58 protein-coding genes, 1 other RNA gene and 1 pseudogene (2 of these 60 running past the window's edge) are annotated in these 57,671 nt (G+C 42.9%); 49 read left to right on the top strand and 11 right to left on the bottom strand.

Going from position 1 to position 57,671, the window contains the following annotated elements:
- Positions 1-13 carry the end of a DUF3990 domain-containing protein gene (locus WKT03_RS00695; protein WP_117784536.1) on the top strand. 458 nt of this gene lie to the left of the window's left edge, so only the last 13 of its 471 coding nucleotides appear in the window; its start codon lies off the left edge, out of view; it ends in the stop codon at positions 11-13.
- Entirely contained in the window at positions 10-252 is a 243-nt protein-coding gene (locus tag WKT03_RS00690; protein WP_117784535.1) for a DUF3791 domain-containing protein, read from the top strand. The genes WKT03_RS00695 and WKT03_RS00690 overlap by 4 nt, the downstream gene beginning before the upstream one ends.
- Here WKT03_RS00690 and WKT03_RS00685 read toward each other — a convergent pair.
- On the bottom strand, positions 212-985 hold the full coding sequence (locus tag WKT03_RS00685; protein ID WP_117784534.1) for an ABC transporter permease subunit: 774 nt from the start codon (positions 983-985) through the stop codon (positions 212-214). The genes WKT03_RS00690 and WKT03_RS00685 overlap by 41 nt on opposite strands.
- On the bottom strand, positions 978-1,910 hold the full coding sequence (locus WKT03_RS00680; protein WP_117784533.1) for an ABC transporter ATP-binding protein: 933 nt from the start codon (positions 1,908-1,910) through the stop codon (positions 978-980). The genes WKT03_RS00685 and WKT03_RS00680 overlap by 8 nt, the downstream gene beginning before the upstream one ends.
- Positions 1,911-2,224: 314 nt before the next feature.
- On the opposite strand from WKT03_RS00680, the gene WKT03_RS00675 reads away from it, so the two are divergent.
- Together WKT03_RS00675 and WKT03_RS00670 are read left to right on the top strand one after the other, a co-directional pair.
- The gene (locus WKT03_RS00675; protein WP_262529141.1) at positions 2,225-2,953 is read left to right on the top strand and encodes a hypothetical protein; all 729 of its coding nucleotides are present in this window, start codon (positions 2,225-2,227) and stop codon (positions 2,951-2,953) included.
- Between the two features lie 50 nt (positions 2,954-3,003).
- Positions 3,004-3,444, top strand: coding sequence for a DUF6796 family protein (locus WKT03_RS00670; RefSeq protein ID WP_021944184.1), 441 nt, complete (start codon positions 3,004-3,006; stop codon positions 3,442-3,444).
- 265 nt (positions 3,445-3,709) lie between these two features.
- Here the strand turns inward: WKT03_RS00670 and WKT03_RS00665 are convergent, their stop codons facing one another.
- The 3 genes from WKT03_RS00665 to WKT03_RS00655 are packed head-to-tail and all read right to left on the bottom strand — an operon-like array spanning position 3,710 to position 5,587.
- On the bottom strand, positions 3,710-4,678 hold the full coding sequence (locus tag WKT03_RS00665; RefSeq protein ID WP_021944185.1) for a DUF4097 domain-containing protein: 969 nt from the start codon (positions 4,676-4,678) through the stop codon (positions 3,710-3,712).
- 2 nt (positions 4,679-4,680) lie between these two features.
- The gene (locus WKT03_RS00660) at positions 4,681-5,274 is read right to left on the bottom strand and encodes a DUF1700 domain-containing protein (protein ID WP_340390773.1); all 594 of its coding nucleotides are present in this window, start codon (positions 5,272-5,274) and stop codon (positions 4,681-4,683) included.
- Positions 5,267-5,587 carry a PadR family transcriptional regulator gene (locus tag WKT03_RS00655; protein ID WP_021944187.1) on the bottom strand — a complete coding sequence of 107 codons (321 nt, stop codon included), beginning with the start codon at positions 5,585-5,587 and terminating at the stop codon, positions 5,267-5,269. The genes WKT03_RS00660 and WKT03_RS00655 overlap by 8 nt, the downstream gene beginning before the upstream one ends.
- Before the next feature lie 429 nt (positions 5,588-6,016).
- On the opposite strand from WKT03_RS00655, the gene ileS reads away from it, so the two are divergent.
- From ileS to WKT03_RS00585, 14 genes are all read left to right on the top strand, one after another.
- Positions 6,017-9,187 (top strand): isoleucine--tRNA ligase, encoded by a 3,171-nt coding sequence (ileS, locus tag WKT03_RS00650; RefSeq protein ID WP_340390772.1) that lies wholly within the window; start codon positions 6,017-6,019, stop codon positions 9,185-9,187.
- A gap of 194 nt (positions 9,188-9,381) precedes the next feature.
- Positions 9,382-11,100 (top strand): alanine/glycine:cation symporter family protein, encoded by a 1,719-nt coding sequence (locus tag WKT03_RS00645; protein ID WP_340390771.1) that lies wholly within the window; start codon positions 9,382-9,384, stop codon positions 11,098-11,100.
- A 577-nt stretch (positions 11,101-11,677) separates the two neighbouring features.
- On the top strand, positions 11,678-11,968 hold the full coding sequence (locus WKT03_RS00640) for a GIY-YIG nuclease family protein (protein ID WP_117784524.1): 291 nt from the start codon (positions 11,678-11,680) through the stop codon (positions 11,966-11,968).
- A gap of 57 nt (positions 11,969-12,025) precedes the next feature.
- On the top strand, positions 12,026-12,589 hold the full coding sequence (locus WKT03_RS00635) for a flavin reductase family protein (protein ID WP_008402380.1): 564 nt from the start codon (positions 12,026-12,028) through the stop codon (positions 12,587-12,589).
- A 5-nt stretch (positions 12,590-12,594) separates the two neighbouring features.
- Positions 12,595-13,458 (top strand): 4-(cytidine 5'-diphospho)-2-C-methyl-D-erythritol kinase, encoded by an 864-nt coding sequence (gene ispE, locus WKT03_RS00630; RefSeq protein WP_117784523.1) that lies wholly within the window; start codon positions 12,595-12,597, stop codon positions 13,456-13,458.
- 59 nt (positions 13,459-13,517) lie between these two features.
- Positions 13,518-14,195 (top strand): GntR family transcriptional regulator, encoded by a 678-nt coding sequence (locus tag WKT03_RS00625; RefSeq protein ID WP_340390770.1) that lies wholly within the window; start codon positions 13,518-13,520, stop codon positions 14,193-14,195.
- A 211-nt stretch (positions 14,196-14,406) separates the two neighbouring features.
- Positions 14,407-14,754 (top strand): PadR family transcriptional regulator, encoded by a 348-nt coding sequence (locus tag WKT03_RS00620; RefSeq protein WP_021944192.1) that lies wholly within the window; start codon positions 14,407-14,409, stop codon positions 14,752-14,754.
- A complete protein-coding gene (locus tag WKT03_RS00615; RefSeq protein ID WP_340390769.1) occupies positions 14,729-15,205 on the top strand; it encodes a hypothetical protein in 477 nt (158 codons plus the stop codon). The genes WKT03_RS00620 and WKT03_RS00615 overlap by 26 nt, the downstream gene beginning before the upstream one ends.
- 21 nt (positions 15,206-15,226) lie before the next feature.
- Entirely contained in the window at positions 15,227-15,691 is a 465-nt protein-coding gene (locus tag WKT03_RS00610; protein WP_340390768.1) for a hypothetical protein, read from the top strand.
- Between the two features lie 4 nt (positions 15,692-15,695).
- Entirely contained in the window at positions 15,696-15,839 is a 144-nt protein-coding gene (locus tag WKT03_RS00605; RefSeq protein WP_340390767.1) for a hypothetical protein, read from the top strand.
- 694 nt (positions 15,840-16,533) lie between these two features.
- Positions 16,534-16,926, top strand: a complete 393-nt coding sequence (locus WKT03_RS00600; protein WP_118483028.1) for a hypothetical protein — start codon at positions 16,534-16,536, stop codon at positions 16,924-16,926.
- A 98-nt stretch (positions 16,927-17,024) separates the two neighbouring features.
- The gene (locus WKT03_RS00595; RefSeq protein ID WP_117784518.1) at positions 17,025-18,272 is read left to right on the top strand and encodes a hypothetical protein; all 1,248 of its coding nucleotides are present in this window, start codon (positions 17,025-17,027) and stop codon (positions 18,270-18,272) included.
- A gap of 16 nt (positions 18,273-18,288) precedes the next feature.
- Positions 18,289-19,011: an ATP-binding cassette domain-containing protein gene (locus WKT03_RS00590; protein ID WP_117784517.1), complete on the top strand. Its 723-nt coding sequence runs from the start codon at positions 18,289-18,291 to the stop codon at positions 19,009-19,011.
- A 62-nt stretch (positions 19,012-19,073) separates the two neighbouring features.
- Positions 19,074-21,260, top strand: coding sequence for a hypothetical protein (locus WKT03_RS00585; protein ID WP_147340243.1), 2,187 nt, complete (start codon positions 19,074-19,076; stop codon positions 21,258-21,260).
- A 110-nt stretch (positions 21,261-21,370) separates the two neighbouring features.
- Here the strand turns inward: WKT03_RS00585 and WKT03_RS00580 are convergent, their stop codons facing one another.
- Entirely contained in the window at positions 21,371-22,432 is a 1,062-nt protein-coding gene (locus tag WKT03_RS00580) for a Gfo/Idh/MocA family protein (RefSeq protein WP_340390766.1), read from the bottom strand.
- A gap of 509 nt (positions 22,433-22,941) precedes the next feature.
- Between WKT03_RS00580 and WKT03_RS00575 the strand changes: the two genes are divergently transcribed.
- The 6 genes from WKT03_RS00575 (at position 22,942) to WKT03_RS00550 (ending at position 29,419) form a co-directional block, all read left to right on the top strand.
- Positions 22,942-24,513 (top strand): spore germination protein, encoded by a 1,572-nt coding sequence (locus WKT03_RS00575; protein ID WP_340390765.1) that lies wholly within the window; start codon positions 22,942-22,944, stop codon positions 24,511-24,513.
- Between the two features lie 24 nt (positions 24,514-24,537).
- The gene (locus WKT03_RS00570) at positions 24,538-26,241 is read left to right on the top strand and encodes a hypothetical protein (RefSeq protein ID WP_340390764.1); all 1,704 of its coding nucleotides are present in this window, start codon (positions 24,538-24,540) and stop codon (positions 26,239-26,241) included.
- Between the two features lie 130 nt (positions 26,242-26,371).
- Positions 26,372-27,166 carry a hypothetical protein gene (locus tag WKT03_RS00565; RefSeq protein ID WP_340390763.1) on the top strand — a complete coding sequence of 265 codons (795 nt, stop codon included), beginning with the start codon at positions 26,372-26,374 and terminating at the stop codon, positions 27,164-27,166.
- A 108-nt stretch (positions 27,167-27,274) separates the two neighbouring features.
- Positions 27,275-28,333 carry a D-alanine--D-alanine ligase family protein gene (locus WKT03_RS00560; protein WP_021944201.1) on the top strand — a complete coding sequence of 353 codons (1,059 nt, stop codon included), beginning with the start codon at positions 27,275-27,277 and terminating at the stop codon, positions 28,331-28,333.
- A gap of 3 nt (positions 28,334-28,336) precedes the next feature.
- Entirely contained in the window at positions 28,337-28,774 is a 438-nt protein-coding gene (locus WKT03_RS00555; RefSeq protein WP_021944202.1) for a DUF1934 domain-containing protein, read from the top strand.
- Between the two features lie 6 nt (positions 28,775-28,780).
- A complete protein-coding gene (locus tag WKT03_RS00550) occupies positions 28,781-29,419 on the top strand; it encodes a hypothetical protein (protein WP_021944203.1) in 639 nt (212 codons plus the stop codon).
- Positions 29,420-29,609: 190 nt separating this feature from the next.
- On the opposite strand, the gene WKT03_RS00545 is transcribed toward WKT03_RS00550, so the two are convergent.
- From WKT03_RS00545 to malQ, 4 genes are all read right to left on the bottom strand, one after another.
- Positions 29,610-30,395 carry a CPBP family intramembrane glutamic endopeptidase gene (locus WKT03_RS00545; RefSeq protein WP_340390762.1) on the bottom strand — a complete coding sequence of 262 codons (786 nt, stop codon included), beginning with the start codon at positions 30,393-30,395 and terminating at the stop codon, positions 29,610-29,612.
- Between the two features lie 2 nt (positions 30,396-30,397).
- Positions 30,398-30,955: a hypothetical protein gene (locus WKT03_RS00540; protein ID WP_021944205.1), complete on the bottom strand. Its 558-nt coding sequence runs from the start codon at positions 30,953-30,955 to the stop codon at positions 30,398-30,400.
- Positions 30,956-31,224: 269 nt separating this feature from the next.
- Complete coding sequence (locus WKT03_RS00535) at positions 31,225-31,962, bottom strand: lysophospholipid acyltransferase family protein (RefSeq protein WP_340390761.1); 738 nt, start codon at positions 31,960-31,962, stop codon at positions 31,225-31,227.
- Positions 31,963-31,977: 15 nt separating this feature from the next.
- The gene (gene malQ, locus WKT03_RS00530) at positions 31,978-33,507 is read right to left on the bottom strand and encodes a 4-alpha-glucanotransferase (RefSeq protein ID WP_117784510.1); all 1,530 of its coding nucleotides are present in this window, start codon (positions 33,505-33,507) and stop codon (positions 31,978-31,980) included.
- 381 nt (positions 33,508-33,888) lie between these two features.
- On the opposite strand from malQ, the pseudogene WKT03_RS00525 reads away from it, so the two are divergent.
- The 16 genes and pseudogenes from WKT03_RS00525 to WKT03_RS00450 all read left to right on the top strand — a co-directional run bounded on the left by WKT03_RS00525 (position 33,889) and on the right by WKT03_RS00450 (position 49,929).
- Positions 33,889-34,258: pseudogene (locus WKT03_RS00525) on the top strand (TnpV protein).
- A gap of 366 nt (positions 34,259-34,624) precedes the next feature.
- Positions 34,625-36,544 carry a tetracycline resistance ribosomal protection protein Tet(O) gene (tet(O), locus tag WKT03_RS00520; RefSeq protein WP_095122938.1) on the top strand — a complete coding sequence of 640 codons (1,920 nt, stop codon included), beginning with the start codon at positions 34,625-34,627 and terminating at the stop codon, positions 36,542-36,544.
- 51 nt (positions 36,545-36,595) lie between these two features.
- The gene (locus WKT03_RS00515; protein WP_002779755.1) at positions 36,596-36,769 is read left to right on the top strand and encodes a cysteine-rich KTR domain-containing protein; all 174 of its coding nucleotides are present in this window, start codon (positions 36,596-36,598) and stop codon (positions 36,767-36,769) included.
- Between the two features lie 490 nt (positions 36,770-37,259).
- On the top strand, positions 37,260-37,769 hold the full coding sequence (locus WKT03_RS00510) for a sigma-70 family RNA polymerase sigma factor (protein ID WP_024376807.1): 510 nt from the start codon (positions 37,260-37,262) through the stop codon (positions 37,767-37,769).
- A 95-nt stretch (positions 37,770-37,864) separates the two neighbouring features.
- Entirely contained in the window at positions 37,865-38,296 is a 432-nt protein-coding gene (locus WKT03_RS00505) for a sigma-70 family RNA polymerase sigma factor (protein WP_009265004.1), read from the top strand.
- Positions 38,297-38,372: 76 nt separating this feature from the next.
- A complete protein-coding gene (locus WKT03_RS00500) occupies positions 38,373-38,846 on the top strand; it encodes an RNA polymerase sigma factor (RefSeq protein WP_009265003.1) in 474 nt (157 codons plus the stop codon).
- Between the two features lie 150 nt (positions 38,847-38,996).
- Positions 38,997-40,028: an AAA family ATPase gene (locus WKT03_RS00495; protein ID WP_009265002.1), complete on the top strand. Its 1,032-nt coding sequence runs from the start codon at positions 38,997-38,999 to the stop codon at positions 40,026-40,028.
- 435 nt (positions 40,029-40,463) lie between these two features.
- Positions 40,464-41,429, top strand: a complete 966-nt coding sequence (gene mobV, locus WKT03_RS00490) for a MobV family relaxase (RefSeq protein WP_009265001.1) — start codon at positions 40,464-40,466, stop codon at positions 41,427-41,429.
- 8 nt (positions 41,430-41,437) lie between these two features.
- Positions 41,438-42,292 carry a ParB/RepB/Spo0J family partition protein gene (locus WKT03_RS00485; RefSeq protein ID WP_009265000.1) on the top strand — a complete coding sequence of 285 codons (855 nt, stop codon included), beginning with the start codon at positions 41,438-41,440 and terminating at the stop codon, positions 42,290-42,292.
- A 77-nt stretch (positions 42,293-42,369) separates the two neighbouring features.
- The gene (locus WKT03_RS00480) at positions 42,370-42,600 is read left to right on the top strand and encodes a YdbC family protein (protein ID WP_039862476.1); all 231 of its coding nucleotides are present in this window, start codon (positions 42,370-42,372) and stop codon (positions 42,598-42,600) included.
- 70 nt (positions 42,601-42,670) lie between these two features.
- Positions 42,671-42,862 carry a hypothetical protein gene (locus WKT03_RS00475; protein WP_009264998.1) on the top strand — a complete coding sequence of 64 codons (192 nt, stop codon included), beginning with the start codon at positions 42,671-42,673 and terminating at the stop codon, positions 42,860-42,862.
- Positions 42,863-42,916: 54 nt separating this feature from the next.
- Positions 42,917-44,797, top strand: coding sequence for a recombinase family protein (locus WKT03_RS00470; RefSeq protein ID WP_340390760.1), 1,881 nt, complete (start codon positions 42,917-42,919; stop codon positions 44,795-44,797).
- 297 nt (positions 44,798-45,094) lie between these two features.
- Positions 45,095-46,318, top strand: coding sequence for an ATP-binding protein (locus WKT03_RS00465; protein WP_117784507.1), 1,224 nt, complete (start codon positions 45,095-45,097; stop codon positions 46,316-46,318).
- A 242-nt stretch (positions 46,319-46,560) separates the two neighbouring features.
- Positions 46,561-47,757, top strand: coding sequence for a pyridoxal phosphate-dependent aminotransferase (locus WKT03_RS00460; protein ID WP_008402408.1), 1,197 nt, complete (start codon positions 46,561-46,563; stop codon positions 47,755-47,757).
- Positions 47,758-47,772: 15 nt separating this feature from the next.
- Complete coding sequence (locus WKT03_RS00455) at positions 47,773-48,390, top strand: Maf family protein (protein ID WP_117784506.1); 618 nt, start codon at positions 47,773-47,775, stop codon at positions 48,388-48,390.
- Between the two features lie 87 nt (positions 48,391-48,477).
- Positions 48,478-49,929, top strand: a complete 1,452-nt coding sequence (locus WKT03_RS00450; protein ID WP_117784505.1) for a nicotinate phosphoribosyltransferase — start codon at positions 48,478-48,480, stop codon at positions 49,927-49,929.
- Between the two features lie 30 nt (positions 49,930-49,959).
- Here the strand turns inward: WKT03_RS00450 and WKT03_RS00445 are convergent, their stop codons facing one another.
- A complete protein-coding gene (locus tag WKT03_RS00445; protein WP_117808042.1) occupies positions 49,960-50,613 on the bottom strand; it encodes a hypothetical protein in 654 nt (217 codons plus the stop codon).
- 329 nt (positions 50,614-50,942) lie between these two features.
- On the opposite strand from WKT03_RS00445, the gene WKT03_RS00440 reads away from it, so the two are divergent.
- From WKT03_RS00440 to WKT03_RS00400, 9 genes are all read left to right on the top strand, one after another.
- On the top strand, positions 50,943-51,821 hold the full coding sequence (locus tag WKT03_RS00440; RefSeq protein ID WP_173789201.1) for a DegV family protein: 879 nt from the start codon (positions 50,943-50,945) through the stop codon (positions 51,819-51,821).
- Between the two features lie 246 nt (positions 51,822-52,067).
- Positions 52,068-52,424 (top strand): hypothetical protein, encoded by a 357-nt coding sequence (locus tag WKT03_RS00435; RefSeq protein WP_226801099.1) that lies wholly within the window; start codon positions 52,068-52,070, stop codon positions 52,422-52,424.
- Positions 52,425-52,443: 19 nt separating this feature from the next.
- On the top strand, positions 52,444-53,232 hold the full coding sequence (locus tag WKT03_RS00430) for a TatD family hydrolase (RefSeq protein ID WP_243000303.1): 789 nt from the start codon (positions 52,444-52,446) through the stop codon (positions 53,230-53,232).
- Between the two features lie 57 nt (positions 53,233-53,289).
- Positions 53,290-54,153 (top strand): 16S rRNA (adenine(1518)-N(6)/adenine(1519)-N(6))-dimethyltransferase RsmA, encoded by an 864-nt coding sequence (rsmA, locus tag WKT03_RS00425; RefSeq protein ID WP_340390759.1) that lies wholly within the window; start codon positions 53,290-53,292, stop codon positions 54,151-54,153.
- 126 nt (positions 54,154-54,279) lie between these two features.
- Positions 54,280-55,380 (top strand): DUF6128 domain-containing protein, encoded by a 1,101-nt coding sequence (locus WKT03_RS00420; RefSeq protein ID WP_340390758.1) that lies wholly within the window; start codon positions 54,280-54,282, stop codon positions 55,378-55,380.
- Between the two features lie 203 nt (positions 55,381-55,583).
- Positions 55,584-56,048, top strand: coding sequence for a tRNA adenosine(34) deaminase TadA (gene tadA, locus WKT03_RS00415; RefSeq protein ID WP_117784725.1), 465 nt, complete (start codon positions 55,584-55,586; stop codon positions 56,046-56,048).
- Positions 56,049-56,130: 82 nt separating this feature from the next.
- Positions 56,131-56,394, top strand: an RNA gene (ffs, locus tag WKT03_RS00410) — signal recognition particle sRNA large type.
- Positions 56,395-56,583: 189 nt separating this feature from the next.
- Positions 56,584-57,174: an HD domain-containing protein gene (locus tag WKT03_RS00405; RefSeq protein WP_021944638.1), complete on the top strand. Its 591-nt coding sequence runs from the start codon at positions 56,584-56,586 to the stop codon at positions 57,172-57,174.
- A 33-nt stretch (positions 57,175-57,207) separates the two neighbouring features.
- On the top strand, positions 57,208-57,671 hold the 5' portion of the coding sequence (locus WKT03_RS00400) for a hypothetical protein (protein WP_021944639.1). Its footprint extends 4 nt past the window's final position; only the first 464 of its 468 coding nucleotides appear in the window; it begins with the start codon at positions 57,208-57,210; the stop codon falls past the right edge of the window.

Raw genomic sequence — 57,671 nt, 5'->3', positions numbered from 1 at the left:
TGAAATGATTTGACAGCTAATCCAATCTTGCTTCAGAAAAAATATAGTCGTATTATTGAGAACTTTGCCAATCGACAGGGAATTTCATTGGATGCGGCATTAGCCTTTTTTTACCATTCCGAGGTATACCGGTTAATTCGTGATGGTGTATCAGATATGCATTGCATGAGCGATGCATATCTGGTTGAAGAACTGGAAGCGGAGTATGCTACTATTTTATCTCCTTCCTCTGGAACACCAACAGGGAAATAACGGTTGGCAGGATCAGAAGTACGGCGGCGATCTCCATAGCGTGAACAATCAGGCCGGTGGTTAGTGTCTGCCATGCAACAGCGGTCAGGCAGACGGTAGGAAGATTGGTGTAGATGATACGGAGTGCTTCTACTTCCGGGAAAATGGCATAGAAAAGCATGATGCCATTTGGCAGCAGGGCAACGACTACAGCATAGATACCGCACCACAGAAGGTCTGTGGAGAAGAACATGCACAGGGAGGATGCCATTGTCTGTCCGGCGATGATCATAGGAAGCATGATCACAAAACGCAGAAAATAATTCTGATATGCCGAAGCGGTCAGACTTCCATCATGACGAAAACAGATGTAATTCGTCAGCAGATAGGCTGCAGATACCACAACGATTCCGATAAGCAGCAATAGTGTATTCACGATACATTTGCCAAAGAAAATTGTGTTTCGGCTGGTTCCGAATGACACGATATTCTTCATCGTATTATTCCTCCATTCACCGGAGAAACCGATATCGGTGGTGAAAATAATGCAGTACCAGACGATCGTTGCCATCATATACAGACCGGCATTCATAATATCGGCACCTTCGATCGTAAATGGGATCCGGATAACATGGATGGCATACCAGACAGATACGTTGATCAAAATAGCAATGACCACTCCGATAATGAGCAGGGTATATGGATAAGCCCGATGGCTTACTTTGTAACATTCACTTTTGAGGAAATTATTCAATCGTTGTCCCTCCTAACAGTTCAATAAAGAAATCTTCCAGTGTAGTTTTCACAATCTCCAGTGAGTACAGATCGTATCCCTTTTCAAATAAGAAACGGCTGATCTTCTCAGTCGGGTAAACCGCGTTATTTTCAAAATAAATATAAATGGTATCATCATCTGCATTGTAGGATGCGTCGAGTTGGAGCTCTTTTGAAAGATATTCAGCAGCTTTTTCACCATTACTGGTACGCACCTTTACATAGCTTTTTTCTTTTGCTTCTAGTTCCTCAGCAGACATTTCCTGTAAGATCTGACCATGATCGATGAATCCGTAGCAGGTTGCCATATTTGCAAGCTCGGATAGAATATGGGAGGAAATGATGATTGTGAGTCCGTTCTCTTTGTTCAGTCGCAGCATCAGCTTTCGCATCTCAACGATGCCGGCAGGATCCAGACCATTGATCGGTTCATCTAAGATCAGAAATTCCGGATCGTGCATGAGCGACAGGGCGATTCCCAGACGCTGCTTCATGCCGAGAGAGAAATTTTTAAACTTTTTATCCTTAGCTTCGTAGAGTCCCGTTTCTTTCAGAACTGTTTCAACAATGGATGGATCGTCGATCCCACGCTGGATACGATAATATTCCAGATTGCGTTCCGCAGAGAAAAATGGATAAAATGCCGGAGTTTCGATGATAGCACCGGTTCTTTTCCGGGCTTCATTTAGTCCATGTGTTCCCTTCTTTCCAAAAAGTTCGATGTTGCCATAATCAGGGGCATTCTGTCCGGTAAACAGGCGGAGAAGTGTCGTTTTTCCTGCGCCGTTTTTACCGATCAGAGCATAAATGTCGCCCTTTTTCACGGACATATTTATCTTATCAAGTGCAGGCTTATCACCGTATATCACTTCTACATCTGTTGCTTTTGCAATGACTTCTGCCATGGAACAGCACCTCCTGATTCAACCGAATTTTCCTATAATCAGCATACTGTTTTGCCACAGGAAAGTCAATTCATGGAGCAGACTCCAAGATGAAACATTTTTAATTTTTTTCAAAATTAAAAATGTGCAGTTTGTAAGTTTATATATGTGCTGGTACAAGGTAACAATTATACAGAATCGTCTAATGAAAGTGTATAATGAAAAATAGTGAAAATTAGTGAAAAAATAGTGAAGATATAATGGAGAAAAAAGCCCATATTTATTATAATAAAGAAAATGTCCTGCCAGACAGGACGACAAGGGGAGAGCTACAAATGATGCAAATGTTAAAAATCATGTTCATTATTCTAGTGGGAATTGGCATGTTGATCATGGGGATATACACATTTATCCGGTTGAAAAAACGACGCAGGGAATTAAAGCGGCTGTTGGATAATATTGCTTCGGGATCAACGGTGGATCAGTTGTTAAAGGAAAACCATCCGAAGCTGTCAGCTATGGATGAGATGGAAAAATATATCTATATCATAATGGGACTTGGAGCCGGGTTTATTTTGTTTGGAGCATTTTTCATGGCGCAGGAGCTGATGGAGAGAAATGTCATACCGGATATGACAGGAACGATCGGGTGGATGCTTGTGCAGCGGTTGGTTGCATTTGCATCCGGCATCATTCTCCTTTTTACAGGAAGTGGCATGAAGAAGAAACAGGTAAAAGAAAATGATTACATGGATATGATGATTCCGGGGAAGGTAGTCGGAGAAGTGCCGGGAGCTAAGACGCTGACACCGGGAAAGGCGATCCTTACGATCCAGTATACCGATCCTTATGATGGCAGTGTGCATAACTATCAATTGGCGCAGGAATTGAGCCGGAAGAAGCATCCGGTTGGCAGCGAATATCCGTTGTACTATTCCAGAGAGCAGCGCAAGGTATACGATCCGGGATCAAACAAAGTGAACCGGAAAACAGAACTGTTTCTCAAATGGCTGGGGATTATCATATGTCTGGTGTCCGTGTTGAGTATGTTCACGGCATTTTGACGAGGATAAGATAATATGCTAGAATGGCATTGGTTAGCAAACACTAACCAATGCCATTTTACGTTAAAGGAGAGAAAATTTATCATTATCTGAATGCATTTGGTCTGACTCCATGGATGTGTCTTCACTTGTTCTATATTATGATCCTGTATTTGTATACATGGATGATGGGACATGGATATGCCGATGCTGCACTTCCGGCATGCGGAGCCTTATTTGATCACCTGTCATGGGTTATCATAGTAAGCGAAGTCGTTATGCTTCCGGTATTCTTATACTGGTTTTATGTGGTCGTGTGTGGCAAAACCACATTGCCAAGATGGATGGCAGCAGGAAATGTACTTGTATTCTACTGCATTCTCTATGTTATAAAATCAATACTTCCGGATACAGCATTCCGTCTTGGATTCACAAACGGCTTGATGAGCGAAAGCATGATCTTTTTCTTTATCCTCATATGGATTGTAGGAAGCAAAACTGCGGAGAAATAATAAAAAGGGATTGCCCTGTTAATCAGATTTACTGCTGTCTCTGAAATGACTAACTGCGGTTTCTGTTCGATGCACATGTCTTATTCGTAAATACTCCGGTGCTAACTCGCCTTCGGCTCAAACAAGCACTCGTATTTACTGACAATGTGCATCTCTCAACGAAATCCTCGTAATGTCATCTACAGAGACAGCGGTAGATCTGTTTTAACAGGGCAATCCCTTTTTCGTTTTTATAGACTTTTTTTTAAAATAATATTCACTAATATTACTTCTGTCTGATGCTAATATCGCCGCTGGTTGTGCTGACGCCACATTCATATTTGGAATAATTTGCGCCATGTGGAATATCAACATCGCCATTTTGTGTATCTGCTAAGAAACTGTAGTTTCGGTCAGAAGCAAGAGCCAGATCAATGTCGCCGCTCGTAGCAGAAATGCTGATCGTATCAGCGGCCGTGATGGACATATCAATATCGCCACTCGTCGTATTACTGGAAAGACTGGTATTAGCAGTAATGTCACTGGCTGATACATAGCCGCTTGTGGTATAGAATTCTGCCTGATCTGTTGTTATGCGGTTCAACTGGATATCACCGCTTGAGGCATGAAGCTCTAGCTTAGTTGTAAATGAACCATTGCTGATAGAGATATCACCCGATGTAGTTTTGACTGTGAGGGTATTAGCTTCGATATCTGCGATATGGATGTCACCGCTGTTTGTCTTAAGACTGGTATATGAAGAGTTAAACACTGGCTTGCTATCAGTCTTGTGAGAATACAGATAGTCGATATCTCCACTTGCTGTGGTTACCTGGATAGATTCGTATTCTTTATCTGCCAGATAAACAACGGTAGTAGTATCCTGACCAAATCCGAGTGAGATTGTCGGATGGTGGGTACGTTTGTCTTCGCAGCGGAAGGTGAGCACGCCGTCAACAACCTCTGCATGGTTGGTCAGACCATCTGTATCATAATATTCGATGTAATTCGTTCCGTTGTCGGAGTTTTTGATCATGACGTCGGTAGATGCTTCGCCTGCGATGTCAATGGCGTTGAAATCATCTGTGATCTGAACTGTTTTCTTTACATAGTCCGGCAAGGCTTTCATACCGAGCAGGTCGACAGAACCATTTGGAAAATGAAATCCGTTAATTGCAATACTTAAGAAAGCTATAATGACGCCGACCACTATAAATATAGAAGCAACAATAACAGCTTTTTTGGATTTACTCATAATTATCTCTCCTTTACAAACATTCTCTTAATTCCATTGACGGATGCCTTGTACAGCTTGAAAATGCCGATCGTAACAGGCTTCACGGCTACGATGAACAGGATCGCAAGTCCGATTCCGGCAAATGCAGCTCCAAGCATGAAAAGGGCAGCCGGAACATTCTGTGTAACAAAAAATGGAATAACTCCCAGCAGCCCGCCGATACCTGCAACAGCCATCGAGAGTACGATCGCATAGAAGGACAGAAGAAGTGCCAGTATGACAACCGCCATGGTGATGATCAGAACGATCGCGGTCAGTAACAGTGGAGCCCATATAGGAGAACCAAGAATCAGCAAAATGATCTCCCATGCTTTTAATCGGTGGGATGATTTGATCTTTTCTTTTACAAGTTTCGTCAGTGGCATATCTGCCAGAATCTGATCAACGACATCGTCCGGGGCATCCATATCGGCAACCGCATCTTCCTCCGACAGACCATCTTCCATACGGTCATCGATCATTTCACTATAATAATCCATAAATTTATCAATATCGTCTGCCGGCATTTTCCGGATCTTTCCCCGGATCGCTGACAAATATTCCTGTTTAGTCATTGTCATTCTCCTCTCTGATAATAAAACGATATATAGATTCAAGTTCTTTCCATTCTTCTTTAAATTCCTCGATTCGTGCTTTGCCTGCATCGGTAATATGATAGTATTTCCGAAGTCGTCCGTTGTGTTCTACGGAGCGAACGGTGAGGAATGCGCCGGTTTCCAGTCTTCGCAGGATCGGATACAATGTAGATTCCGATATCGTTACAAAAGGTTTCATATCCTTGATGATCTGATATCCATAAGAATCTTCATCCTTGATCGCAGCCAGTACACAGACATCCAGCATACCGCGTTTTAATTGAATATCCATATGTATACCTCCTTATGCACTATACTATATGACGCATAGTATAATATGTCAAGAGGTATTTTGTAAAAAATAATTTGACAAGAACGCTCATGGTTGCTATACTCAAGGTTGATAAAAATAAGAAGAAAAGCGATGACAGAGACAGTAGATCATGTTTGAAAGGCAGAGCGAGCCGGAGATGGTGCAAGACCGGTGCGAGTAGAAGATGATGGAAGATCACTCTTAAGCTTCAGACCGAAAACGACAGCCAGTAGGCTCTGACGTCATTCCCTCGTTACGGGAAGCACATATGTTAGTATGCAAGTAATAGGTGGTATAACGAGAACTTTAAGCCTTCGTCCTTTTTGCGGCGGCGGCTTTTTTTACTTTATAGAAAAGTTTGTCTAATAATATTTTGCATACATTGAATAAAAAGAAAGGAAGAACAACATGTACGAAAAAGTATCGACCAAATTGAATTTCGTAGACAGAGAACAGAAGGTTCTGGATTTCTGGAAAGAAAATCAGGTATTTGAGAAGAGTGTGGAAGAAACAAAGGATCTTCCGACTTACACATTTTATGATGGACCTCCAACAGCAAACGGTAAGCCACATATCGGCCATGTGCTTACACGAGTTATCAAGGATATGATTCCAAGATATCAGACAATGAAGGGCCATAACGTAGTAAGAAAGGCAGGATGGGATACACACGGCCTTCCTGTAGAGTTGGAAGTTGAGAAACTTTTAGGAATCGATGGCAAAGAGCAGATCGAGGAATACGGTCTGGAGCCATTTATTCAGAAATGTAAAGAATCCGTATGGAAATACAAAGGTATGTGGGAAGAATTCTCCGGCAAGGTAGGATTCTGGGCAGATATGGATGATCCATATGTAACATACCACAATGATTTCATCGAGTCTGAGTGGTGGGCACTGAAGAAAATCTGGGATCAGGGACTTTTATACAAAGGCTTCAAGATCGTGCCATATTGTCCACGTTGCGGAACTCCACTGTCAAGCCACGAAGTAGCACAGGGTTATAAGACTGTAAAGGAACGTTCCGCAGTTGTAAGATTCAAGGTTATTGGCGAAGATGCATATTTCCTTGCATGGACAACTACACCTTGGACACTTCCATCAAACGTAGCCCTCTGTGTAAATCCGGATGAGACTTATGTCAAAGTAAAGGCAGCAGACGGATATACCTATTATCTGGCAGAAGCACTGGCAGACAAGGTGCTCGGCTCTCTTGCAAAGGAGGCTACAGACGATACACCTGCTGTACCTGCATATGAAGTTCTGGAGACATACAAAGGAAAAGATCTGGAATACAAAGAGTACGAACCATTATATGAGTGCGTAAAGCCTGTATGCGAGAAGCAGCATAAGAAGGGTCACTACATTACATGTGATTCATATGTAACTATGACAGATGGTACAGGTATCGTTCATATCGCACCTGCATTTGGTGAGGACGATGCAAATGTAGGAAGAAAGTACGATCTTCCGTTTGTACAGTTCGTAGATGGCAAGGGTGATCTGACAGAGGAAACCCCTTATGCAGGAATCTTCGTAAAGGATGCAGATCCAAAGGTATTGGTTGACCTTGACAAAGAAGGACTTCTGTTCGACGCACCAAAGTTCGAGCATGAATATCCACACTGCTGGAGATGTGATACTCCGCTGATCTACTACGCAAGAGATACCTGGTTTATCAAGATGACAGCAGTCAGAGATAAACTGGTTAAGAATAACGACACCGTAAACTGGATTCCTGAGAGCATTGGTAAGGGACGTTTCGGTGACTGGTTAAAGAATGTACAGGATTGGGGACTTTCCCGTAACCGTTATTGGGGAACTCCGTTAAATATCTGGGAATGTGAATGCGGATGCCGTCATGCGATCGGTTCGATCGAAGAATTAAAGAGCATGAGCGACAACTGCCCGGATGAGATCGAGCTGCACCGTCCGTTCATCGACGCTGTAACGATCAAATGTCCGGAGTGCGGTAAGCAGATGCACAGAGTATCTGAAGTTATAGACTGCTGGTTCGATTCAGGTTCCATGCCATTTGCACAGTGGCATTATCCGTTTGAGAATGCAGACATCTTCGAGAAGCACTTCCCTGCTGACTTCATCAGCGAGGCAGTTGACCAGACAAGAGGATGGTTCTATTCTCTGATGGCGATCTCAACCCTGTTATTTGACAAGGCTCCGTTCAAGAATGTAATTGTCCTCGGACATGTACAGGATAAGGATGGACAGAAGATGAGTAAGTCCAAGGGAAATGCCGTAGATCCGATGGATGCACTGAACAAATACGGTGCAGATGCGATTCGATGGTATTTCTACAGCAACTCTGCTCCATGGCTTCCAAACCGTTTCCATGAAGATGCGGTTATCGAGTGCCAGAGAAAGTTCCTCGGAACCTTATGGAACACTTACGCATTCTATGTATTATATGCAAATATCGACAACTTCAATCCACTTGAGCATGAGCTGGATTACGAGAAGCTGTCACTGATGGATAAATGGTTATTATCAAAGCTGAACTCAACCGTAAAGGCTGTTGATGAGAACCTTGCAGCATACAAGATCCCTGAGACAACCAGAGTATTAGAGGAGTTCGTAGATGACCTTTCCAACTGGTATGTTCGTCGTGGACGTGAGAGATACTGGGCAAAGGGTATGGAGCAGGATAAGGTAAATGCCTACATGACATTGTATACAGCCCTTGTTACAATCTCCATGACAGCAGCTCCGCTGATTCCGTTTATGGCAGAGGATATTTACCAGAATCTGGTAAGAAGCATTGATAAGGATGCTCCATTATCTGTTCATCTGTGCGAGTTCCCGAAGGTAGAGGAGAAGATGATCGACACAGACCTTGAGGCAGCTATGGATGAGATCTTAAAGATCGTTGTTCTTGGACGTGCAGCCAGAAATACTGCAAATATCAAGAACAGACAGCCAATCGGAACCATGTATGTAAAGGCAGCAAAAGAGCTGACAGAGGATGAGAAAGCGATCGTCAAAGACGAGCTGAACATCAAGAACGTAGTATTTACAGAGGATATCGCAAGCTTCAGTTCTTACACATTCAAGCCGCAGCTTCGTACCGTAGGACCAAAGTACGGCAAGCAGTTAGGCGGAATCAAGGCATATCTGTCATCCGTTGACGGAAATGCAGCTATGGCAGAGCTGAAGGAAAAGGGTGCTCTGACATTTGACGTAAACGGCACAGAGGTATCTCTGGCAGAGGAAGATCTGCTGATTGATATCGCACAGACCGAAGGCTACGTTACAGAGGCAGACGGTGCGGTAACAGTTGTTATTGACACAAATCTGACAGAAGAACTCTTAGAGGAAGGATTTGTCAGAGAGATCGTATCCAAGATCCAGACCATGAGAAAGGAAGCCGGCTTCGAAGTAATGGACAAGATCACAGTCTATGCAGAGGGAAGCGACAAGGCAACCGGACTTATGAATGCAAATGCTGACAGCATTAAGTCAGACGTTATGGCAGATGCACTGGTAACCGGAAGCGTAGATGGCTATTCCAAGGAATGGAACATCAACGGCGAGAAGGTAACACTTGGTGTAAAGAAAAACGCATAAATAATACAGGGCATTGACCGATGCCGAAAAAAGCAAATTCATACTTGCTTTTTTCGGAAAGCGTCTGTATTATAGATAACATATTAAAAGGTGCAAGGAAGTACTGGAGATAGCAACTTCCCTGCACCTTTTTCTCGTTAATGAAGTTGTCAATTACACAACAAGAAATAGGAATGAATATGGAGGCGATGGGTATGGAAAAACTCAATCAGATTGTAAGTGCAGTTGATTCGTTTGTGTGGGGACCGGTGATGCTGGTGCTTCTCGTAGGAACCGGTATCTTTCTGACGATACGGACGCGATTCCTGCCGTGGAGGAATCTCGGATATGCGATCAAGAGCACACTTAGTAAAGAAGCAAGAACAAAGAACAGAGGAACCGGTGATGTATCCCCATTCTCAGCACTGACGACAGCGCTTGCCGCAACGATCGGAACCGGAAATATCGTAGGTGTGGCGACAGCAATGGTATCCGGTGGTCCGGGTGCTCTGGTCTGGATGTGGATCTCGGCGTTGTTCGGAATCACATCGAAATTCTCAGAATGTATGCTGGCGATTAAATACCGTGAGGTAAATGCCAAAGGAGAGATCTCAGGTGGACCGATGTATACGATGAAGAAAGCATTGAAACACAAAAGATTCGGAAGTGTGCTCGGTTGGCTGTTTGCATTCTTTGCGGTTGTTGCATCCTTTGGTATCGGAAATATGACACAGGCGAACTCAATCGCATCTTCCATGAATGAGACCTTTCACATCAATCCGATCATCATCGGTGTGATCCTTACGATCCTTGCCTTAATGATTATTATCGGTGGTATCAAATCCATATCAAAGATTTCCGCGATCGTTGTTCCGTTTATGGCAATATTCTATGTGCTTGCAGGACTTATAGTAATTATCGGAAATATATCGAATGTGCCGGAAGGCCTGCGTGAGATCTTCACAATGGCATTTTCCATGAAATCCGTATCCGGCGGTGTGCTTGGTACCGTAGTTGCATCTATGACAAATGCAATGCGATTCGGTGTTGCCCGTGGTTGTTTTTCAAATGAAGCAGGTATGGGATCAGCAGCGATCACTGCAGCAGCAGCTACGACAGATAACCCGGTTCGTCAGGGATATATCAACATGACAGGAACCTTCTGGGATACGATCGTTGTATGTACGATCACCGGTCTGGTAATCGCAAGCTCCGGTGTGATCGGCAAGACATCGACAACAACGGAAGGCTCATATGCGATCACCTCTGAAGCCGAAGATACACTGGCTCTGACATATGAAGAAAAGGGTAAGATGGTGACGACAGAATATACTGTTACATACAAAGATGGAACATTGACTTTGTCCGGTGGAGCAGAGGATATCGTTCTGACACCATATGCAGACGCTTCCGATAGTGAAGCATTTGCAAAACTTCAGCATCAGCCGGATAGTCTGGAAGCAGTTTATGAGAATGGCGCGATCACAGGTGCATGGACCTCTGGCTGCAATGCTTATATTTTTGATGAAGATGGTACATATTATTATGAAGAAGCCTATACAGGATCGGCGTTGACGATCAAAGCATTTGAGACAGTTCTGGGTAAGGCGGGAGCATGGCTGGTAACGATAGGTATTGCATTATTTGCATTCTCGACCATCCTTGGATGGGAGTATCATGGAGAGAAAGCCTTTGAATACCTGTTCCATTCCCACAAATACAACATGATCTATCGTATCGTATTCTCCCTTGTAGTATACATCGGTGCGACGACTTCACTGGATCTGGCATGGAACTTCTCGGATATTGCAAATGCACTGATGGCGATTCCGAACCTGATCTGCCTGCTTCTGTTAAGCAAAGAGATCGCAACGGATATGCGGGAATTCCAGAAAGTACTCGCAGAAGAAAAAGCAGCAAAGAAGCGTGCGTAAATAGTCGACCTGCCGGTAAGTCTTTGGAACAAAAATGAAAGATAAAAGATACATTATTAAGATGAAGCAAAACCTGTTTATGTATTGATATATAAAGCAAAAATGGGAAATAGCATTACTATTATGTAGCAAGCCTTTTTCAACGCCGGTTCTTAGTGAGTCGCCACAGGCGAGGAGCTTAGCACCGCTGCGTTGAAATAGAGTGCAAACGACTTGCGAAATAATATGTAATGTATTTTCCATTTTGATTCAAAAACCTACAGACAGGTTTTGCGTCATAATAATGATGTATCTTTCATTTTTTAGTAGCAAAATGACAGTTTATGAGTATAATTATAGTAAACGCGCAGACGGAATAATGAGAGGAAGATGCCGGAATATGAAGCATAGCCGGATATGAGAGCGCATGAAGATGCGAGACTTACTGATGAAGTACCGGAATCTGTCTGCTTTATTATAATGGATTCAGAAATGAGTTCAGGGGGAAGCTGCCGGAGAAACTCCGGCGGCATACCCGGATACATAGAAAGTCGATATCGGCTTTGGATAAAAAAGAAAACATGTGGGTAAAAACACAATGAGTACGACAGAAGAAAAACACAACTATACTTACATAGTCCGGTGTAAGGATGGAACGTATTACACCGGATGGACGAATAATCTGGAAAAGCGGATGAAAGCACATAATGAAGGACGAGGGGGCGCCAAGTATACCAGAAGCCGGCGCCCTGTTGTCCTTGTTTATTATGAGGAATCAGAGACGCCGGAGGAAGCAATGAGCAGAGAGTGGCACATCAAGCAGATGAGCCGGAGCCGGAAAGAAGAATTAATCAGAAATTTTCAATCAGATAGTATACAGAAGCCATGAAAATAGTATAAAATATAAGAATTGAGAAAATAAAAGTCGAACACCAGGAGGTTATAGATGGGAAGACAATTATGGAAACCGGGAAATATGCTGTACCCGGTACCGGCAGTTATGGTAACATGTAAGCGGGAAGGCGGACAGCCGAATATCATCACGATCGCATGGGCAGGAACGGTCTGCAGTTCTCCGGCGATGGTTTCAATATCTGTTAGACCGGAACGCTATTCCTATGATATTATAAAAGCCAGTGGAGAATTTGTGATCAATCTGGTGACTGAGAAGCTGACATTTGCGACCGATTATTGTGGCGTAAAGAGTGGGCGCGATATTGACAAATTCAAAGCAACAGGACTTCATACCTGTCCGGGACTTACAGTTGCCACACCGGGTATCGCAGAGAGCCCGGTCAATATCGAATGTAAGGTAAAAGAAGTGATCCCGCTTGGAAGTCATCATATGTTCCTAGCAGAGGTAACCGGCGTACAGGTGGATGAAGCATACATGAATGAAAATGGCAAATTCGAGCTTAACCAGCTTGGACTGGTGGCATATTCCCATGGAGAATACTTTAAACTTGGAAAGAAACTGGGAAAATTCGGATATTCAGTGAGGAAAAAATAAGAAATATGAAGATAGAATTACAGGCATATGGTAAAGTAAATCTGGGACTGGACGTGCTCAGAAGAAGACCGGACGGTTATCATGAAGTAAAGATGATCATGCAGACGGTAAAATTACATGACACATTGACATTTGAGACAGTGGATGAGGATGTGATCGTTCTCAGCACAAATGCGGACGAGCTTCCGGTAAATGAAGATAATCTGGTATATAAAGCATGTCGGATGTTGAAACAGGAATATCAGATCACGCGTGGAATCCGGGTATTTCTTCAGAAAGAGCTTCCGGTTGCAGCCGGAATGGCTGGCGGAAGTGCTGATGCGGCAGCAGCGCTGATCGGAATGAATAAGATCTTTGATCTTCAGATTCCAAAACACAAGCTGATGGAATATGGAGTAAAGCTTGGCGCAGATGTTCCGTACTGTATCATGAAGGGAACTGCATTATCAGAAGGAATCGGTGAGAAGCTGACAGCACTTGCACCGATGCCGGACTGCTATATCCTACTTGCAAAACCGCCGATCGCGGTATCGACGAAGATGGTATATGAGAACCTGCATGCAAATGAATTAAAAGAACATCCGGATATAGACGGCATGGTGATGGCACTGGAAGAACATAGCCTGCAGGGCATCACGGAACGTATGGAGAATGTGTTAGAGACAGTAACTGAGGTACGGTATCCGGTTATTGCAGAGATCAAAGCTTGCATGAAAGAATGTGGTGCAATGAATTCACTTATGAGTGGAAGCGGTCCGACTGTATTTGGTATATTTACAGAGAAGGAAAAAGCGGAAAAAGCGGCGGATGCGATCCGCAGCCGGAAGCTGGCAAAGCAGGTATTTGTCACACAGCCATATAATGTGTAAGATCAGGCAGGACAGAGGGAGTTGTTCTGCAGAAGAAATAGAGAGAAATGGGGTAACTTATGGAGTTGAAGTTAAATATGGATGAGTATCTTCCGCTTCGGGAGGTTGTATTTGAAGCGTTGCGGGATGCCATCGTACATGGAGAATTTGAACCGGGCGAACGGTTATTAGAAGTGGCACTCGCAAAACGTCTGGGTGTCAGCCGGACTCCGGTGCGTGAAGCAATCCGGATGCTGGAATTAGAGGGCTTAGTCGTGATGGTTCCAAGGAAAGGTGCAGAGGTTGCCCGTATCACGGAGAAGGATCTCCGGGATGCATTGGAGATCCGTCTGAGTCTGGAAGAACTGGCAGTCGAACTTGCCTGCAAGCGGATTGATGAAGACGGCAGACTCAGATTAAGAGAAGCCTGTGAGAATTTCCGTGAGGCAGTCCGTTCCGGTCGTGTGCCGGATATCGTAGATACAGATGTTGCCTTTCATGAGACAATCTGTGAATTAAGCAACAATCCAAGGCTTGTGAGTCTTACCAAGAACTTCGGAGAGCAGGTGTACCGATACCGTGTGGAATATGTGCGGGATACCGGATATCATGGCAAACTGCTCCGTGAGCATGATGAGATCACGGAGGCGATATTGCTCGGAGATGTAGAGAAGGCAAAAGCAGTTATGCATCAGCATATTTACGATCAGGAGCAGATCGTGATACAGAATATCAAACAGAAACAGGATACTGTATAAGGCCGGGTGGTCAGAAATAGGGAGTGGACAGTAAGAAATTTACCGTTCACTCCCTGTTTTTGACCACTCGGTTCATTTTGCAGTTTTTTCAGGAATAATCTGTTATAGTAGAGGTGTTCTGAATACATCAAGCGTGTAAAATAAATTGACAAATACATATGTATGCCATATACTTGGTATTACTAGGTATAAAATAATAGGAAGAGAAATTATGGCAAATCAAAGTATAAATCAGTTTAAAAAAGGCATACTTCCCATGCTTATCCTGCAGATCATAGCAGATGAAAAGGATTATGGTTATAACATTGTCAATCGTTTTAATGCACGATGTGTTGCCGGAATGGATATCAAAGAAGGAACACTGTATCCGATCCTGCACAGATTAGAAGAAGATGGTGCGATCGTTAGTGAATGGGTGATGGCATCCGAGAATGGAAAACCAAAGAAATTCTATAAGATTACAGAAGAAGGGAAGCTTCTATTGGAAGAACAGTGGAGTTGCTGGGCGCAGATAGAAGGAATGGTACGAGGCTTTGAGAAAAAACATATATCTGATTAAAATATTTATTTTACTGCATGCACCATTTGGACAGCGGATGCAGTTTGTAAAAGAGATAAGACGATCTATAGATGATAAATTGGACTCGGGCATGACGATCGATGAAGTGTTTGAGGAGCTTGGTGAAGCTTCCGCACTGACAGAAGAGTATAACGATATCGGTATGCGGCAGCAGACAAAGGAGTATGTATGGATGATGCTCTGGATCCTGGTTGGAATCTGTCTTGGTGTTCTGTTGGTGATTGACGGATATACATTATATACCGGATATCATGAGATCAATCAGTATATAGCACCGACAGGATATGAGTGGATTGATTTTAGACCAAAGGCAGGGGGAACGTGGGACAAAGTGATTGTGGAAAGCGTAGGTTTTTGTATTTGCATGGGAAATGTGATCTATCATTATAAAAGACGAAGAAACGCAAAGAAAAAAGATAATGAGCTATAAATAAAAAGGGGAACAAAAGAAATGAAAAAGAAGAAATATCTTATGAAGATATTCATGCATCTGCATGCACCATTAAAGGAACGGATACAGATGGTAAAGGATCTGGGACGATCATTAGATGATAAACTGGCAGAAGGAGAAACCATAGAGGAAGCAATCGCAGAACTAGGAGAAGCCTCAGACATTATTCAGGAATATGAAGATCTCGGATTGAGAAAGCGAACGAAAGAATGGGCGCTTGCTGTGATCTGGATATTGATCGGAATCGTGGTGGGATATCTGTTGTTTACGGAATGTAGGATACTGTATAGGGGATACAATTATATAATAATACGGACATCACCTAACACGGGCGTTGGAGTAGCCTATGGAATAAATGTAGGTGCAGAGGTAGTGAAAGTAGTGTTTGAATCGATAGGTTTTATTATATGTGTAGGAAATGTTATCTGGCATTTTATAAAACAAAAAAGAAAAAAGGAGATGTAAGAAAATGAAGAAAGTAGTGCGAAAGATAGTAAGTATGGCATTAGCATGTATGTTAATTTGGGTGATTCCAATATCAGCTCATGCGGAAACAACGGAGTCGATAATAATGGATGAAGGAACAGAAAATACAATGGAGCTGATAGGTTAGGAAGTTGTACATATAAAATATGATGGGACAATAGTCCATGAACTAATATATACAAAATTGCAGAATAAAAAATTATTGTATGCAAGTCAATCGGATAAAGTTACATGTAGCTATGCATATTACTATTTGGGAAAGGATTCTAAGAAACAGCCTCAGTATCAGATTGTTATGAATATATCTTCAAAGGAAAACTTAAAATCAAGTGTACTAAGTACCAAAGCAGAAGGAATATCAACTTGGCATAATAACACAGTGACACATTCCGGTAAGACAGGAACAAATACGAGAACTTTTGTTTATACAAGCAGTAATCCGCCGTCAAATCCGTATTGTTATGCAAAAGCAACAATTAAAACAGTTAATGGAACATATAATTTTTCTTTTGGCAAACTGACGAATCCTAAGAGTAAATAACAGATATACCTTGACCATTATATAAAGATGGTTAATGGATATAGATGTAGGGTCACTGGCTAATAATACAAGTGCCTTGCAAAAAAAGAGACTCTGGCACAATTTTGCGAAGAGAACCAGAGCCTCACAGCTCTATATACTTATGAAAAAGTACATGAGATAAATATACCGCTTTTTCATATGTATGTAAATACAAAACAAAGGAGGGCAGCATTACATAAGTAGAACTGTAAATATGCATGTTTGAAGGTATAGGAAAACATACAAAGGAGATTTTTAAATGAGCAAAGTGGTAAAGATAATGAAAAATAAATTAATGATTGCAGCTATGGTAGTAGTAATGGTATTTGGAACGGCAATGGTTCCGGTGCATGCAGCTGCTGTAGAGACAAATTATTATGGGGGAGGTGCAACTTATACATATTATATTCGAAAATCGGGAAGTTCCGCTGAATTGGGGTATATGCGTATAACAAGGACAAAGTCGGCAATAAAAAATACATTTACAGCGTCAAATCCATGTGACAAAGTTACATTGTGGATTAGGGAAAGTTCAACGGCATCAAGTGTTGACGATAGTATTGATGATTTAGTACAGGGAAATACATTCTCAGTAAGTAAGAATGGAAGAAATTATACAGCAGCATATGGTAAAGGACGAGTAGAGTATTAATTTATATTGCTGAATAATTTAACAATGATGACATCATAGGAAATTTGCTATAACAGAGCATTTTCCTATGATGTTTAGGATGAAAGCGGGGTTATTAGATGAATAAAACGATGCGCATTATTTGTATTATTTTATGCGTTGGTTTGATTATGGGATTAGGATATGTTGTCATACGAAAAATAAAAAAATATCCAGATGAAGTGGAATATTCTTCATTAAGAGCTTTTGCGGATGATGGTATGTATTATATAAAAAGAAATGTTCTTTATTTTTTGGATTCAAAGACGGGAAAATCGGTAGTGGTTTGCAATAAAGCTAATTGCAAGCATAATACAGAAAACTGTAATGCGTATATATTTGGACTGGGATCTAGTATGCTTTATTATGAAGATAAACTATATATAAGTGAATTTGATTCTGAGGTAACAATTAATGATGAGGATGATGCCGTATATAAAGGGGCTGTACAGATTCGTGAAGTAGAAAAGGATGGAAGCAAAGTGAGTATTCTGTATTCGGCAGATGAAGGCGCTGTTTTTGATATGGAAATGATAGATGGAATATTATATTTTACTACATGGAAATATCATGATGGATTTAAATTGAATCAATATCAGCTTGATTGCACGTTGTATTCATATGATCTGAGATGGAGGCGGTTACGAGTATTGTTAAGTTATGAAGGAGATGCAGAACATGACAATTCAACACTTCATATATTAAATAATAAAAACAAAGAAAAAATTTATCTGACATATGGTTATAAAGATAGCCAGAGAAACAGGCACACTATACTGCTTACATATAATATAGAAACCCATAAAGATGAAATTGTTGCAGATAATTTAAATACAGAATATGGGAAATCCTTTAATATAATCAGTACTGCAAGTGGTATTTATATAGAAACGAAGGAATTGGATAATGGTGTAGAATGGACTGTGATATATTCGTGTGATGCAGACTTGCAGAATCAGAAAGAAATTTTTCGGATTGTAGATGGAGATATTTATTGTATGGATCGATACTTGTATGCAATTAATACAGATTACAATAAGTTTTTTTATCAATGTGATACAGGAACTGTTTATCTGGCAAATACCTGTTTTACAGAAGAAGGAACTTATATATCCGATATTTATGGCTTGGATGAATCAAGTGACAAGATATATATAGATGGACATGATTATACTGGTATGAAGCCAGGAGATGTAATCACATCGGATCAGAGTGAACAGACGGTGACAGGATGGACAGAATTCCGGGATACATATTTTACAAAACTGGAGAATGCAGATCAGAATACTGTGGAAGCATTTGACTGGGTGAAATGGCCGGAAGAGTGATAAAGGGGATGAGGATATGGAATTAAAACTGGAGCATATCTCGAAAGAATATAAGAATACAACGGCGCTTGATGATTTTTCCATGACATTCTCAGAGGGGATTTATGGATTGTTGGGGCCAAATGGTGCAGGAAAAAGTACCTTGATGAAGTTGATTACAAGAAATATCAAACCGACAGCAGGAGAAATTTATCTGGATGGAACAGATATTCATACCCTGAAACGGGAATATCAGCGGCTGATCGGTTATATGCCACAGCAGCAGGCGATCTATCCGTTTTATACCGGACGGATGTTCCTTGCATATATGGGATTGTTGAAAGGAGTAGAGAAAAAAGTACTGAATGATGAGATCGAGAAATACGCATCAAAGGTAAATCTTCTTGATGTACTGGATCGAAAGGTCGGAACATATTCCGGCGGTATGAAGCAGAGACTGCTGATCGCGCAGGCATTTCTTGGGGATTCAAAGATCATTATTTTTGATGAGCCAACAGCAGGACTGGATCCGAAGGAGAGGATCCATGTACGGAATCTGATTCATGATAATTCTGCAGGGAAGATTATTTTGATTGCTACTCATGTTGTTCAGGATATTGAGGATATAGCAAGTCAGATCATGCTGCTGAAAAAAGGTGTGTTGATCGAGATGGCAGCACCGGAGATCCTGACCGGAAGAATCACGGATAAAGAGAATCCGGATCTGGAAGATGTATATTTAAGTATATTTGGAGAGTAGCTTTTTGCAGGTTGGTCATTTCCGGATAGAGAAAGTGGCTGCCTGTGGAAATGGAGGACGATATGAGTAGATCAAAACAAATGGAAAAAGCTGCTACCATCAGTCATTCCGGACGAAGAGGCGGATTTTTTCGATTTTTTATAAATGAAATACGGGCTATTTTATATAACCGGAAATTAATATTATGTTTTTTGTTGTTTTTAGTTATGAATGTGGGCCTGTTGATCGTAGCCTTTGCTACTGATGAGGTGGATAGTACACAGTATGCAAGGCTTCGGACAGATCCGGATTCCATTATGGATATGTATATGGAAGATCCAGAATCAGAGACATATAAACAGTTGTTTGATGAATATATGGCAAGCACAACGTATGACGAATATCTGCAGAAGGTTATAGAAGATGCAGAGATGAATCAGTCGATTTCCATATTTCAGACAAAGTTCTCGATCAGTAATCTGGAACGGACAAAGAGGGATTTTGAAAGACTTGTGGGAACAGAAGCATCCTTTGTTGGCGGATATGGAATCTGTAAGGCATTGAATTTTACCGGAAGTTATGTTCTGATATTTTTCCTGCTGGTTGTTCTGGTGCTGGAACTGGTGCTGCGGGATAAGAAGAATGGTCTGGCAAATCTGTATAAGACAACGTGGAATGGAGACAGTCGTTTATTGTTGTCTAAGTATGCGGCAGCATTTGTCTATATGGCATTATTTGTGGCGGGAGTATTCTTAAGTAATATTTTGATTGCCGAATGGAAGTTTGGAGCTGTAGATCTGTCAGCACCGGTACAGAGCCTGATGGATTATATTGGATATGGCTTTTCCTGCAGGATCAGTACATTTGTTGTTCTTGTCTGTTTGGTAAAGATTCTGATCTTTGCAGTGATCCTTGCAGCATTATTTACATTTGCAGTTGTTTCTTCAAATGAAGTTATGTTGTGTGTATGGTCGGCGGTTGCCATGTTTGTAGAATTGCTGTTTTCCGTATTGGGAGAGAAACTGAATCTGACATTTTTATATCGATTCTCTATTTTTTCAATGCTGGATACAACCAGATTTTTTCAATATGAGAATTATAATCTGATATCTCATGCAGAGCCTGCAATCTATCTGGACTGTATTATCTGTGCAGTGTTGTTGGCAGGATTTCTTATCATATCGTCGGTAATCTATCTGGAGGGAAGCAGTGATTATCGGGAGAGTCGTATACGATTACGAAAAAAAGGTACGAAATCCCGCAGGATATTTTCCTCAGTATGGAGACTGGAAGGCTATAAGTTATGGTTGGGATATAAGATGATATTTGTTATTTTTCTGTTGGTTGGATTTCAGGTGTACATTTATCAGAACAAATCTGTACGGTGGAGTGCAAATGAATATGCATACCAATATTATATCAGTCAGATTGAAGGTGTGGTTACACAGGAAAAGCTGGATTATATAGCCTCAGAGGAAGAATGGTACGAAAAACTTCACGAAGAAGAAGATCGGGTTGACCGGGACTACGCTGCAGGGAAGATAACTGAAAAAGAGTATAATGATAAATGGGATGAGATGAATAAGCAGCTTGCAAATGAGGAGAGTTTCTTTCGCTGTCTGGAATATGTGGATTATATTAAGCAGCAATGTGGAATCACGTCACAGGTTTCGGAAGCCGATCCTGCTGTACTGGAACGGATAGGATTTGTCTATGCCAGAGGCTGGAATATCCTTGCCGGAAGCAAAGACTATAAGGATGACGTGATGAATGCAGCGAAGGTAATCGTTGTACTGATGCTTACAACTGCATTTCTGTATCTGGAGGATTACAGATATAAGATCAATGGCATTATTGATATTACAGAGAATTACAGGAAACTTCATGTGATCAAGGCATTTCGGATGCTGCTTATTATTCTTGTTGTATACATGATCGTTTATCTGCCTGAACTTATGTGGGTGAAAAGAGAAATTGGGCTGGCAGGAGGAAAATATCTGGCACAGTCTCTTCCGTGTCTGGAACAGGTTGGCATATCAACCAGTATTACCGGATATTTCCTGCTGGTATCTGGAATTCGGTTGATCACGATTCTGGTACTGACTGTACTCTATGTTCTAGTTGGAAAGCTGATCAGGAGCACAAATGGTGCGATATTCTGTGCGGCAGCCGTTGCGCTTTTGCCATTGCTGCTGTACCTGTCAGGATTTACTGCAGCAAAGTATTATCCGTTGGTTCAGCTATTATCAGGCAATATGCTGCTTAGATAAATGAATATTTAAAGAGATCCCACTGTGACAGATGATAGATGTCCCCTTTTTATTGGACAATCAGTGAAAGAGGTGCATATCATCTGTTATAGTGGGATTTTTGTATGCTGTTACCAGCTCTTTCGTATCTCGTCAAATAGCCGCATGATATATAAAGTATGTTCATGTGGCATTTCCGGACATTCAGTCAGACCTTTTTCAAGTGCTCTCTTACAGGCGAGCACTTCATATTCGTAGCCGCTGATCTGGGCAGGACAGTTGATCGTCTGAACCAGTCGGCGGTCATTTTCATATATACGGAATGCCTCGTAATTATTGATATTGTCAACCTCGATGTAACCTTTTGTTCCGTAGATCACGCCGCGGCGGTCGGTGGCTGATTCCATAGTTGTGAACAGACCAGCGATCGCACCGTCCGGGTATACCAGGTTGATAAATTCTGTTTTGTCTACGCCTGTTTCGTGTGGAGTCATCGTTGTGTGGATTGTTGATACGTTGTCGCCAAGCACCCAGGTCGCAAAGTTTAAGGTATATGGTGCAAGATCTAAGAGAGCACCTCCGGCAAGCTCCGGGCGAATCAGACGTTCTACCTGCATCAGGGAATAACCAAGATTTGCGGTCAGCCCTGTTATTTTTCCGATAACGTCGGAATCTATAATTTCTTTTAAAGTAAATGACATTGGCATATAGCGAACCCACATCGCTTCCGCCAGTAATATATTTTTCTCTTTTGCAAGCCGGATCATATCTTCGGCTTCTTTTGTATTTACGGCAAATGCTTTCTCACACAGAACAGCCCGGTTATAATTCAGACACAGCATCGTATGCTCTTTATGGTGGGAGTGTGGAGTTGCAACGTAGACAAGATCGATCCCGTCATCGGCAACCATTTCTTCATAAGAGCCATACCATTTGGATGCATGATAAGTATCTGCAAACTGTCTGGCTTTTTCTTCCGTTCTGCTTGCTACAGCATAGAGTTCCACATCTTCCATCTGGTTGACGGTTTCCGCCATTTTGCGGGCGATACCGCCTGCACCGAGGATGGCAAGGCGTAGTTTCCTGTTTTCTAATCTGGCGTGTGGGGTTGCCGTAGCATTTCTGTTGTCTGATTTATAAATTGGATCTGTTGTATGTTTTTTGTTGTCGGATATATTATCTGATTTTATCATTTTTTTGTTTCCTTTCTGGGTGGTTTGTGAAGCCATGGTATTTCTATATTTCCGGTTAAGATTCTATATGGCGCTGATGAAACGGAAGCTATTTGAATATTGCCGGGTTCATCATATGTGAGCAATTCTATGATTTTATGTAATTACTATAGAAGCTTTTGGGGATTTGTGCAAGCGCATCCCATCGTAATGATCATTATATCGTACTCGTTCAATGCATTCGAAAAATCGACCCTTGCAAGCAAGCGATTTTTCATCATTATATCATGTGCTTCGCACATTCTATGCATTCCGCAAAATCAGCATCCTTGCAAGCAAATAATTTTGCGTTCATTATATCATGATTCAATGTAACATTTTATGTATAGTTCAGAGGGTTACTGGCAATACTGGAAATAGTAAGAAAATAAAACAAGCAATAGTTAGATCATGGAGGAATAAGGTTGGGGAAAGTCGGTCAGAGTCATAAAAAATATAAATGTACATAGGAGCGGCGGGAGGTGGAACGTTTGGGGAAAGACAGAGATGCAGAAGGCGGTATTTATAGTGCAGACAGCCGGATTGACAGAGACATAGATGCAAATATCAGCCGGGTAAAGACACTGTTTGCTGATTGGGGAGACGTCGTGGAACGTCGATTTACTGTAAGAAGAACCGGAATGGATGTGTATGCAGAAGATATCACCGGATCAGCAGATGAGACGTCCACGTCGGTAGGAGCAATCTATGTAGTGTACATTGATGGGCTGTGTGACAATGGTCTGATCGAGGATACGATCATTAAGCCTGTGACTTGGGAGTGGCGGCATGAGCATGGCAGTTCCCTATGGGAGGCAATGGATTCATTTGAGACACAATCGGCGGATATAAAGGCAGAAAATGACTTCAAAAATGTGATGTTTTCCATATTGAAAGGAGACACAGCGGTATTTGTATCGGATGCAGACCAGGCGTTTGTTGTGTCTTCCAAGAAGCTGCCGGTACGTGGGGTGGAAGAAAGTTCTACCGAGGGTGGAATGCGTGGGCCGCGGGATAGTTTTAATGAAAGCATTCGTACATCGACAGCCCTTATCCGACGAAGAATCAAAGATACCAGATTAAAATTGATCCAGAATACGATCGGTGTTCGTTCCAGAACCGAGTATGGAATCATGTATATTGAGGACATTGCAGAGAAAAAGCTGGTTGAACAGGTGAAAGAACGGATGAATGAATATGAGATAGATGCCATATTTGACAGTGGCATGGCGGAACATCTGATGGAGAAGAAATGGTACCGGCCGTTTCCGGTGTTCCAGTCAACCACCAGACCGGATAAAGCGGCGGCGGCACTGGCAGATGGCAGGGTTGTAATTGTATTTGATAATTCACCGGAGGTTCTGATCGCGCCGGTGACGATCAATACATTATTCCAGACTGCCGATGATTATTATAACCGTTGGCCGGTTGCAACTTTTGCCAGAATCATTCGTTATATAGCGGCATTTATCGCGGTGGGGTTGCCGGGCTTCTATATAGCTGTTACCTGTTATCACCGGGAGGTGATACCGGATAAACTTCTCTATGCGATTGCAGTTGCAAGAAATCAGTTGTCTTTTCCAATCGTGTTAGAGGTTTTGATCATGGAGTTGTTGTTTGAATTGCTGCGGGAGGCAGGAATCCGTCTGCCGAGTCAGCTGGGAAATACGATCGGCGTTGTTGGTGGTCTGATCGTTGGACAGGCTGCGGTGGAAGCAGGGATTGTCAGTACCATTGTGGTGATCGTAGTTGCGCTGACAGCGATTGCTTCTTTTGCAATTCCAAATGAAGCTTTTGCGTCGGTGTTCCGTCTTTTAAAATTTCTAACTATACTGGCGGCTGCTTTTTTTGGACTGTATGGCTTCCTTCTGGTGATGCTTTTATTGATCTATCATCTTGCCGGTCTGAACAGCTTTGGTGTTCCGTACATGGCACCGGTCGTAACCTGTGGCTATGCAGAGGATGGAATGGAAGATTTTGTCATTCGTAAGCCAATCAAAAAATTTGTCTTTCGACCGGCATGGGCGAACCATAGAGAACGCAGGAGGCTTCGCAAAAAGTAATGATGAATGGGTGTGAATCAATATATGGATTATAGAAATGTGACGTTTCGGCAGCTTTTTATAACGGGAACTTGCCTGATTTTCCCGATTACTTTCTGGAATATGGTACAGATTATGACGGATTTTTCCAAAAACAACGGTGTTTTATCACTTTTTTTGATGCTAATACTTGCTCTGGTTTATGTGGTGCTACTACATCTTGCGCTTTCCGGTGTAGTGAAATTGTCAGATCCCGTTAAAGAAAAGACAGAGATAACGGGTGCAAAAGTATGGAATAATAAGAAAAAAATGGCTATTGCATCTATTTATGTGATCAGATATGCAATTCGAGTTCTTTTTTTGCTTTATTTCTTTGTACAGGGGAGCCGGATCCTGATGCTGCCGGATTATGCAGGAGTGGTTCTGGTTGTTCCGGTATTACTGACACTTTTCTATATGGCAGGAAAGGGTCTGCGTGGTTATATCGGATTTGCGGAAGCAAGTGTGATCGGAATCGGGATCGCATTGGTGCTGTTTGTTATTTGTGGATTCTGGAATGCTGATTTTTCCCGACTAAAAGAATATGCAGAATTTCAGATGCAGGCATCTGTATGTAACACAATATGTCAGATTTTGATAAAAGGATATCTGATGATGGTAGGGTTATGTATGCTGGAATTTGTCATGTATCTTTATCTGAGAGTAGAGAAACGAAGACGAGGGATGCTGGTGTGGACGGTATCTGTTCCGGTTGTGTTAGCCCTTGTTGCTTCCTGTTTTGTGATATCACTACTTGGCTTGCAGAGCAAAACAATGACTTCAAAGGGAATACTAAATGTTGTGGGTGCGATGATGTTCCCCGGAGGTGCAAATGCGAGGCTTGGTTTACTCGCCTGTTATCTGCTTATAATCTTCGGACTCTTGCTTCTGGCTATCCACATTGTATTCATTTGTCAGTTTGTGGATGAGATCTGGAAGATCATCTGTGTATGGAAAAAGAGCGGCGGGATGAGAGCAGCCGGGAATGATAAGAGTACAGAGTTTCATGGACGTGATTCTGATAATGCAATGGATAAAAAAGTGATGGAAGAAAAAAGAAGCCTGTGGATAAGAAGCGGCTGCGTGGTTGTTTTGTTTCTGTTGTTTTTGTGGATGGGCAGGTTCCTTGGAGAACGGGATGCCGGCCGGGCATTCATGATCTACATTGCTGCTGTGGATATTCCTTTGTCTGTTCTTGTACCGGCATTTGCAGGACGGAAACGGACGAATCCGGGGAAGCTTGCAAAGATGGCTGCAGAAGTGATCGGTGGAGTTCTGATCACCTGCATATTGTCCGGGTGCATGGACAGATCCATTGAAGCGGTAGACTATCTCCGTGTGGTTATGATCTCTGAGACAGAAGGGGGCTACGAGTACACATTTGTTACAGACAGTCTGGAGGGAGCGGAGTCAGCAGCCGAATCGGAGGAGCGGGAGTATCCGGTTGTTGCGGAGAGCCTGCAGCAGGCACGGGCTGAATATGATCAGGCGCATGACCGGAGCCTTGATCTGAGCCATGTTGAATATATCGTGGTGGATTCCGAAGAAACCCTGCGACAGATGTATCCGGAGCTGATAAAAGAATTTGTAACGAATTATGTAGAAGTAATCTGCACCGATTCGCTTTATCAGGGTGAAGCGTCCGGCAGCATCCGGAAATATATCGCAACGCATTACAAAGGAGAGTGTCTGGCGACACTGGGGGAGTAGACATTCGTTTAAAGTATTAGTTATTGATAAAGAGTGTGAAACAGAATTTGTTTCAATAATAAAGAAATTTAAATATATCAGATATAGACTATTTCGTTAATGTAGATAAAGAAAAATGGAGGTTATGGAAATGGGTAGAGCAGTAAGGGCGGCAGTTGCCGGAATCCTGATCGGTTTATTTTGTGGAACATTATATGTGGAAATGGGAGCACTGAAAAGATTATACAGCGCGAAAAACAGCGTAGAGCAGGTGATGAACCTGATCGAATATGCGGAAGAAAATGAAGATATAGCCTGTGACAGTACAGAGGAAAATTATGCTGGAATAACCAGTGACAAAACTTCACAGACAGACGGTAAGAATGATGGATCGAGCCAGCAGGTGGTAAATGGTCTTGAGCCTTCGGATGGTCAGGATACAGAACGGTCAAATGATATCCAGACTGCATTTCGGATTCTGGATGGCACAACATTAAATGCGTATGAAACACAGAAGCAGTTACAGGAACTGGAAGCAATGTATGATGATATAGCAGGAAATGCAAGTGCGGAGAGTCAGATGAATGCTCAGAATAAGATATCAGATGTTATCCGTATTCGAATAAGATATGAGGGAAATGAGAATTTATCGGATAAGCAATTGGATGAATTTACTTCATATGTTGAGCAGGCGGTACTTTACGGTATAGCCGAGAAGCTTGGCGCAGATTATAACGATCAGGAGAAAAGCATTGTGCGAAAGAATCTGATACTGAGCAAAGAATATATCGATGCCTGTGCAGAGGAAAGTGCAGAAGAATACGGCATCCCGGTTACTGCCTGGTCAGCCTTTGAATACCTGAGCCTTCCGGCAGCAACCTTGAATGGCGTTGCTTATCCGGCCGGGTATTATGAAACTTTGTGTGTGACGTTGAAAAGATTATGACTGACTTTTCCACCTACCCCTAAATCCCCGGAATCCTTGAATTATATAGGTGGTTGTGGTATGATATGAGATATTTTGATTATATATTTCAAAGGAGCTCAAGGGAATATGACTAAGAAAAAACTGGTAGTTATTTTTGGAGGAAGATCATCGGAACATGAAGTTTCATGCATTTCAGTTCAGACAGTTGCCAAAGCGGTGGATACGGACAAATATGATATGACACTGATCGGAATCACAAAGGATGGCAAATGGCTGAAGGCTGACAGCATTGAGAGTATTGCTGACGGAAGCTGGTACGACAGTCAGGTTCGTGCTGTGATTTCACCGGATTCTGCAAAAGAGATTATCATAAAAGATGGCGACAGAATCTATGCGGAGCCTGTAGATGTTATTTTCCCTGTTTTGCATGGTTTATATGGAGAAGACGGTACGATTCAGGGATTGTTTGAGATGGCGGATATTCCATATGTGGGCTGTGGTGTATTTGCATCGGCTGCTGCAATGGACAAATTCCATACAAAGATCATTGCTGATCATATCAATGTAACACAGGCAAAATTCGTTCCTGTAGTAGAAGATGATTTTGATGATCTGGATGTTGCGATGGATCGGGTAGAGAGCGAGTTAAACTATCCGGTATTTGTAAAACCATCATCCGCAGGTTCATCAAAGGGTGTTACAAAGGCACATGACAGAGCCGAGTTAGAAGCTGGTCTGCATGAGGCACTCAACCATGATTCCAAGATCCTTGTCGAGGAGACGATTGTCGGTAGAGAGTTGGAATGTGGTGTACTTGGATATGGCAATCATACAAAGGCATCCGGTGTTGGAGAGATCCTTGCTGCCGCAAATGCAGATTTCTATGATTTTGATGCAAAATACAACAATGCAGATTCCAAGACGATCATCGGGGCAGATATACCGGAAGAAGCTGAGGACGAGATCCGTGCAGAAGCAATTCGTATCTTTAATGCGATTGACGGCTTTGGACTTGCCCGTGTGGATTTCTTCCTTGAGAAAGACACCAATCGTGTAATATTTAATGAAGTAAACACATTGCCGGGATTTACATCGATCAGTATGTATCCAATGCTGTGGGATGCTGAGGGATATGATATCAAGACCCTTGTAAATACCTTAATTGAGATGGCATTTGAAAGATAATTTATGACGACGAGAGATATAAAGATAAAAGTAACGGGTGTGCAGAGTGTTGCCGGAGCGGATGATGAACCGGAGGTTCTGGAGCTTGAGACGCGGGGAACATACTCTGAGAAAAACGGAAACCGCTATATCAAATATGACGAGTTCATTGAAGATGTGGAAGAACCGGTGAAGAATCTTCTGCGGTTCGATGAGCATGCATTACAGCTTACGAAACGTGGCAGCGTGAACACGGTTATGTTATTTGACCGGGAGAAGAACAGCTCGGTGCATTATGCAACTCCGGTTGGACCGATCTGTATGAATATCTGTACGGAGGAATATCATATGGAGCAGTCTGAGAAGGGAATCCGGATTGATATTCGTTACTGTATTGACTTTAACAATGATTATATTACGGATTGCAGTCTGAATGTGACTGCGGACTACGAAGGGGTATAAATATATATGGGTAGTGAGAAATCCTTCGACAGCTTTCTGGGGATTGAAACGATCGCGGAGACAGCATTTGGAGATATGGATGTATGTCTTCCGGTGAACGAAGAAGATAATAATTATGAGGTTACATATTATAATGATCTGGTGACGATGTTCGATGAGATCAGCATGGAGCCGGAAGATACGCTTGTGGATTTTGGCTGCGGACTAGGCAGAGTGCTTTTTTACTGTAATTCCAGACATTACTGCCGGACGGTTGGAATCGAGAACAATGCCAGGGTCTATGACAGACTTCTGACAAATGCCGCAAGCTATCAGAGCAAATTCCTTGATCAGGAGGAACGGATGCAGTTCCTGAATGTGGAAGCGGAGGCATATGAGATCGGAGATGAAGACAATTATTTCTATTTCTTCAATCCATTTTCCGGCGCGACCTTCAAAAAGGTGCTGGATAATATCATCGCATCGGTGCGGAGACAGCCGAGAGATATTGAACTTCTGATCTACTATCCGACATTTGAATATCAGAAAGCAATCCGTGACTGCAACCTGTTCGTTTTAAAGAAGATGATCAAATTGTCCGGTTATGAAGAAGACCCGGATGAGAAGGTTCTGGTATATCATTTGTCACGATATTTTGTAGCGTAGAATAAATAAGGCGGTCTATCTGGCGGACTAGCTTTATATTGACTTGCTGCGATTCCTATTCAATGCACATGTTCTATTCGTAAATACTCCTGTGCCAACTCGTCCTTCGGACTCAAACAGGCACCCGTATTTACTGACAATGTGCATTTCATTACGGAATCTTCGCTAATGTCAATATAAAGCTAGTCCGTCAGATAGACCGCCTTATTAATTTCATACAAATCATAATCAGGATACAGGTGATTCCGATGATTCCCCACAGTATAGAGGCGGAGATTGCTATACTTCCGATCACATAGGAAGAAGCGTTTAAGATCATATGAAGGATCATGCCTGGAATCAGGGAGCCTGACCATACGGCAAGACAGCCCAGAATGATTCCGGCCGGAACGCTGTAGCAGAACTGAACGACATTTCCATGATAACAGCCGAAACAGAATGCTGTGAACAGGATCGCACAGAGGGCGGCATGCTTCGTGTGAAATGCAGAGATAGACAGCTTCAGTGCCACTCCCCGGAAGGCGAATTCTTCTGCGATCGGTGCGAGAAGTGTGACTGTACAGATACGGATGATTCCATTGTTGATGGAAAATGACCGCTGTACCCGTTCATGGTATGAGGTTAGAAGCTCCGGCCTATAAGTGTCGATCAGACGAAGAATACAGGTTGTTAAGAGCTGAAGACTGATACCAAGGATCAGCAGTAAAATAAAGATAACAAAAGCACGCAGGAAAGGATTTTTCTTTCCTGCGTGCTTTGTTTTTGAATGATCGGACAGATAAAAATATCCGAAAATACAGATACAAAGAATATATGAAATACATGATGTGATACTGCCGACAGAATCAGTCTGACTGCCTGTAAGATCACAGATCCGGGTGCCTGCAAGATATACAATATTATGTATCAGTAATGCGGTAACCGGAACCAGACAGGTAATAACTAATTTTCTTAGGTCGACACGAGTATTTATCATGATTACTGGATCTTCTTTGCCCTTTCTTTTTCTTCCTTTGCCTTTGCTTTTCTTGCGGCTTTTTCTTCTTTGCTGAGTTTCATGCTGGCAGTTTCCTGCTCATAAGTCTGCTCGTATTTCTTCTGTTTTGCACGAAGCTTCTGGCTGAATGATTTCTTTGCAGGCTCCGGTGCTTTCTTACCACGAACATTCTTAACGCTTGTGATGTAGATACCGCTGACCATAGCTTTAACTTCGCCACGGACAGGCATAACATCAAAGATTCCATCGTCGCAGATCAGATTGATGATCTGTGGGCCAATCTTGGCTTTAACGATAGGAAGCTTGGCTTTCTGGTAACGCTTTGGAGTTGATTCCAATACCTGTTTCGGAAGATTTGCATCTTTCATAGGCAGCATCTTTTTATCGATGACCAGCATCGTGACAGGCTGTGCGGCCTGAAGCATAGCTTCTTTCTGTGCGCTCTGCTTCTTCTGCAGGCGGTTTCCTACTATGTAAAGTACTACTAAGATTACAACTAATATTGCGATGACGATTAACATCCATCCCCACCAAGGCATAATAAGTTCCTCCTTATATTTCATTATTTGTCTGTGATTGCAAATTGTATATATTATGATTACTTTTGACCTTACCAATCAGGGAACGCTTCCGCTCGTTTCTGCGCTGCATAACTTCGAACTAAGCTCGAAAATACCTCGCTAAGATCTCAGTTACCCCTGCAGCGGTACTAAGATGCCGCCTCTGCGCCATCTAAGGACCGGCGGACTCAAATGTCCCTGTATTGGCAAGTCAAAGTAATCAAATATATATACAATTTGCAATTATATTATTTTTCAATCATAGGCAGATTTTTTAACCGGGCTGCCTGAATCTTACCTGGGATTGCATCCAGAACCTCTTTACGTTCCTTCGGCTTCAATCCACGGATATCAACCGGCTCTAAGAATTCGATCACAACTTTGCTGCTGTGAAGGAAATTATGTTTATTTGCTTCCATACATTTGTCTGTTCCGCAGATAGCAACCGGAATGATCAGACATCCGGCTTTCTGAGCGATCTTGAATGCACCGTCTTTAAATGGCAGCAGTTCGTCGCCCTTATTTCTTGTTCCCTCCGGGAAGATCATCATGGAGTGACCGGATTTGATGATATCAGCAGTCTGCAAAATCGTTTCCAGACCCTTTTTCAGATCGGTACGATCCAGATAGGTGCATCCGATATCATCCATGTATTTGTAAAGCAGAGGTATATCCTTGATATTGTCTTTGGACATGAAGCCAAGAGGCATATCGATTGCATTGTGACAGGATAAAATATCAAAATAGCTTCGATGATTACCAACGAACATGACCGGTTGGTCGGTAGGAATATTTTCCTTGCCGATAATTGTTCGTTTACATCCGGTTAGGAACATAACTGCTCCGAAAAATCCTTTTACCAGCTTCTGAGCCTTGATGTAAGCTTTGTCCTGATCCTTTTTTGCAAGCTGCTTCAGATACAGATGATATGGAAAACAAAATATGATTCCAAGTACTGCAAACAGTACAGTAATAATGGTTTTCAAATATATCCTCCTGTTCTATCTGCCGTAGAGTTTTGCTGTCTCAAATAGACGTTCTTCTAATTTAGTATCCATGTCTTTATCCTCAAAGCGCCAAGCCCAGTTGCCTTCCCCTACACCCGGAGTATTCAGACGAGCCCATGAATCTAATTTCAGAACATCCTGCATAGGAACAACAGCCATATTTGCGACAGATGAGAAACATGCACGGATCATAACCCAGCAGATATCACTGGCATCTGTGCTGAAATAGCGGCGAAGCTTGTCCTTGGATGCTTCGTATGCTTTCTGATACCAACCAAGTGTTGTGTCGTTGTCATGTGTTCCTGTGTAGCATACGCAGTTTCTTGTATAATTATGCGGAAGGAAATCATTTTCTTCCGGATTTTCAAATGCAAACTGTAAGATCTTCATGCCCGGCAGATTGAATTTGTCACGCAATTCGATAACAGAATCGTCAATCTCACCCAGATCCTCAGCGATGATTGGAAGGTCATAGCCAAGATTTGCCTGTAACTGTGTGAAGAAGTTGATACCGGGAGCGGGCTTCCATTCTCCGTTGATGGCGGTTTCTTCGCCATAAGGTACAGCCCAGTACCGGTCAAATCCTCTGAAATGGTCAATCCTTAAGAAATCTGTCAGAGTGAACTGGTATTTGATTCGCTCAATCCACCATTCATAACCGGTAGCGGTATGCTTTGACCAGTTATACAGTGGGTTGCCCCACAACTGTCCGGTCTCTGAGAAATAATCAGGTGGTACACCGGCAACCTCTGTTGGGTATCCCTTTGAATCCAGCATGAAAAGCTCCTGATGGCTCCATACATCGGCACTGTCCCATGCAAGGAAGATCGGAGCATCACCTACGATGCTGATGTTCTTTTCATTTGCGTATTCCTTGATCGCCATCCACTGTGTATGGAATAAGAACTGGATGAAATCATAGTAACCGATCTCATTTGCAAGCTTCTTTTCCCATGTGGTACGCTGTCTTTTGGTAGGTGCTTTCAGGGAATCCTCCCACATATACCAAGGCATTCCTTCATGGAAATCCTTACCTGCCATAAACAGGGAGTAGTCAGCGAGCCAGGAGGAATCCTTTTTGAAAGAAGCAAATGCTGCCATCTGTTCCTCGTCTGTTGATAATCCGTCCTCGTAGTCAGGATCAGTAAAACGTTCGTAAGCGAGCTTTAACAGCTTTGTCTTAAATGTGATCAAGGTTCCGTAATCGATGTGAACGGGATCCCATTCCGGCATATCATTAAAATCATCTTCTGACAGAAGCTTGTATTCTTTTAATGCATCAAGGTCAATAATTAACGGCTGACCGGCAAATGCGGAGAATGGCTGATATGGTGAATCACCAAATCCGGTATGTCCAAGTGGAAGTACCTGCCACAGATTCAAGCCCGAATTTGCCAGAAAGTCTATAAACCGGTATGCACCTTTGCCGAGATCACCGATTCCGTAAGGACTTGGAAATGAAGTCGGATGTGCCAGAATACCAGCGTATTTCTTTGGCTTTTTTTCATGGTTGTTTTCTAACATGTTTATCCTCTTTTCCTATTATTATATTGACGTTTTTGGTCTGGTCAGATATATCTGTCTGCCCGAACATCATAAAACCTCATTTTTCCTTGAAAAATCAAGGCGGTGTGGAAAAAACACCGTACGTTTTATTATACATAAAACGAATTATTCTTACAAGCCTGAAATTGGGGGAAGTCGCAGTCCGCCTGTCCGCCTCTGTCGGTCTCCTTGGCTGGTATGGGTGGCTGGCATGTGCAACGAACGGAAATCGCAGCAAGCCATTTATAGTGGGGAGGCCAACTGCCCATGCCAGCCACCCATACCAGCCAAGGAGACCGACAGATGTAGGACGGATTTTGCGGACATTCAAAATAAAAAAGAATGTGGAGGTAACAGACAATGGCAAAATCATTATTTGAGGAACTGGGCGGCAAATACGAAAGGCAAGGGGATTATTTGATACCGTGCTTAACTGTACCCGCCGAAGAAGAACAGGCAATAGGCATCTGGGGGCAACGGCATTTAGATTATCTAAAACAGTACTGTAAAGTTACATACGCCAATCTTCTTACAAGCGGCAGGCTAAACGCCTACCTTGCCGACATCAACAGACAGGCACAGGAACGCTTTGAAAGGCTCATAGAGGGTATGAAACAGGCACAGGGCATAACGGCTAAAGGCAGAAAACGCCTTAGAACGGACAGGATGCCTCAATAACATAAGGGCTTGTGCGAGGGAGATTGTGGAAAAGGAAATTATTTTTGCATAAACAGATGATTAGTGGCAGGGGGAAATCCTGCCGCTTTTTCTGCTTTAGTTTGTCAGCTTGACAAATAAAGGGTTAAGGAATATAATTAGATTCAGTATTATACAAGGAGTTAATAAATATGCGGCAAGGTATTCTTAAATAAACTGTCAATTTGATAGTGGGAACAAAAAGTAGCAGTCCCGTTTCACTTTTAATATGGGGCTTGGTTTTTTGTACCCAGTTTAAGAATGCTTTTATCATGTAATTTTATATGCCCGAAAACATATAAGTGTTTTGGGGCTATTGGAGTTATTTACCCAGTGATAGGAGTATTTATCACTGGGTATTTTTATGCCCTTTTTTGGGTGTTGATAGGAGGAAAATCACATGAAAATAATTAACTTAGGCATTCTGGCTCACGTTGACGCAGGAAAGACAACATTAACGGAGAGTTTATTGTATACCAGTGGTGCAATTGCAGAACCAGGGAGCGTAGATAAAGGCACAACAAGGACAGATACAATGAATTTGGAGCGTCAAAGGGGAATCACTATCCAGACAGCAGTGACATCTTTTCAGTGGGAGGATGTAAAAGTCAACATTATAGATACGCCAGGCCATATGGATTTTTTGGCGGAAGTATACCGTTCTTTATCCGTATTAGACGGAGCAGTATTATTAGTTTCTGCAAAGGATGGCATACAGGCACAGACCCGTATACTGTTTCATGCACTACAGACAATGAAGATTCCGACAATTTTTTTCATCAATAAAATTGACCAAGAGGGGATTGATTTGCCAATGGTATATCGAGAAATGAAAGCAAAGCTTTCTTCGGAAATTATAGTGAAGCAAAAGGTTGGGCAGCATCCCCATATAAATGTAACAGACAATGACGATATGGAACAGTGGGATACGGTAATTATGGGAAACGATGAACTATTAGAGAAATATATGTCAGGGAAACCGTTTAAAATGTCAGAACTGGAACAGGAAGAAAACAGGAGATTCCAAAACGGAACGTTATTTCCCGTTTATCACGGAAGCGCTAAAAACAATCTGGGGATTCGGCAGCTTATAGAAGTGATTGCCAGTAAATTTTATTCATCAACGCCTGAAGGTCAATCTGAACTATGCGGGCAGGTTTTTAAGATTGAATATTCAGAGAAAAGGCGGCGTTTTGTTTATGTGCGTATATATAGCGGAACATTGCATTTGAGGGATGTTATTAGAATATCTGAAAAAGAGAAAATAAAAATCACAGAGATGTGTGTTCCGACAAACGGTGAATTATATTCATCCGATACAGCCTGCTCTGGTGATATTGTAATTTTACCAAATGATGTTTTGCAGCTAAACAGTATTTTGGGGAACGAAATGCTGTTGCCGCAGAGAAAATTTATTGAAAATCCTCTCCCTATGCTCCAAACAACGATTGCAGTAAAGAAATCTGAACAGCGGGAAATATTGCTTGGGGCACTTACAGAAATTTCAGATGGCGACCCTCTTTTAAAATATTATGTGGATACTACAACGCATGAGATTATACTTTCTTTTTTGGGGAATGTGCAGATGGAAGTCATTTGTGCCATCCTTGAGGAAAAATATCATGTGGAGGCAGAAATAAAAGAGCCTACTGTTATATATATGGAGAGACCGCTTAGAAAAGCAGAATATACCATCCACATAGAAGTCCCGCCAAATCCTTTCTGGGCTTCTGTCGGGTTGTCCATAGAGCCGCTCCCTATTGGAAGCGGAGTGCAGTATGAAAGCAGAGTTTCACTTGGATATTTAAACCAATCGTTCCAAAATGCGGTTATGGAGGGGGTTCTTTATGGCTGCGAGCAGGGGCTGTATGGATGGAAAGTGACAGACTGTAAAATCTGTTTTGAATATGGATTGTATTATAGTCCTGTAAGTACCCCCGCAGACTTTCGGCTGCTTTCCCCTATCGTATTGGAGCAGGCTTTAAAAAAAGCAGGGACAGAACTATTAGAGCCATATCTCCACTTTGAAATTTATGCACCGCAGGAATATCTCTCACGGGCGTATCATGATGCTCCAAGGTATTGTGCAGATATTGTAAGTACTCAGATAAAGAATGACGAGGTCATTCTGAAAGGAGAAATCCCTGCCAGATGTATTCAAGAATACAGGAACGATTTAACTTATTTCACAAATGGGCAGGGAGTCTGTTTGACAGAGTTAAAAGGATACCAGACAGCTATTGGTAAATTTATTTGCCAACCCCGCCGCCCGAATAGCCGTATAGATAAGGTTCGGCATATGTTCCACAAGTTAGCTTAACAGCTTGCAAAAGTCATATAAAATGAGATTTGAAAGGATTAGAGACTAATTATGATGAAATGCGAATGGATATTGTGTCCTGTTTGTGGGAGCAAAACCCGTAATAAAATTAGGAAGGACACTGTTTTGGAGAATTATCCCCTTTATTGTCCAAAATGCAGACAAGAAAGATTGATTAAAGTTGACAACTTGAAGATAACTGTCATCAAAGAGCCAGACGCTTAAGACGCAGAGCCGATGAAATTGTGGAACAATTCACGAATCATCGGCTCTTTTTGTTTCGTATTTGAAAGAACAAACTCACCAAATAAAAAAAACGATATTCGGGTGGGTTATTTTGTTATACCCTAAATTACCCTCTGAATTTGTTTTTAAATTTGGAGGGATTTTTTTATGTCCTTTTTTCGGGCAGTTATCTATCTGCTCATACGAAGCAAAATTTATCAATACATAGCATATCAGAGAACGGCAGGAAACCAGTTAAAAAAATTTCTGCCAGTGCAGCGGTACTTCCTGCCTTGAAAGTAGAAGTACAATCTCCATACAATAGAATTACTATTTCCTATAACCGTAAAGGTCACAGAGCCTTTGCGGTTTTTCTTTTGTCGATTTTTGTTGGAAAGTGCCGTAGGGCTGTTTCTGATATGCGGTGTCGTTCTCCGCCTCTCCATCTGGATTTTTTACATTTCAAAAATTCAGATGGGAGGTATTTATGGTGAAATATGCACCAAGAAAGGTATTTATCAAAGAAAGCGGCAGATATGTGGAACTGTCCTACATGGATTTCTGCCGCCGCAGGGAATCCGACCAGACCTACATGGACAAGCTGTTTATTCCCGTTCAAGGCTGTCTGCTTGAAGTCGTGAGGGAGCAATACACGGACTTCTACCGAGATAAGGAACGGTGGCGTTATCTGAAAAAATTAGATACGAAGAACAGCCTGCTTTCTCTGGATGGATTTACGGACAGCGAGGGGAAGCCTTTAGACTTTATCGCTGATGAAGCGGCGGACATTGCGGAAACCGTTGTCAATGCGGTTATGGTGGACAGGCTGAAAGCCGCCCTGCCTTTGCTGTCGGATAGTGAACAGGAATTGATACAGGCAATCTTTTTTGACGGACTTTCTGAGCGTGAAGTCGGGGCGAGGTTCGGCATAACCCAGAGCGTTGTGAACAAACGCAAAGCCAGAATCCTAAGAAAACTAAGAAAGATAATAGAAAATTAAAATTTAAGGCGTTCAGCCCCCTTGTTTTTTCCTTTGGGAAAATGAGGGGGTTTTTCTCTGCCCTCTCAATCAATTCTGATTGGAGGAAAAGAAGCATGGCATATAACCACGGACGGGAGGACAGGAAATGGCGTATCTGGAAAGAAGCGGAGGAAAAGCTGCTGCGTGAGTGCGGCGTTGATGAAGCGACCATTGAGCAGATACGCATTGCGGACAGGGCAGACTTCAATTCCAACAGGCGGTTTTACCGATGGACGAATGACGTTGCGGAATACCTTGAGGACATGGCAGACAGGGAGCGGCAGACGGAGGTGGGTACGGTTGCGGAGTTACTGGACGAGATTGAGAGCGAAAATCTTTATCAAGTATTAGTCACGGTGGACGGACGTACCTTGAAAATCGTCCTGCTGAAAATGCAGGGGTATTCCACAAAAGAAATTGCCCCGCTCGTGCATTTGACGACTGGTGCTATTTACGCAAGGTTAGACCATCTGCGGAAGAAGCTACGAAAATTTTATAGCGTCTAAAACAGCCTGCCGTCCTGCGGGCTACTGGGTGAGGGATGGAAATCCCCTCACTCATTTTTTGCAGGAGGTAAGCAGGATGACATACAGAGTTAAGGCATACACGCTTCGGGAGGAATCTACGGAAAGCAGCACAAGGTATTTTATCAGCTTTAAGGACGGGCAGGGCAAATCCCACGAGTTGGAAGTGTCGGAACAGTTCTTTATGGAGTTTCGGCAAATGGAACGCAGGAACAGGAATCTTCTCCAATGGGACGAGCGGCACAGGGAGTTTTCGGAAGTATGGGACGAAACGCTGAACAGGCGGGCGTTAAAGCTGCCTAAGAGCATTGAGGAACAAATGATTGAAGCAGAACGGGCGGAACTGCTTTGTAAAGCGGTTGACAGACTGCCAGAGATACAAAGGCGGCGTTTCCTGCTCTACTACGAGTACGAATTTAATTTTTATCAAATCGCTGCGATGGAGCATTGCACCGCTTCGGCAATACAGAAATCTGTTGCGATTGCAAAGGAGAAAGTAAAGGCGGAAATGAAAAAGTATCTCCAACCGTGACCGACACCGCCCGAAAAAGAAATCCGTTTTTTATTTGTACGGGATTGGCGGCATTACATACTCTCATTTTTTTCATGGGAGTAAATCTATTTTTAAGGAGGTCAACGCTTATGTGCAACAACAAGATAACTGCCCGAAAGGAGGAAAGCCATGCAGAAGTTACAGACAGTCAACGCCGAAACGCTCCTTTATGAGCCGCTTGAGAAGCCGTCCTTTGTGGTGGACAGTCTTATCCCGACAGGCTTGTCGCTGTTCTGCGGCTCACAGAAGATAGGCAAGAGCTGGCTCATGCTGAAGCTATGCCTATGCGTGTCGCAGGGAATCCCTTTATGGAACATGCCGACAATGGAGGGCGATGTGCTTTACCTCTGCCTTGAGGACACGTTCTGCCGCATACAGGACAGATTATTCCGCTTGACGGATGAAGCAAGCGGGCGGCTTCATTTTGCCGTGGCAAGCTGCAAGCTGTCAGACGGTCTTATCGTGCAGTTGGAAGATTATCTGAAAGACCATCCAGACAGCAGGCTCATTGTGATTGATACCTTGCAGAAAGTCCGAACCGCATCCAAAGACAATGCCTACGCAAGCGACTATGGGGACATCTCCCTAATCAAAGATTTTGCCGACAGGCACTCTCTGGCGGTCATTGTCGTACACCACATCCGAAAGCAGAATGACAGCGACGTGTTCAACAAGGTGTCTGGGACGACAGGCTTAACGGGGAGTGCAGACGCTACCTTTGTGTTGGAAAAGGAGAAACGGGCATCCGACACCGCCAAGCTGTATGTGACGGGCAGGGACACGCCTTATCAGGAATACACGCTGCGTTTCCGTGATTGCAGTTGGGAACTTGTGGAGAGAAAAACACAGGAGCAGCTTGCGAAAGAAACGATACCAGACGTCCTTTTTCGGTTGGTGGATTTTATGAGGGATAAGGAAGAATGGGCAGGCACGGCAACGGAACTGTTAGCCGCTATGGGGGAAACGGAAACCATACCCACAGTGATTACGAAATGGCTGAATGAATACCGCACCACATTTTTAAGCGAGAACCGTATCTGCTACCAGTACAGCCGCAGGAAAGACGGCAGGCAGATTGCCCTTGCAAGGAGGGCGGGTGACAGCGGTGACGGTGGTGACAGCAGTTTTGGGATACCCCCTGTTACTGTCATTGACGCTTAAAGCCATGTAAAGTTGGCGGTTCTGCCCTGCGGGTGACAGCGGTGACGGCGGTGACAGTGATTTTAGGATACCCCGCCGATGTCATCCCTGCGGGAGAACACCCCGCAAACGCAAAATGCAGGCGTGGGATTCACCCGCCCTTTTCGGGCGTGTAAAACCACCCCTGCGGTCAGAAAAATCTCTCCGATTTTTCCGACTGCGTTTGCAGGGTGTAACACACTACACTTTGCCCTGCAAAGTCGTGTGCCAGACGTTCCCTCTGGACTCCCTTAAAGCAGGGCTGTCGCCCTGCTATCCTGCGCCTTGCGGCTTCGGATAAAAGAATATCGGGGTGACGGTGACGGCAATAAGGGGGTATCCCAAAACTGCTGTCACCGCCGTCACCGCTGTCACCCAAAGGGCAGTTACTCGCCGAAGAAAGGAAGATGATGGATTATGCCCTATGCAATCCTGCGTTTCCAGAAACGCAAAGCGGGCGGCGTTGCGGCTTGCGAACGCCACAATGAGCGGAAGAAAGAAGCCTATAAAAGCAATCCAGATATAGATATGGAACGCTCGAAAAATAACTACCACCTTGTAAAACCGCCACGTTACACCTACAAGAAAGAGATTAACCGCATGGTAGCCGAAGCGGGGTGCAGGACGAGGAAAGACAGCGTGATGATGGTGGAAACGCTTATCACGGCTTCACCAGAATTTATGAACAGCCTGCCGCCAGAGGAACAGAAAGCGTATTTTACGATGGCTCTGGATTTCATTTCGGAACGTGTCGGGGAGAAAAATATCCTCTCCGCTGTTGTCCACATGGACGAGAGAACGCCGCATATGCACCTCTGTTTTGTGCCGATTACGCCAGACAACAAGCTGTCAGCAAAGTCTATTTTAGGCAACCAGAAATCATTATCCGAGTGGCAGACTGCCTACCATAAGCGGATGTCCTCACGGTGGAATCAGCTTGAACGGGGTCAGTCCTCAATGGAAACGAAACGGAAACACGTCCCCACATGGCTCTATAAGTTGGGCGGCAGGCTTGATAAACAGTATGAGGAAATCGTGTCTGCCCTGTCCGACATCAACGCCTTTAATGCAGGGAAGAAGCGTGACAAGGCACTGGAACTGATTGCGGCATGGCTCCCAGACGTGGAGAAATTCTCAAAGGAAATCAGTAAGCAGAGTGCCTATATCGACAGCCTAAAGGAGCAAATCGGACAGGAATCAGACTATGCGGGGCGTATGCGTGATGAAAAGTATGAGCAGGAACTAAAGGTGCAGAAAGCGAATCAGAAGATATTTGAGTTGCAGAGAACCAACGAGCAGATGGGGCGGCTGCTGTCAAAAATACCGCCAGAAGTGTTGGAAGAATTGCAGAAAAACCATAAAAGCAGAGTGAAAGAAAGGTAGATATGTGAATGAAGAAACAGGATTTTAAGGTGTTAAAGACCAAAGACTTGTACCCGTTTCCCGACAATCCGTTTCATGTGGCAGAGGATGAAACGTTGTCAGAGTTAGCGGAAAGCATCAAGGAATTTGGCATTGTCACGCCGATAATCACACGCCCGAAAGAGGACGGGAACGGCTATGAAGTGATTGCAGGACAGCGGCGTGTCCGTGCTTCTGAGCTTGCAGGGATAAATACCGTGCCTGCGTTTGTCCTGCCCTTAGACCGTGACCGAGCCATCATTACCCTTGTAGACAGCAATTTACAGCGTGAAAATATCCTGCCGAGCGAGCGGGCGTTTGCCTACAAGATGAAATCCGAAGCCATGAAGCGGCAGGGTTTCCGCACGGATTTAACCTCGTCACAAGTTGTGACGAAGTTGCGGACGGACGACAAAGTGGCACAGGGCTTCGGCGTGGGCAGGATGACCGTACAAAGATTTATCCGCTTGACGGAATTGATACCGCCGATTTTGCAGATGGTGGACGAGGGGAAAATCGCCCTCACTCCTGCGGTGGAGCTGTCCTTTTTGAAGAAAGACGAGCAGGAAAACCTCTTTGCCACGATGGAGAGCGAAGAAGCAACGCCCTCACTCTCACAGGCACAGCGGATGAAACAGTTAAGCCAGAGCGGGCAGCTTGACATGGATACGATATTTGCGATTATGACCGAGGAAAAGGGAAACCAGAAAGAAACATTGAAAATCAACACAAGCAAGCTGAAAAAGTATTTTCCGAAGAACACAACGCCGAAACAGATGGAGGAAACCATCATCAAACTTTTGGAGCGTGAGTTGCAGAGGAAACGGGGCAGGGACAGCCGCTAATCTTCTCTTTTCGGAAAGTAAATATGAAACTCTGGACGGATAAAAACCAGAAAGCCAAGACAGAAAAGGGGCAGGGAATGAAAGAAATCCAATATGAGATTGTAAAGGAAATCGCCGTATTGTCTGCGAGTGACAGCGGATACACAAAGGAAATCAATCTTATCTCATGGAACGGGAGAGAGCCGAAATATGACATCCGCAGTTTTTCACCGAACCGTGAGAAGTGCGGAAAGGGTATCACGTTGAACGCTGATGAAGCGGCGGCACTCCTTAAAGCATTACAGAAGGAAGTAAACAGCGGGGATTGATGGTATCTGATTGACAGGACGGGGCGTTTCCAGACGTTCTCCTGCCCTGTCTGGAAAGGAAGATTTAAGTATGGGTGAGGATAAGAAAACAGATAAAAAGAGAAAGCGTGTCGTGCCGAAAGCACCAGTGCAGATGATAATCAGCCGTGAATATGTCGGCACACAGACAGTCACAGAAGCATTTATCCCGATTATCTCCGAGGATATTCGGAAGAAGATTGCCGAGGGTGACACCTTCGACAATGAGGGGATATCCGCTTAGAATGTACGCAATGGGACATGAAAACAGATAGGACAGATACGGAGGTTTTACAGTATGGCAGGAATAAGAACGGAGAACAAGATTTATGAAGTCGGCATGTACTGCCGCTTGTCAAAGGACGATGGCACGGATAACGAGAGTGCGAGCATTGCGACACAGAAATCCATCCTCACGGATTATGTGAAAAAGCAGGGATGGCACTTAGCAAAAACGTATGTGGACGATGGTTACTCTGGTACGAATTTCCAAAGACCAAGTTTCCAGAACATGATTAAGGACATTGAAAACGGTCTGATAAACTGCGTGATTACGAAAGATTTATCACGTCTGGGGAGGAACTATCTTGACTGCGGACTGTATCTGGAAGTGTTTTTTCCAGAGCATAACGTGAGGTATATAGCGGTCAATGACGGCGTGGACACGCTCAATAAATCAGCGATGGACATCACGCCTTTCCGCAACATCCTAAACGAAATGTACTCTGCCGATGTGTCGGTCAAGATAAAATCGGCGTACCGAGCGAGGTTTCAGCAGGGGAAATTCATGGGGACGACAGCACCATACGGATATGTCAAAGACCCCGCCGACCATAATCACCTGCTGATAGATGACAAGGTTGCCCATGTGGTAAGGGAGATATTCGACCTTGCATTAGCGGGCAACGGAATCGCCAAAATCCGCAAGCACATCAACAAACAGCATATCCTACGCCCTGCCGCTTATGCAGTGGAGCAAGGGGCAACAGGCTATGAGCGGTACTTTGAGGGTAACGAGGAAAACCGTTATATTTGGAGCGAGAACAGCGTAAGGGGCATTTTAAGAAGCCCGATATATGCGGGAAACCTTGCAGGCTACAAGCGGATTGCCGCCAACATGAAAAGCAAGAAACGCCCCTCTAAGCTGCCCGAAGAATGGGAAGTGATACCAGACACCCATGAGGGGATAGTCACGCAGGAGGAATTTGATACCGTACAGCAGCTTATTACAAGCCGCAGATTACCAGAAAACAAGGGCGGCTTTGAGAACATCTTTGCAGGCGTTATTAAGTGTGCGGACTGCGGTTATGCCATGCGGGCTATGAGTGCCAACAGGAGGAAACGCCCCGACATCATCGACTGCGTACAATATTCCTGCAATAATTATGGCAGATACGGTAATATCATGTGTACCGCACACAGCATTGAAGCGAGGGACTTGTTCAACGCTGTCCTCACCGACATCAACCGATTTGCGGATATGGCGGTCAATGATGAAAAGGCGGTGAGGGCGATTGAAAAGCGGCTCACGGAAACAGACCATAGCAGGGCAAAGGCACTGGAAAAGGAGCAGAGAAAGCTGAACAAACGCCTTGCGGAACTGGACAGGCTGTTTTCTTCCCTTTATGAAGATAAGGTGATGGAGCGTATTACGGAGCGGAATTTTGAGATGATGTCGGGGAAATACCAGAAAGAACAGCTTGAAATTGTAGCAAGGCTGAAAGAGGTAACGGAAACGCTAGGCGACAGCTATGAGAAGTCGCAGGGTGTCCGTGATTTCCTCTCCCTAATCCGCAACTATCAAGGAATTAAGGAACTGGACGCAACCATCATAAACGCACTCATAGACAAGATACTTGTTTCGGAACGTGAGAAACTTGCAGACGGGACAGTAAGACAGGAAATCAAGATTTATTATAAATTCATCGGCTTTGTCGGTGAATTACATATCACGCCCACAAAGCGGTGGACAGCGTTAAAGCCTAAGAATTGTACGGTGTGCGGTGTTGAATATGTTCCCCGCTCTGGCATATCGAAGTATTGTCCTGCTTGTGCCAAGAAGATACAGAGGGAGAAATCAAACGAGAGCAAACGCAGGAGCAGGGAGCGAAACAGACAGGCATGTATTGAACTGTCCGCAAAAAATGACCGACTGAGGCGGGCAGACAGGTTGTGTTAGTTTTATAAAGTTTTGTTTATGATCTTCATAAATACATCAGAAAATAAACACAGTTTAGACACACTTCCCTTATATACTGTGTATTGTAAGAGTTTTTCATTTATTTGAATCCTCTCTCCCCTCATTTTTTGCAAGTGGTAATAAATCTTTCCCCGGTTTGTTACCACTTGTTTTTTGTTTTATAATATTGTTTGGGTGCAAAAGAGTCGTATGCGGCTCTTTATTCTTGATAAATTATTACTTTTCGGCTAAAATAAGATTTGATCTTATTTTGGCCGAAAAAAGAGGTGCAGATATATGGAATATATTCATAGAGATTTAGAAAAAAAGATAAAAGAATTAGCAGAAGACTATTCCTGTATATTAATTACAGGACCGAGGCAGGTTGGAAAAACAACTTTATTTAAAAAATTAATGGATGAGAATAGGACAGTGGTGAGCCTGGATGATCTGGAAGAAAGGAAACTGGCACAGACAGATCCTGCTATGTTTTTGCAGATGCATGATCTTCCGATTTTAATAGATGAGGTACAATATGCTCCGCAATTATTTCCATATATTAAGATGGCGATAGATAATGGAGCACCGGCATCATCATTTTGGTTGACCGGATCGCAGGCATTTCGGATGATGGAGCTTGCACAGGAATCTTTGGCGGGAAGAACTGCTATTATTCACATGTCATCTTTGTCACAGCATGAGTTGTATGGAGCAGGCGAGAATATTAAGTTTAGTGTTGATCTGGAAACATTAAAGCATCGAAGCAAAAATGGAACAAAGGTGGAGTTGCCGGAGCTATATGAGAGAATCTGGATGGGATCTATGCCGGGTTATAGAAGTGGACGATACAAAGACAGAAATGTTTTTTATTCTAGTTATATTCAAACATATATTGACAGAGATGTATCAGAGTTGATTACAAATGTTGATAAACTTGTATTTATGGACTTTGTAAGAGCTGCAGCATGCAGGTGTGCACAAATGTTAAATATACATGATATAGCAAATGATGTTGGCGTTTCAGATGAGACAATTAAACGATGGCTGCAGGTGCTTGAGAAGTCCGATATTATTTTTTATTTACGTCCTTATTCTAATAATCTGTTAAAGAGAACAGTTAAGACACCAAAATTATATTTCTTTGATACAGGCCTGGTTTCGTATCTCACAAAATATACAACTCCGGAAATACTTGAAAACGGGGCGATTAATGGGGCAATACTGGAAAATTATGTTGTTTCCGAAATTCGGAAGACATATCAAAATGAAGCGGATGAATGCCTTATGTGGTATTACAGAGATAAAGACAGTAATGAAATTGATATGGTGATTGAAAGTGATGGTATGGTGCATCCGTTAGAGATAAAACGCTCAGTAAATCCAGGAAGTGAACTGACCAGGGCATTCAGAATTCTGGATAAAGGAGCAGTTCCAAGAGGAAAAGGAGCAATCATCTGTATGCGTCCGAAACTTTCAGCTGTTGATTCAGAAAATTACATTGTTCCGATCTGGACAATATAATAAAGAATTTGTAAATAGAATGCAGAATCTGTTTATAAACACATCAGAAAATAAACACAATTTAGACACACATCCCTTATATACTATGTATTGTAAGAGTTTTTCATTTATTTGAATCCTCTCTCCCCTCATTTTTTGCAAGTGGTAATAAGTCTTTTCCCCGATTTATTACCACTTGTTTTTTTGCCTTTTCGGCGGTATACTTCCATTATTAAATTCACAACAGACGGAGGATAACAGGTATGATTTCGGAAAAATATGCAGATATGACAACCAAAGGTTCTATAATAAGAGAATTTGCGCAGTATGCATCAAAACGTGCTGCAGAGATCGGAAAGGAAAATGTATATAACTTTACGATCGGCAATCCTTCTGTTCCGGTATGTCCGGAGTTTACAGAGACATTGGAACGGATGTTAAAAGAAGAAAATCCTTTGACGCTTCACGGATACAGTCCGACACTTGGTATTATGTCCGTCAGAGAAGCGGTTGCAGATTCTTTAAATAGAAGATTTGGAATGGAATATACAGCAGATGATATTTTCATGACCTCCGGTGCAGCAGGTGCGATCGCACATGCGATTCGTTGTGTAACAAAGCCGGGAGATGAGGTGATCACATTTGCTCCATATTTCCCTGAGTATGTTCCATATGTTGACGGAACAGGTGCGGTGCTTAAGATCGTGCCGGCGGATATTACATCCTTCCAGATCAATTTTGATGCATTTCTGGAGCTTTTAAATCCAAATGTACAGGCAGTTCTTATTAACTCTCCGAATAACCCGTCCGGTATCGTATATTCAACAGAGACGATCAAGAAGCTGGCTGCAATTCTGGAAGAAAAGCAGAAGGAATATGGACATGATATCTATATTATCTCCGATGAGCCTTATCGTGAGATCGTATTTGAAGGAACGGATTCACCATTTATTTCATCCTTCTATGACAACAGTATCTGCTGTTATTCATTCAGTAAGTCACTTTCCCTTCCGGGTGAGCGTATCGGATATGTAGCGGTAAATCCGAAATGTAAGGATGCGAAGCTGATCGTTCTGATGTGTGGTCAGATCTCCAGATTTACAGGACATAACTGTCCGCCATCCATGATCCAGCTTGGTGTGGCAGAAGTGATCGATAAGACAGCTGACCTGTCAATCTATGAGAAGAATAAGAATATTTTATATAAAGAGCTTACAAATATGGGATATGAGTGTGTAGAACCGGGCGGAACCTTCTATATGTTTCCAAAGACTCCGATCGCGGATGCAAATGCATTCTGTCGTATGACAGCCAGCAAGCTGGATCTGATCCTGGTACCGGGAGACAGCTTTATGTGTCCGGGACATATGAGACTTGCTTACTGTACCACAACAGAGATGGTAGAACGCGCACTTCCGTTATTTGAAAAAGCAATGAAGCTTGCAAAAGAGATGGAGTAATCAAAGGAGAACATCATGGTTACACAGATTCCGATCATACTTGCATCGAATTCACCGAGAAGAAAAGAGCTGCTTGAAAGAGTCGGTTATACATTTACTGTTATGCCAAGTGACTGCGATGAAGCTACCGATATCCGTTTTCCAAAGGATATGGTAATGGAGCTTGCCGGGAGAAAGGCAGAAAATGTATATAAAAAGGTATGTACAGATCGTGCCGGTACGGAAGCAGAGACACAGCCGTTTATCGTGATCGGTTCCGATACGGTCGTCGCATTAAATGGCAGGATCCTTGGAAAACCGGTTGATTATGACGATGCATATAATACGTTGAATAGTTTGTCAGGACAGACACATAATGTATATACAGGTGTTTCTATTATGTACTACGACGGAGAGAAATGCCGGACAAAGACATTTTACGAGAATACAGAGGTTACATTTTATCCGATGACGCATGAGGAGATTGTCGGATATCTTGCGACGGGAGATCCGTTTGACAAAGCAGGAAGCTATGGGATACAGACACAGGGTGGCCTGTTTGTGAAAGGAATCAAGGGCAGTTATGACAATGTTGTCGGACTTCCGCTTTCCCGGTTGTACCATGAGTTAAATGAGATGTTATATGGGCAGTAATGTGTGAGAAAACGATGTGCCGATCATGTATGATAGAATAGTAGAGATTATAAACTGCTGAAAAAAGAAAGGCAGGAGGACAGAGATATGGACGAAAAGAGAAATTTTACCTTATTAACAGACTTCTATGAATTGACGATGATGCAGGGATATTTCCGTGAGAAAGCAGATGATATCGTTGTATTTGATGCATTCTACAGAAAAAATCCATCCGGAAGCGGCTATGCGATCGCCTGTGGTCTGGAACAGGTGATCGACTATATCAAGAATCTGTCCTTTTCCTATGAAGACGTTGATTACTTAAGAAGTCTGAATATGTTTGATGAAGAATTTCTGAATTACCTTGCAGGATTTCATTTTACAGGTGATATCTATGCGATTCCGGAAGGTTCTGTAGTATTTCCGTATGAGCCACTTGTGAAGGTGGTTGCACCGATCATGGAAGCGCAGTTGGTTGAGACCGCATTGTTAAATATTGTGAACCATCAGAGTCTGATCGCTACAAAGGCATCCAGAGTCTGCTATGCAGCAAAAGGGGATGGTATCATGGAATTCGGACTTCGCCGTGCGCAGGGACCGGATGCCGGAACCTTCGGTGCGAGGGCGGCAGTTATCGGTGGCTGTGTCGGAACCTCAAATGTAATCTGCGGTAAGCAGTTCGGCGTGCCTGTACTTGGGACACATGCACATAGCTGGATCATGAGCTTCCCGGATGAATATACAGCATTTAAGAGATATGCAGAATTATATCCGGATACATGTACATTGTTGGTTGACACATATGACACATTGAAATCCGGTGTGCCAAATGCAATCCGGGTATTTGATGAGATGAAGGCAGAGGGAAAGATGCCGACCAGATATGGAATCCGTCTGGATTCCGGTGACCTTGCATATCTGTCTAAGAAAGCCAGAAAAATGTTGGATGCAGCGGGATATCCGGATGCAGTCATTGCAGCATCCTCTGATCTGGACGAATATCTGATCAACAGTTTGAAGAATCAGGGTGCAGCGATCACGTCATGGGGCGTTGGAACCAATCTGATCACATCAGCAGATAATCCATCTTTTGGCGGTGTTTATAAGCTTGCGGCGATCAAGAAGCCGGAGGATGAAGAATTCACAGCGAAGATCAAGATATCAGAGAATCCGGCGAAGATCACAAATCCAGGAAATAAGACGGTATTCCGTCTGTATAATAAGGAGACCGGAAAGATCAAGGCGGATCTGATCACACTTTCCGATGAGACATATAATGAAGCGGAGGATCTGGAGATATTTGACCAGATGGCTACATGGAAGCGTTCGACACTTCCGGGGGGTTCTTATGAGATCCGTGAGATGCTTGTCCCGGTATTCTTGAAGGGACAGTGCGTATATCAGAATCCATCCACGATGGAGATCCGCGAGTATTGCCAGAAAGAACTGAATACACTCTGGGATGAGACCAGACGACTGGTAAATCCACAGGAGGTATTTGTCGATCTGTCAAAACCGTTATATGATCTGAAACAGAAGCTGTTAAACAGCCGACATTGATGCAGAAATGGTCAGATCAGAAAATATATATTATTTTATCGTCCGACCGGCGTTATAATGGAAATCTTTAATATCAAAATTCATAGCAGAGATCTCGCTCATAGCAGCGTTGATCTCTGTTGTTGTTTTCGGAGCTGCTTTTTTGATATGAGCCAGTGTTGTTTCATATGCTAACATCTGTCGGAGAACATTTCTGCAATAGGCTTCTTCCTCCACCATGGTATGGATATTATACTTTTGCAGGTAATCTGTCATAAAATCGGGAAGCATATTGATCTGGTAAAGAATATAGGCACGAATGGTGTGACCGATCATGTATATAGTAGCAAGAATTAAAACACCCAAAGCGATCAAACCTGTGATCGTCCGCAGGATCATTCCTCCACCCATAACAATGACTGTAAGATGAAAATAATCATATCCAAGCAGAAGAATTAAGAAAATCACATTATAGATAAAATGTGTTTTCAGACTGTGCCTCCTCTTAGGAAGTCCGTCGATCTCGGCGGTATATACCATTTTATAATATTCAATCTGTTTATCGGTATTGTCGATCATATCCATCAGATCAAAATATTCCTGTGAATATGGAGGATCAGATTTCTCTGCTGCTTCAGAGAGATCTGTTTCGATTGTCGGTTTATTCTTAGGTGGTTTCTGATCATTTGCCTTTAAATTTAACATATGCAATCCCCTTATGTAACCTGTCTGCATGTGTGAATCACATGCAATGCTGCTTTTCAAGTTTGTTTATGGATTTTATTGTAACACAATTTATTGCGGGATAGGGAACTCTGTATGAAAAAGTAAAAAAATATCTAGTCTTTCAAACCATGTTACAAAGCCCCGAAAACCATGGCTTTTCTATATAGAAACTACGATTGACATTTGCTGTTTGAATCATCTATATTATAAAAAGTTAAGAAATACAGGCATTTTTGAAACTTGAAATTAGTAGAGTGTATAAGAGTTTTGAAGTGCCGGTTTACAAATAGAAAGATGAGGTTTTACCTATGAGCAAGATCAGGATCATAACAGATTCAGCTAGTGATATTTCGACTGCTGAGGAACAGAAATATAATATATTAATCCTTCCGTTTCCGGTAACGATCGGTGACAAATCTTATATGAGCAGAGTCGATTTTGACAATGACGGTTTTTATAAGTTAATGGAGGAAAATCCAAACGAGCTGCCAAAGACGGCGCAGATCACAGCATTCCAGTTCGACGAGCTGTATAAGGAGCAGTTTGATGCAGGATATACAGATATTATATTTGTCAGCATCAATAAAAAGGGTTCTGCTACCCATGATAATGCAGTCATGGCAAAGAATGAATTCTTTGAGGAGCATCCGGAGTATGCAGGAAAAGGAACGATTCAGATCTTTGATGGTGTTGGATATAGCGGTCAGTATGGATATCCGGTTGTGCAGGCAGCAAAGATGGCAGAAGAAGGAAAAACAGTGGATGAGATCACTGCTTATCTGTCAGACATTCTTCCGAAACGACGGATCTACTTCGGTATTTATGGATTGAAATATGCAGCAAAATCGGGACGTATTCCAAGTGCAGCAGCACTGGTCGGTGATGCACTTGGCGTAAAACCGATCATGAAGATATGGGCAAATGAGATCGTTACAGCATTCAAATGCCGCGGTGAGAAGAAATTACTGGCAAAAATGGCAGATGTCTCAGCAGCAGATATGCTTCCGGGTTCGCCATATCAGATCGTATATGGATGTGATGATGTATGCAGGGATGAACTGGCTGCCAAGATGACAGAAAAGGTTGGTTATGCGCCGGACGATTTCTTCCAGATCGGAGCAGCGGTTGCTTCGAATGCAGGGCCAAAGGTAGCCGGAGTTATTTTTACGGTAAAAGACGAAGCATAAACAGAATATAGATTTTCATAGAAAAGACCTTTGTTCACAGGAGCGGAAGCAGATATACAAGAATCGATGTGGATAAAGGTCTTTTTGTATGGGGATTGACTGGCATGAAAAAGATGAATTGTGTGGCATAAAGGAAGCCGATTGGCGTAAAGAATGACAACAGTTGGTTGCATATGCTGATCTTAGTAGTGTATACTTAAAAGAATGAAGAAAAATGTGCCGGCAGATGAAAGGCAGATGAGAGATATGGGTGACACACCAAAGATTGAAGAAACAACATTTTATCATATTAATTATTATTTGTATGGAAAGGCATTTAAGGGAAGTTATCAGGGCATGCGGTTCCGCCTTGCCAGAAATCCCCTTGAAAATGTATTTTTTAAACCAAAAGAAGTACAGGATGCAGGAACTCTGATGGCAACGGTCTGGCCGGAGCCGTTCAGTTACGAGAATACGGATGATGAAAAGAAGCTGACAAAGGAATTTCCATTTTCGGAAGAAGGAAAACTTGCAGCGGTAGACTGGCTCAATGAGCAGTACGAGAGCCGGAAAGAAGAATGGGATGCAGCGAAGCATACAGACTGGAGCAGTTTGAGAAAATAAATGACCGAGGAATATGAAGATGATATTTGAGACACATGGACATTACGATGATGAGCAGTTTGATACAGACAGAGAGCAGTTATTAGAAGAATTTCAGAGACAGGATATCCGGTATGTTATGAATATAGGAGCTAATATTGCGACTTCAAAGGCATCTGTCGAACTTGCGCATCAATATGATTTTATCTATGCAGCGATCGGAACGCATCCGGATGATGCACCGGAGCTTTCAGATGCGGCGATCGAGATGTATCGGCAGATGGCAACAGATGAGAAGGTAAAGGCGATTGGAGAGATCGGACTGGACTATTTCCATGAGGATGTTCCCAAAGAGGTGCAGATCCACTGGTTCCGAAAGCAGTTGGAGCTGGCAGAAGAATTGAAGCTTCCGGTTGTGATCCACAGCAGGGATGCGGCAAAGGATACCATGGATATCATGAAAGAGATGCAGGGAAGACTTTGCGGTGGCGTCATTCACTGTTTTTCATACAGTACAGAGATTGCAAGAGAATATATTAAGATGGGATATTATATAGGCGTTGGCGGCGTAGTGACATTTAACAATGGACGTAAGCTGAAAGAAGTAGTGGAAGCCATTCCGCTTACCAGTATCGTATTAGAAACGGATTCGCCGTATCTGTCACCTGTACCATTCCGTGGAAAACGGAACTCTGCCCTTAATATTCCTTATGTGGCAAAAGAGATCGCAGCATTAAAGGGAGTTACGGAAGAAGAAGTGTATGACGTGACATTTAAGAACAGTCTGAAGTTGTACAGAATGGAAGAAAATATGCAGGCAGAGGCGTAGAAAGAATGACTGCGTGATAAGATGAAAGCGTAAGAATGCATAGATGGAGGACAAGACATGGAGAAATTAAGTAACCCGCAGGTTACGATACAGACAATAAAGAAATATGAGTTTGCATTTCAGAAGAAATTCGGTCAGAATTTCCTGATCGATGACCATGTGATTACAAAAATTATAAATGCGGCAGAAATTACGAAGGACGATCTGGTACTGGAGATCGGACCGGGAATCGGAACAATGACACAGTATCTGGCAGAGTCAGCCAGAAAGGTGATCGCAGTTGAGATCGATAAAAACCTGATCCCAATCCTTGGAGAAACATTGGCAGAATATGATAATGTAACTGTTATCAACGAAGATATATTGAAGTTAGATATCAACCGGCTGGTGGAGGAAGAAAATGCAGGCAAGCCGATCAAGGTCGTTGCCAATCTGCCATATTATATTACAACTCCGATCATTATGGGCTTATTTGAAAGTCATGTACCATTACAGTCAATTACGGTCATGGTACAGAAGGAAGTAGCAGACCGGATGCAGGTAGGACCGGGATCGAAAGATTATGGTGCGTTGTCACTTGCAGTCCAGTATTATGCAAAACCGTATATTGTCGCAAATGTGCCGCCAAACTGTTTTATCCCAAGACCGGGTGTAGGATCTGCGGTGATACGGCTGACCAGATATGAGGAGCCGCCGGTGACAGTAAAGGATGAGAGTCTGATGTTCAAGCTGATCCGGGCATCCTTTAACCAGAGAAGAAAGACGTTACAGAATGGAATTGCAAACAGCCCGGAGCTTCCATATTCAAAAGCACAGGTGGAGAAAGCTTTGGAAAAAATGGAACTTGCCGCAAATGTTCGGGGAGAAAGTTTAACGCTGGCAGAATTTGCAAAGTTAAGTGATATTATTTCCGAAGAATAAAGGAATAAGTTACAGTAAAAATGCATAGATACAAGTAAGGCTTGTCTTTCGGGGAGAATGTCGGACGCAGACATGACTTCCTGTCGGACAAAAAATGTCAGATAGAAAAAAGAGACGGAGGTATCTATGGTTTACTGGAACAGATTTATATCATATATTTTCAGGTATCACGAATATGACAAATGCGAGAACACGGGATTTGCGAAGGTGCAGAAGCAGAATGAGAAGGGCAAGATGCAGGTGAATTTTAAGGATCAGGTCAAGAAAGAGGGGTTGTATTCGGTTTATCTGTATCGTGAGACGCTTGCAGATCCGGAGGAATATCCGGAGGCTGTGCCGGACAGCATGATTCCGGTTGTGTTGTATCTTGGAAAATTAAGCCTGAAATCCGGAAGAGGAGAAGACTGCTTTACCTTTGACTGGAATAATGTCAATCATACCGGTCGGCCGATCACAGCATGGAGCGGCATTATCATAAGACGGATGGGCGAAGAAGAAAGTGATATTTTCTGCTCCTCATGGACGGATAATATCGTGGATTACAGTCAGGCATTTGCCCGGCGGGAGGCAGCAGAAGCTGAACGGGAAAGAAGAGCAGATGTTGCAGCAACGGAGTATGATCGGAGAAGAATCGTGTCCGAGACGATGACGGAATCAGAAAACATGGACAGCGAATCTGAGGCGGAGACAATGGCTTCAGAAGTGAAAGAAACGACACATACAGATACAGACAACCCGGAAACCGTTTTGCCGGAAACGGAGGAGTCTCCAGATGAAAAGACATTTTCCCAGACCGATGAGGAAACAGAGAAGCGGGTAACGGCAGCCGAGGTCTTAGAAACAATGAAAGAAGACGGAAGGGCAGCAGAACTGATGGCGAACCGGGAAAAACTTCCGCTTCTGCCAAATTGCCCGGATGGAGAAAATGGAGTGATCGAGTGTGTGAAGATCAATCCGAACGATATCGGACTGCTGAACATGGATAACTGGCGGCTGGGGGTGAACAGCTTTCTGACACATGGATTTTACAGCTACAAATATCTGATGCTCGGCAGGGTGCTGTTTGACGAAGAAGATACGAATGGATACATATTGGGAGTACCGGGAGAGTATTCATCCAAAGAAAAATATCTTGCGGGAATCTTTGGATTTGATCGTTTTATACCGGTGAAGGAGACAAGGATCAAGACCGGAAGCTTTGGTTACTGGGTGGTAGATCTGAAATAAAAAGGATTGCGGCAAAAAGCAATGTTGGTTGAATGACGGAGAATGCCGGTGTGGAGAAGAAAATGGAACAGAGTACAGAAGAAAATGTAATAGAACAAAGAATAAATGATGATCAGAATATACGGAACAGAGAAGATGAAGAAAAAGATATACGTGCAGATCAACAGGTGACAGAACCGGAGATATCCGATGAAGACAGGAAAATGTATGAAGCATATATGGCAAAGGCGATTAAGCTGGCGCAGAAAGCCTATGTGCAGGGGGATGTTCCGATTGGCTGTGTGATCGTAAAGGATGATAAGGTGATCGCACGGGGATATAACAAGAGAAATCTGAAGAAGACAACACTGGCACATGCAGAGCTGCTTGCGATCGAGCAGGCATCAAAGAAACTCGGTGACTGGAGGTTAGAGGATTGCACGATGTATGTAACATTAGAACCGTGCCAGATGTGTGCCGGAGCTATTGTACAGGCAAGGATCCAGAAGGTTGTGATCGGCTGTATGAATAAGAAAGCCGGCTGTGCCGGTTCAATCCTGAATATGTTTGATATGCCTGCATTTAACCATCAGGTAGAAACCGTATATGGTATCCGGCAGGAGGAGTGCAGCAGCCTGATGAAGAACTTTTTTGCAGACCTGCGGAAAGGTGTTATTTCAAAAAAATAAACAGGTTGACGTATGTGCGATCGTCATTTATAATCAAGTATGCGTCAAAATATGGCGTACAATTTAATATGTTATAAAGTTTCCATGCAACCGGGGAAGTAGCGGTGCCCTGAACCTGCAATCCGCTATAGCAGGGGTGATAGTTTTCTTGAGGGATGTCCACTGTAGGGCTGCCCTTAGTAAGTGGCGTTGATGTCTGGGTCTTGCGCAACAGGACTCTTCGAACCGTGTCAGGTCGGAGACGAAGCAGCACTAAGGAGAATCTCCTGTGTGCCGCGAGGGTGCCTGGGCTGAGCTAACTGCTAAGGTAACGCTTATGGCGGCATTTCGAGAGAAAACTGCATGGATTTTTTTGATAAAAATATTTATAAAATTTTCAAAAAAATATAGCAAATCTATATAAAAGATGCTATCATAGATAATGATACTTTCTTTTTTTATGGGAAAGTTCTGGAGAAATGATATTTAGTAGGACTTCAGATATTCTGACAGTACGAAAGATACAAAAAAGGTAGATATCAAGGGGCGAACAGAGATGAACTACGCTGATGTAATTGAGTTTGTCAAAACGCAGACCGCGGAGAATGGCAGACCGCCAAATTATGAGTTTAGAAGTAGATTCGAGCATACAATGCGCGTGTACAGATGGGCGATCAAATTACAGTCTAAATTAGGCGGTGATTTGGATATTATTGTACTTGCGGCACTTTTGCATGATATTGGATGGGATGAGAACAGACCTCACGGAGAGGTTGGAGCAGAGATTGCAGTAGAATATCTTGACAGCATAGGAGTTGATCCGGAGAAGATTGCCAAGATCGGAGAGATCATTATGATCCATGAAGAAAAGGATACAGATGCAGACCTGTCATTGGAATGCCGTATCGTTATGGATGCTGATCTTCTGGATGAGGTTGGAGCTGTCAGTGTACTTTGGGATTCAATGGCTACAGCGCTGGAGGATGACGCCAGCTATAAGAGAGCATATTACAGAATTAAAAACTTTTACAGGATTAATAAACCGAAGATCAGACGTTGTAAAACCGATGCAGGAAGAGTGGAATACAATAAGCGTATGCAGCTTCTTGAAGAATTTATCTTTCAGTTGGAAAAAGAGCTATTTTAGATTTAATAGTGTAAAGGAAATGGGAGTGTTAATATGAAAACTTTTTTGAAGATATTAGTAGCAATTATCATTGTTGGAGCATTATGTTTTGGAATTTACTGTATTCTTCCGGAAACATCTCAGATGTATGTAAAGGGAAATATTCAGTACCGTACAAATGAAACAGCTAAGACTCAGGTTGATAAGATCAAGAAAACCAAGATTCCGGGAACTGAGAAGACATTCGGTGCAGGACTTGAAGGACTTTGTAAGAGCTGTGCATGGTACTATGAAGAAGAGGCAAATGGTGACTGGATGGTTACATTCTATGGTTCAAAGGCAACAATGGATCTGACAACAGCAGGTATGGATCAGATGTATACAGAACAGCCGATGAAGGTAACATTTACAGTTCGAAATAATTCTCAGGTTGATATCGTAATGGAGATCAAGGGAGATATTCTTTCTACAGATCAGGCGAAGACAGCCGCGTATGAAAAGATTGCAAATGCAGCGAA

It is taken from the genome of Coprococcus sp. HCN-4056, from assembly GCF_037892645.1.
GTDB classification, from domain to species: Bacteria; Bacillota; Clostridia; order Lachnospirales; family Lachnospiraceae; genus Coprococcus; species Coprococcus ammoniilyticus.
Note: the sequence above shows the minus strand (reverse complement) of the source record. Positions and strands in the feature narration are given on the sequence as shown.

Bases quoted from the DNA above. Each gene is read 5' to 3' on its own strand.
- WKT03_RS00680 (WP_117784533.1), bottom strand. From the start codon at position 1,910: ATGGCAGAAGTCATTGCAAAAGCAACAGATGTAGAAGTGATATACGGT.
- WKT03_RS00675 (WP_262529141.1), top strand. From the start codon at position 2,225: ATGATGCAAATGTTAAAAATCATGTTCATTATTCTAGTGGGAATTGGC.
- WKT03_RS00670 (WP_021944184.1), top strand. From the start codon at position 3,004: ATGCCATTTTACGTTAAAGGAGAGAAAATTTATCATTATCTGAATGCA.
- WKT03_RS00665 (WP_021944185.1), bottom strand. From the start codon at position 4,678: ATGAGTAAATCCAAAAAAGCTGTTATTGTTGCTTCTATATTTATAGTG.
- WKT03_RS00660 (WP_340390773.1), bottom strand. From the start codon at position 5,274: ATGACTAAACAGGAATATTTGTCAGCGATCCGGGGAAAGATCCGGAAA.
- WKT03_RS00655 (WP_021944187.1), bottom strand. From the start codon at position 5,587: ATGGATATTCAATTAAAACGCGGTATGCTGGATGTCTGTGTACTGGCT.
- ileS (WP_340390772.1), top strand. From the start codon at position 6,017: ATGTACGAAAAAGTATCGACCAAATTGAATTTCGTAGACAGAGAACAG.
- WKT03_RS00645 (WP_340390771.1), top strand. From the start codon at position 9,382: ATGGAAAAACTCAATCAGATTGTAAGTGCAGTTGATTCGTTTGTGTGG.
- WKT03_RS00640 (WP_117784524.1), top strand. From the start codon at position 11,678: ATGAGTACGACAGAAGAAAAACACAACTATACTTACATAGTCCGGTGT.
- WKT03_RS00635 (WP_008402380.1), top strand. From the start codon at position 12,026: ATGGGAAGACAATTATGGAAACCGGGAAATATGCTGTACCCGGTACCG.
- ispE (WP_117784523.1), top strand. From the start codon at position 12,595: ATGAAGATAGAATTACAGGCATATGGTAAAGTAAATCTGGGACTGGAC.
- WKT03_RS00625 (WP_340390770.1), top strand. From the start codon at position 13,518: ATGGAGTTGAAGTTAAATATGGATGAGTATCTTCCGCTTCGGGAGGTT.
- WKT03_RS00620 (WP_021944192.1), top strand. From the start codon at position 14,407: ATGGCAAATCAAAGTATAAATCAGTTTAAAAAAGGCATACTTCCCATG.
- WKT03_RS00610 (WP_340390768.1), top strand. From the start codon at position 15,227: ATGAAAAAGAAGAAATATCTTATGAAGATATTCATGCATCTGCATGCA.
- WKT03_RS00605 (WP_340390767.1), top strand. From the start codon at position 15,696: ATGAAGAAAGTAGTGCGAAAGATAGTAAGTATGGCATTAGCATGTATG.
- WKT03_RS00600 (WP_118483028.1), top strand. From the start codon at position 16,534: ATGAGCAAAGTGGTAAAGATAATGAAAAATAAATTAATGATTGCAGCT.
- WKT03_RS00595 (WP_117784518.1), top strand. From the start codon at position 17,025: ATGAATAAAACGATGCGCATTATTTGTATTATTTTATGCGTTGGTTTG.
- WKT03_RS00590 (WP_117784517.1), top strand. From the start codon at position 18,289: ATGGAATTAAAACTGGAGCATATCTCGAAAGAATATAAGAATACAACG.
- WKT03_RS00585 (WP_147340243.1), top strand. From the start codon at position 19,074: ATGAGTAGATCAAAACAAATGGAAAAAGCTGCTACCATCAGTCATTCC.
- WKT03_RS00580 (WP_340390766.1), bottom strand. From the start codon at position 22,432: ATGATAAAATCAGATAATATATCCGACAACAAAAAACATACAACAGAT.
- WKT03_RS00570 (WP_340390764.1), top strand. From the start codon at position 24,538: ATGGATTATAGAAATGTGACGTTTCGGCAGCTTTTTATAACGGGAACT.
- WKT03_RS00565 (WP_340390763.1), top strand. From the start codon at position 26,372: ATGGGTAGAGCAGTAAGGGCGGCAGTTGCCGGAATCCTGATCGGTTTA.
- WKT03_RS00560 (WP_021944201.1), top strand. From the start codon at position 27,275: ATGACTAAGAAAAAACTGGTAGTTATTTTTGGAGGAAGATCATCGGAA.
- WKT03_RS00555 (WP_021944202.1), top strand. From the start codon at position 28,337: ATGACGACGAGAGATATAAAGATAAAAGTAACGGGTGTGCAGAGTGTT.
- WKT03_RS00550 (WP_021944203.1), top strand. From the start codon at position 28,781: ATGGGTAGTGAGAAATCCTTCGACAGCTTTCTGGGGATTGAAACGATC.
- WKT03_RS00545 (WP_340390762.1), bottom strand. From the start codon at position 30,395: ATGATAAATACTCGTGTCGACCTAAGAAAATTAGTTATTACCTGTCTG.
- WKT03_RS00540 (WP_021944205.1), bottom strand. From the start codon at position 30,955: ATGCCTTGGTGGGGATGGATGTTAATCGTCATCGCAATATTAGTTGTA.
- malQ (WP_117784510.1), bottom strand. From the start codon at position 33,507: ATGTTAGAAAACAACCATGAAAAAAAGCCAAAGAAATACGCTGGTATT.
- WKT03_RS00515 (WP_002779755.1), top strand. From the start codon at position 36,596: ATGATGAAATGCGAATGGATATTGTGTCCTGTTTGTGGGAGCAAAACC.
- WKT03_RS00505 (WP_009265004.1), top strand. From the start codon at position 37,865: ATGGCATATAACCACGGACGGGAGGACAGGAAATGGCGTATCTGGAAA.
- WKT03_RS00500 (WP_009265003.1), top strand. From the start codon at position 38,373: ATGACATACAGAGTTAAGGCATACACGCTTCGGGAGGAATCTACGGAA.
- WKT03_RS00495 (WP_009265002.1), top strand. From the start codon at position 38,997: ATGCAGAAGTTACAGACAGTCAACGCCGAAACGCTCCTTTATGAGCCG.
- mobV (WP_009265001.1), top strand. From the start codon at position 40,464: ATGCCCTATGCAATCCTGCGTTTCCAGAAACGCAAAGCGGGCGGCGTT.
- WKT03_RS00485 (WP_009265000.1), top strand. From the start codon at position 41,438: ATGAAGAAACAGGATTTTAAGGTGTTAAAGACCAAAGACTTGTACCCG.
- WKT03_RS00480 (WP_039862476.1), top strand. From the start codon at position 42,370: ATGAAAGAAATCCAATATGAGATTGTAAAGGAAATCGCCGTATTGTCT.
- WKT03_RS00475 (WP_009264998.1), top strand. From the start codon at position 42,671: ATGGGTGAGGATAAGAAAACAGATAAAAAGAGAAAGCGTGTCGTGCCG.
- WKT03_RS00470 (WP_340390760.1), top strand. From the start codon at position 42,917: ATGGCAGGAATAAGAACGGAGAACAAGATTTATGAAGTCGGCATGTAC.
- WKT03_RS00465 (WP_117784507.1), top strand. From the start codon at position 45,095: ATGGAATATATTCATAGAGATTTAGAAAAAAAGATAAAAGAATTAGCA.
- WKT03_RS00460 (WP_008402408.1), top strand. From the start codon at position 46,561: ATGATTTCGGAAAAATATGCAGATATGACAACCAAAGGTTCTATAATA.
- WKT03_RS00455 (WP_117784506.1), top strand. From the start codon at position 47,773: ATGGTTACACAGATTCCGATCATACTTGCATCGAATTCACCGAGAAGA.
- WKT03_RS00450 (WP_117784505.1), top strand. From the start codon at position 48,478: ATGGACGAAAAGAGAAATTTTACCTTATTAACAGACTTCTATGAATTG.
- WKT03_RS00445 (WP_117808042.1), bottom strand. From the start codon at position 50,613: ATGTTAAATTTAAAGGCAAATGATCAGAAACCACCTAAGAATAAACCG.
- WKT03_RS00440 (WP_173789201.1), top strand. From the start codon at position 50,943: ATGAGCAAGATCAGGATCATAACAGATTCAGCTAGTGATATTTCGACT.
- WKT03_RS00435 (WP_226801099.1), top strand. From the start codon at position 52,068: ATGGGTGACACACCAAAGATTGAAGAAACAACATTTTATCATATTAAT.
- WKT03_RS00430 (WP_243000303.1), top strand. From the start codon at position 52,444: ATGATATTTGAGACACATGGACATTACGATGATGAGCAGTTTGATACA.
- rsmA (WP_340390759.1), top strand. From the start codon at position 53,290: ATGGAGAAATTAAGTAACCCGCAGGTTACGATACAGACAATAAAGAAA.
- WKT03_RS00420 (WP_340390758.1), top strand. From the start codon at position 54,280: ATGGTTTACTGGAACAGATTTATATCATATATTTTCAGGTATCACGAA.
- tadA (WP_117784725.1), top strand. From the start codon at position 55,584: ATGTATGAAGCATATATGGCAAAGGCGATTAAGCTGGCGCAGAAAGCC.
- WKT03_RS00405 (WP_021944638.1), top strand. From the start codon at position 56,584: ATGAACTACGCTGATGTAATTGAGTTTGTCAAAACGCAGACCGCGGAG.